Origin of the sequence: Pyramidobacter sp. C12-8, assembly GCF_002007215.1 — a bacterium.
Taxonomy (GTDB): Bacteria; Synergistota; Synergistia; order Synergistales; family Dethiosulfovibrionaceae; genus Pyramidobacter.
Genome location: NZ_MUHX01000003.1, coordinates 1 through 56,721 on the forward strand (window position 1 = coordinate 1; position 56,721 = coordinate 56,721).

Sequence of the window (56,721 nt, forward strand, 5' to 3'; positions counted from 1 at the left end):
CTTTTTCACGCGGGCAACCGGCTAGAAATACTTCGGGCATGAGCTCGAATTTCCTACTTGACTTTTAATAGCTGGTCTCCTTCTGAATTTCTCGAATTCACGCGCGGCAAAAAACGGGGATTGCCGCGGGAATCAAGAAAATTGTCCGAGCACATATCGAACGACATCAGCGTTCATATGTTCCAACAGAGAATGTTCCACGTGGAACATTCTGCCCGAAAATGAACGCAACGCTTTTTTCGCGTTGACATGCCTCTTTGCCTCGGGACTTAACGGCGCGGCGCGCTCAGTCCCGGCACGCGCCCGGCCAGCTCGGCCAGAGAAACGCGCCGGTGCCCCTGAAAGCCTGTCACCGTCTCGGCGGCCAGCATCGACGAGAGGATCGCCTCGTGTACCGACTCGATCACGGCGCGGAAGAACAGGTTGGCGTGCGCGTCGCTGACCGAACGAAACGCCAGTTCCCCCGCCGCGTCGAAGGGAACCCGCTGCGCGGTGGAAAAAGCCACGGCGATCTCGCCGCTGCCGTTGCCGATGATCGAGCCGGTGTGCGTGATGCCGGCGCTGGCGCGTTTACAGAGCCTCTTCAGCTGGCGCGCGGTCATGGGCGCGTCGGTGGCGATCAGCACGATGCAGGATCCCTGCTCGCGCAGCTGTTCCGTGGCGAGGATCTTTTTCGCTTCGGCCCCCGTCGGCTGACCGTCCAGCGTAAAGTCCTCCATCTCGCCGAAGTTGCTCAGAACCAGCGCGCCCAGCGTATAGGTCCGTGCGCCGGCAGTCACCAGCCGCGAAGCCGAACCGACGCCGCCCTTGAACTGGTAGCAGCTCATGCCCCGTCCCGCGCCCACGGCGCCGAGAGCGAAATCGGGCGCGGCGGCCGCCAGCGCCTGACGCGCCAGCTCCGGCGTCACCGCCTGGACGCGGATGTCGTTTAGAAAACCGTCGTTGCACTCGCACACCAGTGGATTGACCGTGCCCGCCGCGCCGCCGATCGACGGTTCGCTCTCGATCATCGCCTGGGACAACGCGCGCCAGACGTCGCCGACGCTGAGAGTATTCGTCAGCAAAATCGGCGTTTCCAGCGTGCCCAGCTCGTCGATCTGCACCAGCCCCGCCGTCTTGCCGAAGCCGTTGATCACGTGCGAGGCGGCGATCAGTTTGTTCCGGAACAAACTGCCCGGCGCGGGAATCACCGCCGTCACGCCCGTCTGCGTTTTCCCTTCCGCCAGCGTCGCGTGTCCCACGATCACGCCCGCCACGTCGGCGATCGTGTTGCGGGGGCCTTTGGGCAGGCGGCCGGCGCTCAGTCCGAAACGCTCGAGCCAGTCGTTGTTTTTCACGTTTCACACGTCCCTTTCACAGCGCAAGATGAAAGAATCCCGTTCATATTATAGCCGCCGGGCCATAAAAATCGAGCCGCTCCGTCTCTTCCATCCGAAAAAAACGGCGCGGCTCGATTTTTACGATCGGGGAAAAAATCAGCTCAACAGCGCCAACAGCAGCCCGCCAGCGACGACGGAGCCGATCTGTCCGGCCACGTTGGCCGCGGAAGCCTGCATGAGCACGAACGTGCCGGGTTTTTCCCTGGCCGCCATCTGCTGGATCGTGCGCGACGACATCGGGAAGGCGGAAATGCCCGCCGCGCCGATCATCGGGTTGATCTTTTCCTTCATGAACAGATTCAGCAACTTGGCGCTGAGCACGCCGCCGGCCGTATCGAAGACGAAGGCCACCAGCCCCATGCCGAGGATCATCAGCGTGTCGGCGCGCAGGAAGCGGTCGCCCGTCATCGTGCAGGAGATGCCCAGCCCCAGCATGATCGTGACGATGTTGGCCAGCTCGTTCTGGGCGCTGTTGGAAAGGCGCGCGACTACGCCGCTCTCGCGCAGCAGGTTGCCGAACATCAGAAAGCCGATCAGCGTTGACGACGAGGGCGCGAAGATGCCGACCACGATCGTGACGACGATCGGGAAGAGGATCCTGGCACGCTTGCTCACCGTGCGCCCGGCGCGGAGCGTCATGTTCATGCGCCGCTCCTCTTTGGTCGTCAGCGCGCGGACCACCGGCGGCTGGATGACCGGCACCATCGACATGTAGGAATACGCCGCCACGGAGATCGGTCCCAGCAGCTGCGGCGCGAAGCGGCTGGAGACGAAGATCGAGGTGGGGCCGTCGGCGGCGCCGATGATGCCGATCGAAGCCGCTTCCCTGACGCTGAAGCCGAAAACGTAATAGGCCAGCCCCATGGTGAGGAAGATGCCCGCCTGCGCCGTCAGGCCGAAGAGCGCGTAGACGGGGCGTTCCATCACGGGCGAAAAGTCCATCATCGCGCCGATGCCGATGAAGATCAGCAGCGGGAACATCTCGTTGGCGATACCGGCGTCGAACAGCACGCTGATCGCCCCCGGCACCACCGTGCCGTCCATGGCCTGCGTCAGCGCCGCCGTCATGGGAATGTTCACCAGCACGGTGCCGAATCCCATCGGCAGCAGCAGCGAAGGCTCGTATTCCTTGGCCACCGCCAGCCAGACCAGCGTCAGGCCGATGCCGATCATCACCGCCTGCTGCCAGGTCAGGCTCAAAAAACCCTGAAACAACGCTTCCAAAACGATTCTCCTCTCAAAATTCCAGCGATGCCGCGGCAGAGCGCGGCTCAGTCTTCCTCGGGCGGCAGCGGCTCGTCGAGCAAGGCGAGGTTGACGTGGCAGTAGCCGCACGGCTTCTTTTTCAGATAATCCTGATGGTATTCCTCGGCCGCATAAAAGTTGACCAGAGGCTCCACCGTCGTGACGACGGGCTCGTCCCAGTTCTTCTGTTCTTTGGCGAGAAGCTCCTCGGCCAGACGGCGCTCCTCGTCGTCGTTGTAGTAGATGGACGTACGGTACTGCGCGCCGATATCCGGCCCCTGCCGATTCAGCGTCGTCGGGTCGATGATGCGCAGATAGTGGCGCAGCAGCGTGCGCAGGCTGATGATCTGCGGGTCGTATTCGACCTTGCAGGCCTCGGCGTACCCTGTGCCGCCGGCTTTGACCTGTTCGTACGTCGGGTGCGGCATGCGCCCGTTGGCGAATCCCACTTCCGTATCCAATACGCCGGGCAATTCCCTCATGTAGGCCTCGAGGCCCCAAAAACAGCCTCCGGCCAAAACGATCCTCCTCGACATCGGTCTTCCTCCTTATTATTCCCGCGGCTCGGCGGGAACGGGCATACGCTCGGGGATCGCCGCCACCTCCAGCCCCAGATGGCACGTTCCCCGTTCCACATCGACTCGATCACGGGGCGCCGCGGGCTTGCGTCAAAACAGCGGGCGACGGCTCCGGCTGTTTCATATCGAAATTATATTCTGCGCCGTAGCGAAAAGCAAACGCAACGCGGCTTTGCGTCCCAGGGACAAAGCGGCGTCGCCCGGCGCGTGGATCCGAAGCCTTGATACATTGTTTGACGAATAGACAGTGTTCCCCGGCGGGCGGACACGACGACAAACGCCTTCGCGGCGGCGAAATACGGCGATCCGAATTTCCAGACAGGATACTATAAAATACGGGCCGTCAAGCGCCGGAAACGACGCCTGACGGCTCTTTCGCTTTCTTTCGCTTAATCGTTTTTCTCCGATCCCCGCTGCTTCCAGACGCGGAAAACCACGGCAACCAGCGAGAGCGCGGTCAGACCGGCCAGTATCGGCCCGAGAGAAGCGTCTTTCTCCGGGGACTGCTCCGAGTTCAGCATGGCGGCAATATAAAAGAGGCTGTATCCAAAAGACAGCCATTTGACCAAGGAGCCGCGCTTTTTGCCATAGAAAAACGCCAGGTTGCTGACGAACGGCAACACAAAGCCCACAAGACAGAGAAAAAACGTTCCCGCCATGGAGGCTACCGTACTGCCCACCTTTTTCACCTCGGCGACCGCCGCCCTGGAACGGTCGGCGATATAACCGCAGGACGAGCACTCGCCTTTGAACATGCGCGCGCCGCAGCGGGGGCACCTCTGCCCTTCGTCGTCGGCCCGCACGCCGCACTGCGGACAGGCCGCGCCGTCGTACTCGGCGCCGCAGTTTTTGCAGATGTGATCCGCCGCGCGCCCGCCGCAATAGGGACATTCGTGCAGGGCTCCGTCGAATTCGGAGCCGCAGTATGCACACTTCTTCATTGGTGATTCCTCCGTTCGTCGGGATAAAAACCCGAAATCACGTTTTTATTTTCGAATAATATCACAGCGGCCGCCAAAAAAGAAGCGCGCGAAACTTTTTCCATCGCACAGCCGCGGACGAAGCGGCTGCGACGGACTGAAAAAACGCGAACTCTCGCGGCAAATTCTGCGAGAGAAGAAATTGATTAAACCTGACTATAAATTTTCCCCGCTCCGTCTGCGCCGACGCAGGAGATCCCGCGAACGCTTTTCGTCCGCGGGATCTCCTGTGCTCGTTATTCCGTTTTCTTCCAGGTGGCGTCGGTGAACACCGTGCCGAAACGCACGTTGACGCCGAATTCCGGCGCCGTCATCAGGCCGTCGCCGTTGCGTTCCGCCAGTCCGGCGGCGGCCGCCGCGGTCTGGTCGGGGAACTCGGTGACCGGCGTTTCGCCGTCCATATACGCCTTGGGCATGACCTCGCCGGCAAAGCCGTAGCGGCGCAGACACGCTTTGACGTGTTCGGCCAGCAGCTCCACCTTGTCTCCCGCTTCGAAGTAGGCGCGCGCGTAAGCCCAGACGCTGCCGTCGGCCGGTTCGAGGCGCACAGCGTAGGACACGGCCTGCGTCAGCGCCGGATAAGGCAGCTTTTCGTTTCCCGCCAACGAAGCATATCCGACCAGTACCGCGCCGGCGTTCATCAAGTTGCGGCGCAGTTCTTCCCTTAACACTCCCATCGGAAAATCCTCCTCGATCAGCGCTCTGTAAGACGCCGTTTTTTCTTATTATATACCAGTCCCCGATCTCCCATCTGATTCTACGAATGTCAAAAAGCGCCATCACTTGTCCATATGACATGAAAAGCAAATTTCATGGGCTTCCAGCATCCTTTTCATAAATATCCGTTCCATACTAAAAATTAGAGTATACATGGCATTATTCATTTATTAATGTTATAATTTTTCACGAATAAGATATCATCGGAAGCTCTCCGAAAGATGGAGACCTCCCTCGTGAAGGCAAAGAAGAAGGCGGTCCGTAAATTCTATTGTCTTTATGGGCGATTGAGCGTTATTCAAAAAATGGAGAACTTTTAAGGGGGAAAATGCGTTGCTAGATCTTTTGATTCGAAACGGTACCGTCATTGACGGAACACGAACGACGCGGCGGAAATCAGACGTTGGCGTCCGCCATGGAAAGATCGTCGCGGTCGCCCCGCAGATCGAAGAAGAAGCAAAGGAGACGATCGACGCCTCTGGAAAAATCGTCGCTCCTGGATTCATCGATATCCATTCCCACTCCGACATGAGTCCCTTTTTCACCAATCAGAAAATGCAGAGTAAACTCTATCAAGGCATCACGCTCGAGATTGTCGGAAACTGCGGCATCTCGTGTCTGCCGACCGACGACGCTTCACGCGAGGCGATCACTCGCCTCATCTCTTCAGGTCTCGAACTGCCGATGGATGGCAGGACCGTCGAGGACGATTCTCTGTCGGATTATGCCGAACACCTGAAACGTTGCCCAGCCGCGACAAATATCGGCGTCCTTGTCGGTCACGGCACACTTCGCGGCATGGTCATGGGATTTGGCATGCGAAAACCGACTTTCGAGGAACAGAAACATATGGAGCGCGTGCTTGAGCGGGAACTTAGCGAAGGCGCATTTGGCATGTCGCTCGGCCTGATTTATCCGCCCAGTTCGTACGGCGCGATTGACGAGTTCGTCGCGTTGGGCAAAGTGCTTAAAAGGCACGATGCGATCCTTACTGTTCATATGCGCAGCGAGAGCACGAAAATCTTTGAAGCGGTCGATGAAATGCTCGAAGTGGCGCGCCATTCCGGCGTCCACGTCGAGATTTCCCATCTCAAGTTGATCGGCAAACCGCAATGGGGCCGTTCCAAAGAGCTCCTTGCAAAAATCAGAGCGGCCCGCGAAGAAGGATTGAATATCACGTGCGACCAGTATCCATATACCGCAACGTCGACAGGCATGTCGGCCTTGGTTCCTGCCTGGGCCCATGATGGCGGTTCGGATGAAATGTGCAAACGCCTTGCGTCTCCGACGGAAGAATTGCTCTCTGAAACGGAATCGGAAATCGAACGCCGCGGCGGCGCCCATGCGGTTCTGGTCGTTTCCACGCACGGCAGACTCCCGCAGTATGAAGGGAAACGCCTTGACGAGATCGCCGCGGACATGGAGCTGCCTCCGGCTCAGGCCGTCGTTCGCCTGCTGCGTGCGAGCGATGGGGGCGTTCCGTGCTGTTATTTCAGCCTTTCGGAAGACGATATGCTGCACATTATGCGCGAGCAGTTCGTCTGTATCGGATCGGACGGTTACGCGATGACCTATGACCGCCATTTTCTTGGGACGAACCCGCACCCGCGCAGTTTCGGCACCTTTCCCCGTTATTTCCAGACGATCAGGGAACATCGGCTGATGAGCCTCGAAGACGCTGTTTACAAGGCTACAATGCTTCCGGCGCAAATCCTCGGCCTGAAGGACCGCGGCGTGATTGCCGTCGATAAGATCGCGGATATAACCGTTTTCGATGCGGCCGAAATTAGCGACCGCGCCACGTACACCGATTCCCCGCAGAAACCGGCAGGCATTTGCGCGGTTGTGATCGACGGCCGTGTCGCGTTCAAAAATGGCGAACAGACTGGCGATAACATCGGACACCTTGTTGTCCATAAATAACGACCATGGGGAGAGGGATTTCCATGTTGGGGCCTTATGCGTTGATTCCTGAAGAATCGTTATGGGCATTGATTCCGCTTGCAGTATACATTCTTGTTTCGTTCCGTCCGAAAGTTCACGCGCTGACGATCGCGATGATCGCCTGTCTGTTTGGTTATATTCTGACGGGACAAACCCCCGCCATGACGGGAGCTCTCGTTGTGAAATCGCTGGGATCGACGCTCGGTCTGATCGGCTTCATCATCATGTGCGGCGCCGGGCTCGGCAGTGTCATGAGCGAGGCGCGTGTAAGCCATACGATCGTGTATTGGATCGTCAAATATATCGGCGTGACGACTGAAAAACGTGCCATTCTCTGTGTGATCGTCACAACAACGCTTGTCTGCGGTCTGCTGGGAACCTTGGCGGGCGGTTGTGCTATCGTCGCCCCCATCCTCATTCCTATTGTAGCGGCGGCAGGATTGAAACCTGCCACGGTGGCCTGTCTTTTCCAATCATCCGGCGAAACGGGTCTGATCTGGGGACCATTCACGGGACCGACTGTCGCTCTCCTTGCGATTACGCATCTGAGCTACGGTCGTATGATGCTGTGGGCCGCGCTTCCTTATGGTCTCATTTGGCTCACGGTCATCTACTTCTGCGGTCTGCGAATTCAACACGACCCAAGTTACGACGAAAGATACGAGCTCGACACCGCCGAACAGACGACGCTCGGCATCACCGCTCAGGAAAAGCGCGTGACACTGGCGTTCCTAATTGGCTTTGTCGGACTTCTGACGTTTTCGATGATCACCCATCAAAAAACGGCGTTCACGGTGTTCGTCATGCTGGCTCTGGCTCTCGTGATCTGCCTTTTCAAGTCCCTCGATATGTCAGTCATGTTCCGGGCGTTTGCCAAAGGCATGGGCTCCATGGCCGGCACATTTCTTCTCTTTATCTTGTTGAACATGATGCTCGAATACATCAATTATGGTCATGGCTTTGAAGCTCTTGGCAAAATCCTTGTTTCGTTTGCAGGCGAGGGAAGCCGCATGATGGTTGTCATTATGGGCACATTGGTCGGCTCTTTCGGCGTCAATGGCGGCGCCGTCGCGCAGCTGCAAGTTACGCACGATTTGTTCGCCAGCGCCGTGAAAACAGCCTCCGTCCCCATGGAGTTCTGGGCTCTGGCGTTGATTTGCGGTTCCCGCGTCACAACGTCGATCTATCCCGGATCGAACATGATCGCTCCAATGGGACTGGCGCGCAGCGAAAGTCTGAAAGCCATGCTGTTCGGCGGCTGGTCAGTATCTATGACGTCAATCGCGTTCATCATCGTGTGGTCATGGTTTGCGATGCCGATTTTCTTCCCGATATAACCAGACAACTGAACGATACGAGAGCTCCGAAGGAGATCTCCAAATCGAGAACATCCTGAGCGACTAAATTCCCTTGGGACGCTCCTGCTATTCAACGTTTTAGTCAACAAACAGCATGAGTACGAAGAGATTCATCAAAAAAAGAACAAAGAAGCCGCCTCAATTGACTTTTGAGACGGCTTCTTTATTTATAACAGCGCGGATTTTCAAAAGCTCCTTACCGGATCAATCAAAACTCGTGACGCGAATCATGGCTCCCCGTCATTTCTCCGCTCTCGGGATCGATCAGGATGGCGTTGACGTCGCCCATGTAGGATTTGAGCGGCAGCGAGTAGCCCATGGAGAGCAGACTGTCGACGGTTCCGCCGCTGAGGCCGTTCATCGGTTCCACGCGCAGCTCGTCGGGCAGCCACTGCATATGCACCCGGGGAGCGCTGACCGCCTTGTTGATGGGCATTTTATGGTCGATCACATTGGAGATCACCTGCAGGACGGTGGTGATGATGCGGGTGCCTCCGGGGGCTGCCGCAAGCGAAGATCCGTCCATCCCAAAAACAAAAAAGCGATTCCCTCCGACGCTTCATTCGGTGCTCCACGAATATGATCCAATAATAGTCAGTATTAATCAATCTCTTATATCTCTTTTATTTCGCGAAGAGAAATTTTTCCATCGGCAAAACATCTGCTGGGCGTCCTTCCAACCGCCTGATGTTCCACGTGGAACATCGCTTTTCCGGCGATGGGGGCGAACGTTCAGCGCCAACGATCCAATGCCGTTTCACGCGTTGTTTCTCACCAAACAGACCTTCAAGAAAAGGGGGCTCGCTGTTCCACGTGGAACATTTTTGCGGTATGATTGAACCGAAAATGAAGCATGGAGGTGAACCCCATGGAGATTCAACCGTTGCCGCCGCTCCCCGAACTGTCCGCGGAAACGCTGACGCGGCTGCGCCGCTACGCTTCGCTGTTGTCTGTCGCCAACGAGCGAGTGCGGCTGACGGGACCTCACGACGAGGAAACGCTGTGGCGCGACCACATCGAAGACTGTCTGCACATGCTGCCGCTATTGCCGTCCTCAGGTACGGTCGTCGACGTCGGTACCGGCGGCGGTCTGCCCGGCGCCGTCCTGGCCGTTTGCCGCCCCGATCTGGAATTCACGCTGCTGGACAGTCTTTCGCGCAAGAGCAAGGCCCTTGCAGAAATTGTCGCTGGGCTGAACCTTTCCAACGCGGAAGTGGTCTGCGCGCGCTCGGAGGATTTCGCCGCCGCGCGTCGCGAGCAGTACGACGCCGCCGTGGTGCGGGCCGTCAGCGAAGCCGGCGTCATCGCCGAATATCTAGCGCCGTTGGTGCGCGAAGGCGGCGTGCTAATCGCCATGAAGGGCAGTTCCGTCGGCGAAGAGCTGGCGCCGCTGGAAGGCCGCTGGAACGTGCTTGGCCTCAACGAGCCGAAACTTTACGAATACGACATCAAAGATCACAAGAGCTACATGCTTCTCTGGAAGAAAAGCGCGCCCTGCCCCGCGGTTTATCCGCGCAAGCCCGGGCGGGCCGAAAAAAAACCGTGGTGGAGGTGAGACGATGAAGACTATCGCGGTCATCAATCAGAAAGGCGGCGTCGGCAAGACGACGACCTGCGTCAATCTCGCTTCCGAACTCGGCGCCATGCGCAAAAAGGTGCTCGTCGTCGACGCGGACCCTCAAGGCAACGCGTCCAGCGGTCTCGGCTTTCAGTTCGACGACTCCGTGTCGCTTTATGACCTTGTCGTCGGCAATGAAGATCCCAAGTGGGCGCTGCATTCGACCAGCGCCAAAAACGTCTCGCTGATCGCCTCGAACATCAATCTGGTCGGCGCCGATCTGGAAATGGGCAGCCTTCAAGGAAGGGAGTTCCGCCTGCGCGAAGCGCTACGCAAGCTCGAAAACGACTTCGACGTCGTCCTCGTCGACTGCCCGCCGTCGCTGGGGCTGCTTACCGTCAACGCGCTGGCCGCCGCCAACCGCCTGTTGGTGCCCGTACAGTGCGAATATTACTCCATGCAGGGACTCAGCCTGCTCGCGCGCACCGTGCAGATGGTCCGCGAGCAGGGCATCAACCAGGGCGCGCAGATCGACGCGATTCTGCTCACCATGTACAACCCAAATCTGCGCCTCACGCGCGAGATCGAGACGCAAATCCGCGACGTCTTCGGCGAGCACGTGCTGAAGACCGTGATCCCCCGCAACATCGACCTGGCGGCAGCCCCCGCGCAGGGACTGGCTATCCGCGACTACGTCCGTTCCAGCCGCGGCGGCCAAGCCTATCACGATCTGGCATTGGAGGTCAAAAGACTATGGCTGTAAATCGCAAAAATACCGCCGCGGCCCAGGCCGCGAAGAAATCCGCCGCTTCCGCGAAGTCCATCATCCAGTCTGGCCGCGGCCTCGGCGCGCTGCTGGCCAAGCAAAACGTGAGCCGCGTCCCCCAGAACAGCGAAATGGCCCCGCTGGCCGATATCGAGCCCAATCCCAATCAGCCCCGCAAGCTTTTCGACAGCGCGACGCTGCGCGAACTGGCCGCATCCATCAAAGTTCACGGGCTGCTCCAACCGCTGATCGTCACCCCCGCGCCTGCCAAGAGCGCAAAGAAATACCGCATCGTCGCCGGCGAACGCCGCTTTCACGCCTGCGAGCTGGCCGAACTCTCGGAAGTGCCCGTGCGCATCGTCCGGGGCGACGAACAACTCCTCAGCGAGATCGCCCTTGTAGAGAACCTTCAGCGCGAAGATCTGACCGTGCTCGAGACCGCCAACGCTCTCAAGGTCTTGATGGAGAAGCATCGGCTCACCCAGAACCAACTGGCCGAGCGCATCGGTTGGAGCCGCAGTGTCGTGGCCAACAAGCTCCGCATCCTCTCGCTGCCCCAGGGCGCGCTGGATCAGATCGCCGCCGGCAACCTCAGCGAAGGGCACGCCAAAGCCCTGCTGTCTCTGAAGGAACCGCAGAAATTTCTTGAAGAGCTTGTAGCAGACTGCATCGCGCACCATTGGTCCGTTCACAACCTGCAAAAACGCATCGACTCCCTCAACAGCCGCCGTGTTACCGTCCTTTACAAGGCTCCCCAGCTTGACCCCTGGCGCCCCAAAGGAGCGCTGAAAGTGGCACGCCGTTTTGGCCTGTCTTTCAGCGTTCTCGGCAACGAGAGAGAAAACCGCGTCGTCATCAACGGCATGCGCCGTGAGCAAGTGGAGCGTCTTTTCGCCCTGCTGGACCGCGAAGCCGATTTTATGAGCGGAGATCCGGACAGTAAATAAATGAAAACTCCCAACGTCAAAGACGTTATCGTCTTCAGCCGCATCGTCGGAGCAGCCCTGCTCGTTTGCGGCTACCTCCTGGCAGGGCTGTTCATCGGCCGTTATTTTCTGGACCGCGGTTACCCGCAATGGACCCTCCCCTTGTGCCTGATCGCCGGCCTCATCGGCGCGTTGCTCTCGGGAGTTCGCGAGTTGAAAAGCATTCTCGCGATGATCCGTCGCGACCGCCAGAATCAGTGAAGTTTCGGCGTGACGCGTGGAATGTCCCAAGTTATCCACATTTTATCCACTTCTCCACAAGAACAAAAGCATACTTTCCGGCACTTGACAAAAATCTCCGGGAGAAAGGGAGCTCTTTCAAAAAATATTTTGAAGAGAACGCTATCGAGAGACGCCTACCTGCGAGGACTTTTGAAAACTCCATCACGAAAAACGAACGCAAAAAATTCGCTTTCAACAGAAATCGCGATGCCAAAAAGTTCACATGGGAAGAGTTTTTTGACCATTCAATTTTCCCCTTGACGCTTTGATTCACAGTTTCCACAGAAACGCTCCGCTTTTTTTCAGATCCCCTCGAAACGAGCTTAAAAAATCATTTTCCGCGCCGATCCGGCTGCAAATTTTTGCGAATCCCGATCTCGCTCACAAGTTATCCACCAATGTTGTCCACAGCGGTGAATAACTCCCACCTTTTTGCTCATAGAAAAGAGGAAAGAACATGGAAACACTCATGGCCCCATGGAGGTACACGTACCTCAACTCCGCCAAAAGCGACGGCAAGAGCTGTATCTTCTGCGATTTCCCCACCGACGGCAGCGACGACAGAAAGCACTTCATCGTCTTTCGCGGCACACACTGCTTTGTGATTCTCAACGCCTACCCTTACAGCTCGGGGCATCTGATGGTCATCCCCTACCGCCACACGACCGACCTGAGCTCTTTCACCCCCGAAGAATCCCTCGAGTTCCACGATCTGATCGCCCGCGCCATCGAATCTCTTAAAGGCGCGTTTCATCCCGACGGTTTCAACGTCGGCATCAACATCGGCGCGGCGGCCGGCGCCGGCATCGACACCCATATCCACTGTCACGTCGTGCCGCGCTGGAACGGCGACAGCAACTTCATGGGCGCGATCGGCGACGTCAAAGTCGTCCCCATCTCCCTTGAAGAGACCTGGGAACGCTGCCGCTCGTGCTGGCGCTAGATCGGCCCTGCCGTCGTCCCGCGGCCCCCGCCGTTTACAGCTTCAAGGAAAAGCGCAGCGAGTTCATCGCCGCCCTCTTCCCCGCCGCCGCGGGCGACGAAGCCCGTGCCACGCTGGAATCCGTGCGCAAGGAACATCACGGCGCCGCGCACAACTGCCCGGCATGGCGCGCCGGCTATCCCGACGTGGAAGAGTTCTGCTCCGACGACGGCGAACCGGGCGGCACCGCCGGACGGCCGATCCTTGGTGCCTTGCAGAAAGCCGGATTGTTCAACGCAGTCCTCGTCGTCACCCGCTATTTCGGCGGCGTCAAGCTCGGCGTGCGCGGCCTCATCGACGCCTACGGCGCCGCTGCGGCCGGCGTCATCGAGCGCGCCGGCGTCGAAACGGCCCTGCCCTTCAAAGAGCTGGAACTGCGCTGCGGCTACGAACATCTGGCCGCCCTCAGCCGCGCCGTCAAAAGCGCCGGCGTCGCCGAAAACCGCCTGCGTACCGCCTACGGAACGGACATCACCCTCACCCTGCTCGTCGCTCCCGCGCTCGAAGAACGCCTGCGCTCCCTGCTCGACAGCTACGAAGGGCGCCAACTGCTCGCCGCGCCGCCGCTCTGGGGAAAAAGCTACGTGCTCGTGGCGGAAAACCAAGCCGGCGGATCATGAAAAAACTCGACAGAAAAAACGTTTGGGCAGGATAAGCGACGACCGTCTATCCTGCCCAAACGTCTGTCTTGGGGACGACGAACACAAAAATCCGGGCTTTCACGCGAAAGCCCGGACAACGAAAAATCTTCTCTGAAATTACAGACAAAAGACGAGAACCGTTTTATTCTTTGCCGATATCATCCGGCGTAAGGACGCGCATCTGATAGCCGCAGACGCGCCGGTGCGCGGCGGCGAGAGCGTAGACGACCGCTCCAAGGGCGAAGAAAAGCCCCAACGAGACGTATCCGCCGCGGTCCAGCTCCATGCACGCGCCGATGATCAGCCAGACGGAAATGAGCATACCGACGCCGAAGACGAAGTTCCCGCCCGGGGCCCTGAACGGACGCTTCCATTCGGGGTGCAGCTTCCTGAGACGTATCACGTCAAGGCAGGAAATAAAGTAGACGATGCCCGCGGCGATGCTGGAGATCGCGTAGATATACTGCACCCAGTTGTCGCCGCTGAAGTAGCAGAAGAACAGCGAAAACAGATACACGACGACGTTGGCCCAAAACGGCTGCCCGTAGCGGTTCACCTTCATGAACACTTTCGGCAGCTGATTCAGCTGGGAAGCGCCGTACAGCACGCGCGCGCTGGAAGTCCAGAACCCCATCAACGTCGTAAAGGCGTGCATCAGCCCGGACACAATGGCCAGAACGGCAAGGATGCCGGGCAGGCCGAAACGGGCGATCAGCTCGGGTTCGGGCATGTTCATGGCCGCGATTTCCTTCCAGGGCGCCATGCCGCCCATGGCGAGGACGACAAAGCTGTACAGCAGCGCGGGAATGAAAAGGGCGGATAAAATGACCTTCCACAGCTTGGAAGCGGGGAAGTTGGCTTCCTCGACCAGCGTCGGCGTCATTTCGAAACCGATGAACTTCAGCGAGAACACGGCCATGGCGATGAAGATCCCGTAGCCCCCTTTGGGGAAGAACCCCTGGTGCAGGCGGATATTGTCGAAGCTCCAGTGCCCGCTCAGGAAGAACGACGTCGAGACGCCAAGCGAGATGACGATCATCGCGAAGAAAAAGATGTTGGAAAGCCGCCCGGTCAGGCTGATGTTGAAGTTGGAAAGCACGAACCACAGCGTGACGGACAGCATGGCGATGATCATCATCTGATCGTTCGTCAGCGGATAGAAGTGATTGATCGCCGTGCCGAAAATGAACGCCATCATCGGCGGCTCGACGACCTGGATCAGAAACATCATCCACTGCGTGGCGAAGCCGGCTTTGTTATTGTAAGCGTTGCACGTCCACACGTCGGTGCTGGCCGCGAAAGGCAGCATCGCCGACAGCTCGCCGAACGCCAGCCCCACGGGAACGAGCAGCAGCGCCAGCAGCGGGAACAGGAACGCCGCGCCGGCCCCCGTCGTCTGGAACCAGTAGGGCGCTTCCGCCAACCAGCCGCCGATCACGGCTCCAGAGGAAATCGCGACGACCTGGACAAAACTTAAACCCCTTTTCAGCCCGTTGTCTTTCATTTTTTCTTCCTCCCGCTTCAACAGAATTTAAAGAGCGCCGATAAGCTCTTCCGTAGTGACGACGTGGCAGTAAATGTTGTTCAGTACGGAAAGTTCGTGTTCCTGGATCTCCCTGGTCGACGCGGCGCAAGCGTCTTCGATCAGCCAAACCTTGAAGCTCTCGTCGGCAAGGCTGCGCACCGTTCCGGAAACGCACTGATCCGTCAAAACGCCGGTGACGACCACCGTATCGATGCCGCAGTTATGAAGCATCAGACGCAGAGAAGTCCCCGTCAGGGCGCTGTCGGTCGTCTTCATGACGACCAGCTCGTTTTTGGCGGGCTTCAGAGGCTCGACGATTTCGGCGGAAGGCATGCCGGGAAGCAGAAGCAGTTCGTTGTACCCGGTCGCTTTTTGATCGAGAGAACGTTCGCGCCCGCTCTCGAGCTGACCGGTGATGCGCGCGTGGGAAACAAACATGTTCCTTTCCCTGAAAGCGGCCAGCAGTTTTTGATTGTTCGGGACGACTTCTCTTTCGACCCGGTCGTAAAAGCAGCCCCATTTGGCATAGTAGGCTTTTTCACGCTCGGACGAGTTCTCGTCCAACTTCGGACGAGTGAGGAAATGATACTGCATATCGACGATGAGCAGCGCCGTCCTGTCCCGGTCGATCTCGATACCGCAGTAGTCGTCGTCCAGCTCATAGTAGAAAGAACAGTACCGATCGTTCACCTTCATAAGAATCCCTCCAATAAAAAGATATGTTAAGATAGCACCATTATCAGCAAATACCTCGTTTCTGACAATTCATGAAAGCGACTTTCCATCGTCAAAAAAAGTTATATGCTCACTATTTTGCAATAAAAATCCACAAATTTGCGACAGAAAGGCAAGAAGAGATGCATACCGTACTGATTGCTGAAGATGAGATGATCGAGCGGGAATTTCTCGTAAATTTATTGAACCGCCTCGAAGATTTTCACGTCGTCGCGGAGGCCGGGGACGGGCGGACCGCCGTCGAATTGGCCTTTCTGCATCGTCCCGACGTCGCGTTTCTCGATATCCGCATGCCGCTGCTGGACGGCCTGGCCGCGGCGGGAAAGATCAAAAAAGCTTTGCCTCAAACGTTTATCGTGCTGAATTCGGCGTTTGCCGAATTCAAGTACGCGCAGCAAGGCATCGACTGCGGCGTCGACGCCTATCTGCTGAAGCCCTCGTCGGAAAGCGAGATATTTTCCCTGCTGCGTTCCCGTTTTACGCCGCGGCCTCTTGAACGCGACGGTCAGGAGACGTTCCGCTCTCTTCTGGACGCTTTTCCGACGGAAGCCGCCGAAAACTTCGCCCGAGCTTTGGAAACAAAGGACGGCGCGCTGTGCGAGAGCGTGCTGAGCGAGATCCGCGCTTCGCTTGGAAAGAACCTGAGTTTAAACGTTTATCGGCTGCACGTCCTCAACGTTCTGTTCGACGTCATGAAAGCGTGCCGTCTTGGCTCAGTTTCCATGAGCGCTGCTGATGAACGCCTGTGCGACCGGATCCTGACGCGCATTTCGCAGACGCCCACCATGCCGGAGATCGCCGATCTCGCCAATTCTTGCCTTGACAATATCCTTTCCGCCGTCAGAAGTTCTTTTCGCGATTCAGCCGCGCCGATACGGCGCATTGTGGAGTTCCTGGACGAACATTTCCGGGAAGACGTCGGCGCCGGCGATTTGAAAGGACTCGTCTTTTTGAGCAAAGACTACGTCGAGAGGCTGTTTCGCAGGACTCAGCGCGTTTCGATCCAGCAGTACGTCAACGGAAAACGTCTTGCAGAAGCCGAACGGCTTCTGCTACAAAGCAGGATGACAATGCAGGAGATTTCGGAACGCTCAGGATTTCAAAACGTATCGACATTCTTTCGGAATTTCAAAAAGAAATACGGCCTGACGCCCGCCCGGTACAGAAAGGAAAAATACCGTGAGTGAACTTGCCGATCTTATCCCGGAAAAACTGCAGCGGGAACTGCAGGAGTCTTTCGCCTATGCGACGGGCTTCGGCGTCGTTTTCGTAGACAAGGAAGGGCGGCACATCGGCGAGGGAAGCAACTTCTCCCGTTTCTGCCGCGCCATCAACGCCGATCCGAAAGACGGGGCGCGCTGCCAGTGTTCGAACAAGAACGCCATCCGGATCGCGCTGAAAGAGGGGCGCCCCGGCATCTACATCTGCCACGCCGGCCTGGTCAACATCGAGATCCCACTGACGCTGGACGGCGAACTGATCGGCGCGATCACCGCCGGACAGGTCATTTGCGAAGGGAACCATCCTTTTCCTCAAGACGAGCAGGCGACCCGCCAACTGTGGCGCGAAAACGAGCTGTATGCGTCGTATTACCGCGAGATCCCCATTCTCAGCCTGAAGCAGATCCAGGAAACGGCGCGCGCCCTGCAAAATTTTTCCAACTATATCCTTCAGCAAAAGTCCTACACGCAGATTCAGGAGCACGTCGGGCATCTGACGGACGAGCTGCTGAAAAACCAGAAAAAATTGATCAACCTTAAAAACCAGCTGGCCCTGGCCCGCTTCGAGGCTTTGCAGAAGCAGATCATGCCGCATTTCACGTTTAACGTCCTCAACTCGATTTCCAGACTCATGAGCATGAAAAAAAACGATCAGGCCCAAGAAATGCTGGAGTCGTTTTCGTCGATGCTCCGCTACGCTCTGTCCCGGCCGGCGGCCAAAGTGACGCTCAAACAGGAACTCGACTACATACGCCATTACCTGCGGATCCAGAGATACCGATTCAGTGAAAATCTGGCATATCATATTGATTGCGATAAAAAATCGGAGTCCTTGACGATCCCGTTTTTCAGCCTTCAGCCCTTTGTCGAAAACGCGCTTGAACACGGGATCCTGAACCCGACGCACAAATATGGAGGCGAGTTGGATATCGTCTGCCGCGCCGGTATTTCGGCATACACGATCGAAATCCGCGACAGCGGAGCGGGCATGGACGAAAACACGCTCGGCGCCATCCTGGAAGAACTGGCCTCGAAAAAACTTCCGCGCGGCGGCAAAATCCATATCGGCATGAACAACTGTTTTGAAAGGCTGCGAATGTTTTTCGGCGCGCGCTGCACGATCGCCGTCAAAAGCAGCCTCGGCTGCGGGACAACTATCGCGATCACCATAAAAAATAAGCGTTGAACAAAAACAAGGGATGCGGCGAGTGAATTGCGCTCGCCGCATCCCTTGTTTTTACCATCAAAAAATCAGGAAAACTGTTTCCAAAAAACTCCGCTGCTGAGACAAAGAATCGCTATCGCCGTCTATTCGCTCCAGACGCCGTAGCGCACTTTGCTTTCGTCCACGCCGCTGTAGGCTTCTTTATGCTCGGCGGCATAGCCCATCACGGTGATGCCGAGAACTTCTACGCCGTCAGGTAGCTGCAAAAACTCGCGGACCGCCGGCTCCTTGGCAGCGCGGCGGTAGACGCCGTACCAGAGCGAGCCGAGCCCCAACGACCTGCAGGCGATCTGCATGTTCTCCATAGCGGCGGCTCCGTCTTCGATCCAGGCCAGGCCGCTGTCGTAACCGCGCAGATCGGCGAGGACGGCAATGCCCCACTGCCCTTCGCGGAAGGGATCTTTCTGCTGAACTTTTTCGGCCAGAGAACCCATCTGTTTTTTATCCAGCACGACAAAACGCACCGGCCGTTCCCCCTTGGCGCTGGGAGCGGCGCAGGCGGCCGCGAGGACAAGTTTCATCGTCGATTCGCAGACCGATTCGTCGGTGTATCTGCGGACGCTGCGGCGAGCCATAATGTTCGTCAAAGTCTCATTCATGATGACACCCTCCAATACCATAGCAATTACGTATTATTTTATACGTAAGCGTATTATAGCACAGGGATGAGGAGAATACAGCAAAAACGGAGTATACACTGCGCAAAAATTCCGACAAAAGACCTGACCGAAGCCGCTCCGGCGTCGAAAAACGTTTGTCGCCGATGTTCCACGTGGAACATTCCTTACGAAAAAATCCCTGCAAACAGTGTCTGCAGGGATCGGAACGATCAGCTTTCCGGCACGTTCATTGCGCCGGCAGCTTTGGGGCGCGTACGGCCGCCAGTGAATCGGCCAAGATCTGCAGCGCTTCGTCGACCTGAGCGGAGGTGTTGAAACAGCCCAAACTGAGGCGCAGCGCCCCCTGTGGAAAACAGCCCAGCGTCCGATGCCCCCACGGGCTGCACTGCAGGCCGGGACGCGTTTCCAGACCGCGGCTGCTGAGCTCGGCGGCGAGAATGCCGTTGTCCACGCCTTCGAAGTTGACGGCAAAGACGGACAATCGTTTTTTGTCGACCATTTCCGGCAGACCGTAAAGAATCAAACCGTCCAGCTTTTTCAATCCGGCAAGGAATCGGGAACCCAGCTCGTTCTCGTGGGCGCGGATGGCGTCGACGCCGCGCTCTTCGATCCATTTCAGCGCCGCGTTCAGACCGGCGATGCCCGGTAAGTTTCCCGTGCCGCTCTCGAAACGATCGGGCATGGCTTCCGGCTGCGTTTCCACGTGCGAGAAGCTGCCGGTGCCGCCTTCGACGAGCGGCTCGCAGAGGCGCGCAAACTCGGGCTGCCAGACGATGCCGCCCATGCCCTGCGGCCCCATCAACCCCTTGTGACCCGTAAAGCATAGCGCCGCCAGACCGAGCGCCGCGGCGTTCAGCGGTATCAGTCCGGCCGTCTGCGCCGTGTCGACGACAAGGCGCACGCTCCGCTCCCGGCAGACGGCGGCGAAAGCTTCGAGGTCCTGAACGGAACCGCAGACGTTGCTGCAATGGCTGAGCACAACCAGATCGGCTTTTTTCGCGTCAAGCGCGGCCGCCAGTTTTTCGGGATCGAGATATCCCTGCCGGTCGCAGGGCAATATCTTCAGTTCGACGCCGTTCTTTTCCAGATGGCGCAATGGGCGCGTCACGGCATTGTGCTCCATGGAAGTGGTGACGGCACGCATGCCGGGCTTGAGAAAGCCCTTCAGCACTATGTTGAGCGACTCGGTGACATTGGCCGTGAAGGTCACGTAAACCGGCGACGCGTTTTCGTAGCCGCCCAGCAGCCGCGCCACGCGTTCACGGCACTCCAGAACCAGATCCATGGTGCCGAGGTCGCGGGCCGAAGTGGTTCCCCGCCCCAGGTTGGCGCCGCCGGAACCGAGAAAGTCGCTCATGGCGCGGGCGACGCAGTCCGGTTTTGGCCACGTGGTGGCCGCGTTGTTGAAATAGATCGACATGATTATTACCCCTTCCAGCGAATGATCGATAAACGGAAGCGAAGATAAAACAACTGTCCGTCGGAATTTTTCGCTTCTTCAAATCAGATCGAATCAGATCGAAAAAGTTTTACTTATCATAATAAAAAGTTCTCGCAAGATCAATCTGAATTATACACCAGATTTTTTCCTTCTCTCTCGATGCTTTCCCCATAAAAAATCTCGATTGTCGAGTTCTTGTGAACAACTCTTGCAACTCTCGTCCAATTGTGGATAATAAGACTGGATTATTCTTGAGTTCAGGAACGGTAAAACACAAAGTAGGAGTTTGTGACGATGAAAAACGCAGAAGAAATATGGGAGCAAATCATGGAAGGAGCCGCCCCGCTCCTGCCGAACCAGACGGTCGACATCTGGCTCAAATCCTGCTCCGCCCTCCGTATGGAAGATGACCGGCTGGTGCTGGACGCAGGAAACTCCTTCGTCGCCAAAAAAGTCAAGGACAGCTTCCTGGCGACACTGGAAAGCGTGATGCAACGTCAAGGAAAAGGCAGCGGCATCGATCTGGTCTACGACAGCAAGACCGCCGGTGCGGAAGAGACGCTTCCGCATCCCGAGCCGCACCCTCCGATCAGCCCCAATGGTCTCAACCGACAGTACGATTTCACCTCGTTCGTCGTCGGCAAGTCGAATCGTCTCGCCCACGCCGCCAGCCTGGCCGTCGCCGAAAGCCCGGGGGAAGCGTACAACCCTCTGTTCATCTGGGGCGGCGTCGGGCTGGGCAAGACTCACCTGATGCACGCCATCGGCAATTATGCACAGGGGAAAAACGGGAACGCAAAAGTCACCTACCTTTCCTCGGAGAAGTTCACCAACGAGCTGATCACGGCGATCAAAAACGCCCGCACCGCGGAATTTCGCGCCAAATACCGCCACGTGGACATCCTTTTGATCGACGACATCCAGTTTCTGGCCGGCAAGGAAAGCACGCAGGACGAGTTCTTTCACACCTTCAACGACCTTCATACCGAACACAAGCAGATCGTGCTCAGCTCCGACCGACCGCCCAAAGAGCTTGGCGACATCGAGGACCGCATTATCAGCCGCTTTGAATGGGGTTTGGTGACCGACATCCAGCAGCCTGATTACGAGACGCGCATCGCCATCCTCAAGAAAAAGGCCGAGCAGCGCCGCATTCCCGTCAATGACGACGTCATCGGTTTCCTCGCCGAGAACATCCCCAGCAACATTCGTGAGCTCGAGGGCGCTTTGAATCGCGTCATCGCCAGCGCCAATTTTTCGCAGGAACCGATCACCATCGAAAACACGCAGGAGTGGCTCAAAGACGTGATCGGCAACGGCCGCCGCGGCCCCCTCACTTTTCAGAGTATCATGGACGTGGTTTCCAGCGAGTTCGGCTTCTCTCCCGAGGACATCTGCGGCAAGCGCCGCACGGCGGAAGTGGCGCTGGCCCGTCAGGTGGCCATGTACATGTGCCGGACTCACACGGAATCCAGTTTGCAGCAAATCGCCAAGGATTTCGGCAAAAAGGACCATACCACGGTGCTGCACGCGCTGAAGAAAATCGAGATGCTCATGAAGGAAGACGCCCGTGTGAAAAAGATTGTGGACAACATCAACAAAAAGCTGTGATTAAGAGGAGGATTTTCCGGAGGTTCAACAGTGGATAACCGTCTTGATTCTCCAGAATCACAAAAAAATGTGCATAGTGTGGATAAATTTCCACAGCTTGTCCGAAAAACCTTCCACAGCGTTACCTCAGTTTTTTTCTATGAATCTCCTGTTTATCCACACTATTCACGGGACCTACTATGGCTTTTACGGTTTTTATGACTCATAAATCGAAGAACACGTCAAATGAAAGAGAGGATTTTCCACAGATGAAACTCGAAATCGTCCAGAATGAATTCATGAAATATTGGTCCATGGCCGAAAGAGTCACCGGAACGAAGAGCACGATGGCAACGTTGGCCAGCGTGCTTTGCGTCGCCGACGAGACGGGCGTGATGCTGAACTCCACGGATCTGAAGACGACGATCCGCGTCAAGGCCGAAGGCGTGACCGTCCTTGAGCCCGGCAAGGCGATTCTGCCTTTGAAAGTCGTCGGCGAACTTTTCAAGAAGATCGCCGTCAGCCCTTTTACCGTCGAAGTCGACAACGAAAAAGGGACGATCAGCGCCGGACGCAGCCATTATTCCTTTACTACTTACAACGTCGGCGATTTTCCCGATCTGCCGTCGCCTCGCGCCGCCGAGGAGTTTACCCGCGTTTCCGCCGGCGAACTCTCGCGTGTGCTGGCGGAAGGAGGCATTGCCGGGGCGCCGAACGAAGATTTTCCCAAGTACCTTTCCGGCGGTCTGATGCAGATTGCCGGCGGCGAACTGCGCGTCGTCGCTACCGATGGGCGCCGCCTTTCGCTGTCGAAGACCGTGATCGAAAACGCCGATGCGGCATCTTCCGCTCGGGAGATGCTGCTGCCGCTGAAATCGCTTGAAGAATATCAGCGTATCCTGACCAGCTTTGCGCCCGATCAAGAGGTCGAAGTGCTTCAGGACGGCGCCGTAACCTACTTCAACATGCCGGGCGTACAGTATTCCGTGCGCTGCATCGACTCCAAATTCCCCAACTACGAGCGCATCCTCAGCGACACCAGCACCACGCAGATGCAGGCGGAGCGGGTCGGCTTCATGCAGGCGCTGGACCGCATCAACATTGTCGTCGGCGACAACAGCCGCGTCGTCATTCTGACGCTGTCGCCCGGAGCGGGCATGGAGCTGAGCGGCCGCGCCCCCGAGATCGGCGAAGCCAACGAAAGCGTTGACGCTTCCATCAGCGGCGAGCCGCTCAAGGTGGCGTTCAACGTCGGCTATTTGATGGCCGGTATCAAGGCGTTCCACGGCAGCGATGTGACACTGGCTTTCAACGGCGCCGAAGGGCAGATGATGATCACGCGCCCGGGCGGCACGGATTTCATTTACATGCTCATGCCCATCAAGCTCAAGTCCATGGATGCCTCTGAGACGGCCGGGGAGTCTTAAGGCGGCATGCGGATCGCACAGACGCGCTTCCGCAATTTTCGCAATCTGGAAAACGCGCTCATCGCCTGGGATCCGGGGCTGAATCTGCTTAATGGAGCCAACGGCGCAGGCAAAACCAACGTTCTCGAGGCTCTCCACGTCGTCACCGGCTGGGGAGCCTTCAGCGGTTCGAAATGCGCCGACACCGTGAAGTGGGATTCGGAAGGCGGCGCTTCTCTGGCGGCGCAGGCGACGGGCGAGCGGGAAGTCATGATCGAAGCTGTGATCACGATCCGAGCTTCGCTGCGTCTCGACGGCAGATCCTGCCGCTGGGGCGATCTGAGAAGCTGCGTGCCGTCGCTGACGTTTCTGCCGTCGGACATGGCGCTGATCGAGGGCGCGCCGTCCGTGCGCCGACGCTTTCTCGACCTGCTCTGCGCGCTTTATTTCCCGCTGTACGCCTACAAGCTTTCCGAGTACCGCAAGATCATGCAGCATCGCCGCCATCTGCTCGGTCTCGGGCATTCGACGCGCGTCACCGAGGAGACCATGGCCAATTTATCCGCGTGGCTCTGGGAATGTCGTCTCGAAGTGATCGCGGCGCTGCGAGTTCATCTGGAAAAATGGCGCGATCTTTTGCCACGCACCATCGGCCTGAACTTAAAAAGAGGCGGGGGCGGCAATGCCGATGACCTTTTGGAAGACTTTCACCGTTCCTGCGCGATCCTCGCGGAACGGGAACGGGCTTCCGGGCTCCCCTTGGTCGGCCCGCACCGCGACGACCTGATCCTCGCCTGCGAGGGCCGTCCGGCGCCGGAGGTTCTCAGCCGCGGCCAGCGCCGCCGCACCGCGTTGGCGCTGATAATGGCCGCGGCCTCGGCGGTGGAGCGGCGCAATCGCGCGTCGCCTGTGCTGCTGTTTGACGAAGTCGCCTCCGAGCTCGACGAGGCCGGGCGTACCGTGCTGATGGAATGTTTGCGGCGCAGCAACTGGCAGGTTTTCGCCGCCACGGCGGAAACAACGTTGCCGTGGTCTGGAGGGGCGCGCTGGCTGGTGTCGGCAGGAAAGATCCAACGCTTTGATTGAACGGGTTTAAAGATATTGATGAATCCTGATGAATAAAACCGGCTTGCGCTGGAAATTTCGTTTCCGTTATTTGAGGAGGAATTTCATTATGAAGAAAATTCTTTTGGCGCTTTTGTTTGCCGCGGTCATGGCCGCGGGAGCCGACGCTGCCGAAATCGACGACACGATCGACGGCGTCTGGGGCATGAAGTTCGGCACGCCGGTCGCGGAGGCCGCCCGCATCATGACCGAGCAGAACAACGCCGCGCTGCTGTGCGAGTACAGCTACGTTCCCAACTACCACGAGGCTTTTTACAAGGTCAACTTCTTCGGCCGCGAAGGCCATCTGCTGCTGCGCTTTTCAAAACGGGGACTCTTTTTGGCTCGCTTCGCCTTTATTCGAGCGGAGCAGCTGCCGGCCGCCGCGCCTCAGGGTTCTTCCGCCGAAAACAAGAAAAAAGAAAAGAAGTATCTCGCCTTCAGCCGCAATTTTATGGAGCTCAATGCCATGCTGACCCGTAAATACGGCGCTGCCAAAACGGAATACACCGTTGACGGCGCGGTTTCGGGCTACCAGTGGAGCACCGGCACATTCGGGCGCCAGTCCGTCGTTCTTTTCGAGAATCGTTCGCTGTCCCGCAACGACACCGTGCTCAGCTACGAGGACGCCAGCCGCAAGTAAGGATTTCGGTGCCTCCGTGCAGATTTTTCCCGAAAGCAAGTTTGACGTTATCGTCGTCGGCGGCGGCCATGCCGGCTGTGAAGCGGCCCTCGCCGCGGCGCGCATGGGCGCGCAGACTTTGATGATCGTGCAGGATGTGGATCACGTCGCCCATATGCCCTGCAATCCTTCCATCGGCGGTCCGGCCAAAGGCCATCTGGTGCGCGAAATTTCGGCGCTGGGCGGCGTTCAGGCCCGAGCCGCCGACGCCGCCGCGATGATGATGCGCTGGCTCAACACCTCGAAGGGGCCGGCTGTGCGCGCTTTGCGCGCGCAGTGCGACCTGCACGATTACCACGATTATTATCTGCGGGAGTTGGTGAATTGCCCGAATCTGCGCGTCTTCCAGGACCAGGTCGACGCGCTGTGGGTTGAAAACGACCGGCTCAAGGGCGTGAAGACGCGCTTTCAGCTGAGCTTCGAGGCGCCGCGCGTGATCCTGACGACTGGCACGCATCTGGGCGGTCGCGTCCACGTCGGCCTGGTAAATTTCGCCTCGGGGCCGATGGGGCAGCAGCCTGCCGTCGGGCTTTCCCAATCGATGGCGGAGTTGGGTATCGCCATGCAGCGCCTCAAGACAGGCACGACGCCGCGCCTGTACCGCGACAGCATCGACTGGAGCCATATCGAGCTTCAGGAAGGCGAGACGTGTCCCGTCGGATTCGACTTCTGGGACGAAAAGAAAGTCCGCCGCGAGATCAGCTGCGGCATGATCCGCACCAACGCCTGCACGCACCGCATCATCAAGGACAATCTCGACCGTTCGCCGATCGTCCACGGCGAGATCACCGGCGTGGGGCCGCGTTACTGCCCTTCGATCGAGTCGAAGGTGATGGCTTTTCCCGAGAAGGACAGCCATCCCATTTTTCTCGAGCCGGTGGCGCGCGGCAGCGTCGAGATCTACGTGCAGAACTTCTCCACCAGCCTGCCCTTCGACGTGCAGATCGCCATGACCCGTACGCTGCCAGGCTGCGAACGCGCCGTGATCCTGCGCCCCGGCTACGCGATCGAGTACGACGCCATCGATCCGCAGCAGCTTTCGCTGTCGCTTGAGATGAAGTGTCTCCCCGGCCTGTTCTGCGCCGGCCAGATCAACGGCACCTCCGGTTACGAAGAGGCGGCTTCGCAGGGGCTGTTGGCGGGCGTCAACGCCGTGCTGTCGCTGCGCGGCGAAGAACCGCTGGTGTTGAGGCGCCATCAGGCCTATCTCGGCGTGCTCGTGGACGACCTGGTCACCAAAGGCACCCGCGAACCGTACCGCATGCTCACAAGTCGGTGCGAACATCGTCTGCTGTTGCGTCACGACAACGCCGACCGCCGTCTCGCCCCGATCGGGCGCCGTCTCGGCCTTCTGAGCGACGAAAAGTGGCGCCTGCTTTGCGAGCGCTGGGAACGCGAGGATCGCGAGGTCGAAACTCTGGGACGCGTTCACGTCGCTCCGGCGCCGGCCAATGCAGTGCTGGCGGAAGAAAAACTGCGGCCGTTGGAGCGCGGCATGACCGCCGCCGAGCTGCTGCGCCATCCCGAGGTGAACTACGAGCTGCTGCGCCGTATCGTTCCCGATGGGGGCCTCCAAGGCGAAGAAGCCACCAACGTCGAGACCGCGGTCAAATATCTGGGCTATATTGCCCGCCAACAGGCAGCGGTGGATAAGATGCTCCACCTTGAAAGCATGAAGATCCCCGTCGGTTTCGACTACGGTGAGCTTCGGGGACTCTTGGCCGAAAGCCGCGAAAAGCTCGAACGCATCCGTCCGATGACGCTGGGGCAAGCCAGCCGCATTTCCGGCGTCACTCCCACCGATCTTCAGCATCTGGCCCTCTATCTGAGCGAGCGCGCTCGTCGTCGCGAATAACGGCTGAAAATTCCGGAATGTTCCACGGCGGATCAATGTTCCACGTGGAACATTTTTCAAAAACACTTGTGGAGACAGGTTTTGTGAAACATGTCATTTTTCTCCGTTTATTGTGAAAGGGAGTGAGACTATGGCGAAGGATCGGGCATTCGGCCCAAGGGCAGTCGGTTCCGTGATCGCCCATAACCTGCCGTCGGCTTTTCAGGTCGCTTTTAAGCTGGCCGACATGGAACGCCAGTGGCTCACGATCGTTGGCCCGCAGCTCTTCGCTTCGACCCGTCCGGACCGCCTCGAACGCGGCGAACTGATCGTCGCCTGCGAGTCGCCGGCCGCGGCGCAGATGATTAAATTGAGCGCCGGCACGCTGTTGCGCCGCGTGAAAAAGTTGACCGGCCTCGAACTGCCGGGCGTCCGCGCCGTCGTGTCGCGCCTTGAGCGCCCTCGCAAAAGGGCGTCCGCGCCGCCGCGCCGGCTTCAGGTTTCGCCGGAAATGGTCGAGGAGGCCTTGAACCGGGTAAAAGCGACCGTCAAGGATCCCGATACGGCATTGTCTCTGGCCCGTGTGGAGGCTGCGGCGCGGGCGCGCTGGGGCGATGGGCGCAAGAACGAAGTTTGAATTCTGATATTTTTGATTCATGCTCTCTCAAAGTGCCGCAAGGTTCGATCTTTGTAATGAAGAAATGATATGGGGCGTTTCGTGCGGTAAAACTTCTCGCTTATCCACAAACGGAGGTGCATAATTTGTGAATAACTTGCACGCGGAAATGCGCCTCTCGAAGCGCATGGCCCAACTTGGCCTTTGTTCCCGGCGCGAAGCCGACGAATATATTTCGCGCGGATTCGTCAGAGTCAACGGAGTTCCCGCCGTGCTCGGGCAGAAAGTGACGGAGCGCGATCGTATCGAAATGGACCGCGCCGCCGAACGGAATCAGAGCCGCCGCGTCACGGTCCTGCTGCACAAGCCGTTGGGATATGTTTCCGGCCAGGCCGAAGACGGCTACCGTCCCGCCCGCGTGCTGATCCGCTCGGAAAACCGCTGGAGCCGCGATTCGTCGCCGCGGCGTTTCGACTTCCGTCAGCTGCAGAACCTCGTTCCGGCCGGGCGGCTCGACGTCAATTCCACTGGATTGCTTGTGCTCACTCAGGACGGGCGCGTGGCGCGGCGCCTCATCGGCGAAGACAGCTTTGTGGAAAAGGAATATCTCGTGCGCGTGGCCGGAAGCCTGAGCGAACGCGGCCTGGCGCTGCTCAACCACGGCCTCAGACTCGACGGCGAAGAGCTTTTGCCGGCGCAGGTACGGTGGCAGAACGACGATCAGCTGCGCTTCGTCCTCCATCAGGGAAAAAAGCGCCAGATCCGCCGCATGTGCGCCCTTGTCGGCCTCGAAGTGCTGGCGCTCAAACGCGTGCGCGTCGGTTCGGTGCGCTTGGGAGCGCTGCCGTCAGGCCAGTGGCGCTATCTGCTTCCCGAAGAGGCTTTTTAAGGGAGAGCAAACTGTTAGTCTTGACAAATTTTATCGGAATAACTTATATTGAACGGGTTCCGGGGGGAACAGGCAGAGATTTTCGCGGAAAATCCGCACGTTGAATTTGAAGGGGGACTTTTACCATGGAAAACATCAAGGGCACTCAGACCGAAAAGAATCTTCAGGCCGCCTTCGCCGGCGAATCGCAGGCGCGCAACAAGTACACCTATTACGCCAGCAAAGCCAAAAAAGAAGGCTACGAGCAGATCGCCAGGATCTTCGAAGAGACCGCGGGCAACGAGAAAGAGCACGCCAAGATCTGGTTCAAGCTGCTTCACGAGGGCGACGTCCCCACTACGGCGGTGAATCTCGAGGACGCCGCGGCCGGCGAGAACTACGAATGGACCGACATGTACGCCGGTTTCGCTAAAACCGCCCACGAAGAGGGCTTCACCCGCATCGCCAAGCTTTTCGAGATGGTCGGCGCCATCGAGAAGGAACACGAAGAGCGTTACCGCAAGCTTCTTGCCAACGTCGAGAACGGTCTGGTCTTCTCCCGCGACGGCGACATGGTCTGGCAGTGCGCCAACTGCGGTCACATCGTCGTCGGCAAGAAAGCGCCGCAGGTGTGTCCCGTCTGCGCTCATCCGCAGGCGTATTTCCAGATCAAGGCGAACAATTATTAAAATCTGCGAATACAAAAAAGCGGCTCATTCCCGTAAAGGAATGGGTCGTTTTTTTACGCGCTTCAACTGGGTTTTACGAGAACGAATACGGCGGTATAATAAAATTCCCGTGTCATATTCAGCGAAGAAAAGGAGCGGGTTTTCATGACGGGTCTGACGGTCGCCGGGATCGTTTTGGTTCTGGCGCTGATCATCGGCGTGGGGCTGTACTCGGGAAGAAGGGTGAGGAACGCCAAAGACTTTCTCACCGGAGGCGGCAAGGCAGGTCCGGGGCTGGTCTGCGGCGCGCTGATGGGCAGCCTGGTCAGCAGCCAGTCGACGCTGGGTTCTGTGCAGCTGGCCTTCCATTACGGCCTGGCGGCCTGGTGGTTCACGCTCGGTTCCGGCCTCGGCTGCCTGCTGATGGCGCTGGGATACGCGAAGGCGCTGCGGAACAGCGGCTGCGTCACGGAACTGCAGATTATCTCGGGTGAATACGGCGGCACGGTGGAGAGCGTCGGTTCCGTGCTGAGCGCGACGGGGATCTTCATCACCGTGCTGTCGCAGGTGATGGGCTGCATCGGTCTGTTCACGCTGATGTTCCCGTCCATGTCGGTGACAACGGCGGCGATGCTGGCGGTGCTGGTTATGTGCTGTTACGTGATTTTCGGCGGCGCTTGGGGAGCCGGCATGGGCGGGGTGGTCAAGGTGACGCTGCTCTATCTCTCGCTGATGGGGGGGATGGTGCTGATCCTTCGTTTCGAAGGCGGGCTCGGCGGCTTGACGGCGTCGCTGGAGCGGCTTCTGGGGGGGACGCCGCTGGGTTTGGTGCAGCAGGCGGCGAACAACGTGCCGAATTTGACGGGCGCGGCTGATATTTCCCGTCGTTTCATGAATTTGACGGCGCGCGGAACGATGAAGGACCTCGGTTCCTGTGTGTCGCTGCTGCTCGGGGTGCTCTCCACGCAGACGTACGCTCAGGCGGTATGGAGCGGCCGCACCGACTCGGACGCCCGCAAGGGCGTGTTGCTGAGCGCCTTTTTGATCCCGCCGCTGGGTATCGCCGGCGTGCTGATGGGGTTGTCCATGCGCGCCCATTATCTGACGGCGGCCGAAGCGGCGGCGCTGGCCGCCGTCGGGCAGGCCGTGCCCGACCTGCCGGTGCTGGCCAGCACGCTGCACGTGATGCCGGCCTTTGCGATGGATCATCTGCCGCCGATTCTGGCCGGCGTGGTGCTCGGAACGCTGCTGATCACGGTGATCGGCGGCGGCGCCGGGCTGTCGCTGGGGATGGCGACGATCCTCGTCAAGGACATTTACAAACGCTTCTGGCCGCGTTTGTGCACGCCCGCGGGGGAACTGCTGGCCACGCGTTTGACGATCGCCGTTGTGCTGATCGTGGCGGCGGTGCTGTCGATCGTCATTCCCAATAAGACGCTGAACGATTTCGGTTTTCTCTCCATGGCGCTGCGCGGCGCCGTGGTCTTCGCGCCGATGACCTGCGCGCTGGCGCTCAAGGGACGCATCCGTTCCGGGTTCATCCTCGCGGCGATCGTTTTCGCTCCTGCAGCGGTGGCGGCGGGGCATTTTTTCGAACTGCCCGGCGATCCGCTGTTGACGGGCATGGGAGTCTCGGTCGGCGGCTGTCTGCTGGGGCTGCTGTTCCCGCCGCACAAGCGATAAAGAGAGGTCCCCGAAAGCAGCGAGTTTCCCCTGGTTCTGCGCACGGGGAACCCGCCGTTTTTTTTGCGGGGCGTCTTTCTGGAATTCTACGATTCTTTCGCTTATACTTATGAAGTCGTGAGTTTCCGGTATCGTCAAAAATTCAGCCGATTTGGGGAACGACAAAAGAGGTGAGATTCTTTGCTTGGATATTTTCGCCGCCACCGCGCGGTGGCCTCGCTCTTTCAGGGCGCGCTGCTGGCGGCGCTGATGACGCTGTTTCTGGCCTGGCCTCTGTACCGCTCCTGGATTTCGGCGAATTTCCTGACCTTCGTGATGTCGGAACGTCTGCGGACGACGCAGCTGTTTATCGAGTTTGCCGGCAGTTGGGCGCTGTGGTCGGCGATCTTGTACTGGCGCGGCGGCGCCGGCGCGAAGATCTACGCGTTCTTTCTGTTTTTCGAGTTTGCGCCGGCCTTTCTCTGCCACGCGCCCAGCGGGCTGTACGAATATGCCTGCCTGTGCCTTTTTCCGGCCTGCTGGACGCTGCTGGCGTGTATGCTTTCGCAGCGATTCGCGGGCGCGAAGCGCCTGTTCGGAGCGCTGCTGACGGCGCTGCTGGCGGCTGGCGTCGCGCAGTACATCGTCTATTTCGTCTATATCGTACGCTATGGGCGGCGGCTGGGTTCCAACACGCTGATGACCGTTCTCGGCACAAATCTTGTCGAAGCGAGATCTTTTCTGTTGGATCAATTCGGTTTGCTGCCGACGGCGGCCAGTCTGGGGCTGTTCGTGCTGCTGGCGGCGGTGCTGCGCTCGCTGATCCGGCGCTGTCGTCCCGTGAAAAGCTTGTGGTGCGCCGCCGCGACGCTCTGCTTTTGCGTGGCGTTGGCCCTGTCCTGCCGCGCGAAGGCGACCAGTTACAGCAATCTTTTTTTTGACTTTCAAAAAGGCTATCGTCAGTATCAAACGGCGCTCGACAGTTTGGAAAAAGCCCGTTCCGACCCGCAGCGCCGCATCGAGGACCTGAAGATCTCCAGAACGGGACGCGGCGAAGTCTGCGTGGTCGTCGTCGGCGAGTCGGCCAGCCCCAGGCACATGCAGCGCTGGGGCTACCGGCGCCCCACCACGCCCTGGCTCTGTTCCAGCGACGCGGCGGTCCAGGAAGCGCTGATCGTGCTGGAGCGCGCCTATTCCTGCATGGTTCACACCGAATCGGCCGTGACGCTGGCGCTGAGCCAGTTCAGCAATTACGACCCGCGCGTGCTGCTGCATTTCGACCATCGCGACAGCTCTTTCATGTTCACCGGCATCATGAAAGCCTTTTCGCTGCTTGAGATCCTTGCCGGCGCCGGCGTCAGGACGCACTGGTTCAGCAACCAGGAGAAGATCGGCGCGTACAACAATCTAGTCAGCGCGCTGTCGCGCGACGCCGGAGAACAGGAGTTCATCGAAGACCTGCCGCTGCTCGACCGCAAAAACGGCCATCAGGACGAAGAGCTTCTGCCGCTGCTGCGCCGGGCGCTGCAGCGCGCCAAAGACGGCGAGAGCCACGCGATCTTCCTGCACCTGCGCGGCAGCCACTGGAGCTACCGCAACAGCGCGCCCGAAAACTGGCCGTGGCTGCCCCGCGTCAAGGGCAGCAAACTCCTTTCGCGCGAGCTGCGCGAGCGCATCGACGCGTACGACCGCAGCCTCACCTATACGGACGACCTGCTGCGGCAAATCACTGAAATCCTCGCCCAATCGAAGTTTGCCGTCAGCAGCATGGTCTATTTTTCCGACCACGGCGAGGACGTGACCGGCGTCGGTCACAACTTCGACGCCTTCAAACCCGTCATGGCCGAGATCCCCGTGGTGCTGTGGCTTTCGCCTGAATATCGCCGCCGTTACGCGGCGACGACGGCGCAGCTGCGCGCGAATTCCGGCCGCATCTTCACCAGCGACCTGATCTGCCCGCTGGTGCTGGGGCTGATGCACGTCCAGCACGCCAACGCCGTGCCGGAGCGTCAGCTCACCTCGGAGAAATACGCCGTCAACGAACAGAACGCCCGCTTCTGGGAAGGCCGCCTGCTCAGATCGCTCGTGCCGGATCTTTAGTTTTTTGACGCCTGCTTCGGAATTTCTTTGCTCTGCATGGAATATCGGGCGAAAAAATTTGAACGCCGCTTTTGATGAAAATGTCGCATCGTTCCCTGCGTGCAGGTCTGCCTGTAACGAAAACGAGCCGCAAGACAAACGGACAGCCGCTTCCTCGAATAAGAGGAAAAGGCTGTCCTTTTGCGTTCGATCGTTTTTGGCCTAACGGCGCGGTTTGAGCGAGTCGCGGTAGATTTTGGCGACCACTTCGCTTGTGGCGGCGACAGGGGCGAGGTCGAGCAGGCCGCCCAGCGACGGCGTCTCGCGCGTGAGGCGCACGAGCTTGTCCACGTCGGCTTCGGTGTAGCCCATGTCGGCCAGCTTCTCCGTGACGCCCATCTTGAAGATCCACTGCTCCACGGCGTCGGCGGCCGCGGCGGCGTTGGCCGGGTCGGCGGTGATGCTGCCGGGCAGCATCGGGCGCAGCACGTCGATCAGCGTCTCCGCGGCGGCCGGCCAGCAGGCCTCGACGACGGAGGGCAGGATCATCGCCAGTCCCAGGCCGTGAGTGAGCGCAGGCTTGATGGCCGAGAGCGGGTGCTCCAGCCCGTGGGTGAGGTGCAGCATGCCGTTGTCGAACGAGACGCCCGCGATCATCGAGGCGTAAAGCAGGAAGTAGCGGGCTTCGAGGTCGTTCGGGTTGGCGACGGCGCGGGGCAGGTACGTATCCACGAGACGCACCGTCTCCTCCGCCAGCAGGATCGTGTAGGGCGAGGCGAACAGCTTTGTGGTCGCGGCTTCGACGACGTGATTGACGGCATCGATGGAGACGTAGCGCGTCTGGTTGGCTCCCAGCCCCGTCATCAGCGCCGGATCGTCGATGGCGTAAGTGGGATAGATGCAGTCGTAGGCAATGGCGGGCTTGAAGTCCTTTTCGAGGATCGAGGCCACGGCGAAACGGTCCACCTCGGTGCCCGTGCCGTGGGTCAGGTTGACGGCCACGATCGGCTTGGCTTTGTCGGGCGTGAAGCGGTATTCGTACAGGTCGCGGGCGTTTTTGTCGGCGTATTCCAGCAGGATGGCTGCGCTCTTGGCCGTGTCGATGGGGCTGCCGCCGCCGATACCGAATACCGCCGTGGCGCCGATGCCCCTGCCGAGCGCGACCGCTTCGTCGATGCCGTCCACGGTCGGATTGGGCGTGACCTTGTCGTAGAGGACGTAGTTGATCTTGTGCGCGGCAAACGCCTTGACCACGTGGTCCCACGCGCCGGTGGCCTTGTAGGAACCGTGCCCGGTGACCACGAGCACGTTCTTGACGCCCTTGTCGGCCAGCGCCTTGCAGATGTCGTCCACCCTGGCGATCGCGCCGACGCCCAGATAGCACGTCGTCCGCGAGATGATCGTCTTCACTTCGTTGATGTTGATGTTCTTTTCCCACATGACATTTTCCCCCTTATTAATGTGATAAAATTCACATATTTTGTGACTAAAATCACAATACATCGCGAACGAGAATTTGTCAACAGGAAATATGGCGAAGTTTTGTTTTCCCGATGCATTTCCCGCGGCGAAGGCGCGAAAAAAAAGAGGCTATCTCGATTTGGTGAACACCAATAAGGAAGTATCAAAATCATACTAACTTAACGGCTGACAAACAGGGTTGCTAAAAGAACCGGCGTGTTATTTCGCAATGAAATGGCACACCGGTTCCTTTTCTTTTTAGTCTGCTCAAAGAATTTATTTTAAAACACAACCACTCGAAATTTGGCGGATTTACGACTCGAGTATAAAGGTGTAAAATAATAGTGACTATAACTTTGATTTTCTGCAAAAAGGAGATGGTAATATTGCTAAGAATTGACAAAGCTATTTTGGACACAAGTGGCGTGATTTGTGACAACATTGCACGTTTTGGCGCAACCGAGCGGGGTCTTTTGAGTCAAAACATACTGGGTCATATTCGCAATTTTGTAGAATATGTAGCTATCAAGGCATTTTCTAATGGCGCTGATGTTAATCCTAATGATTATAATCTCAATGTTGCCGCCCTAAAAGATATGCAACGTCATGGAAATTTGCGTTTTTTATATAGATTTCATGAGCTACTCCAGAAGTCTGTGTCGCACTACACTGTAGACAAAGATGGCTCCGAGCGGCTTATGCTCAAATATTATGAACATCTACTTAAAACAAAACTCTATCTTAAACAGGCATACAATCTTGACGTGCTAGAGAATATAGAAGATTTTCCTTTGGACACTGATACCGAACTATCCGATTATTACACGAAAATCGCAGAGAGAATTGAGACACCAAGCAGATTTAGTTATGCTGTAACATACAACGATCGCTATTATGTTCAGAAAATTAAACCTTTCTTTATAAATCAAAGAATATACTATGAGGTTACATTTACTGCAGCAACGGCTAATACCAGTAAGTTTGATCGAGTAATTGCTTTTACTAGTCACGAAATCATGGACAACTATGCTATAAAGTTTTCAATTCATAATGATACAATTCATATTCTGGACAAGGATATGTCTATCCTAATAATAGATGAGTATGAAGTATCTATTCGCCCGTGTGAATGGGATAACCTTTCTGAAATCTTTGGGCCACGCGTGGAACATAGCACCAACTCTATTGAATATAGAGAGCTGATGAGATTTCTCTCAACTGTTAAAATGCCTCTGACAGAGCTTGTAAGTAGCGACCAAGATTATTACAATTTTATAAAAAGTCATATCACTTCACAAGCTAAGTCGATCAAAATATATGAACTTCTAGATCAGTGTCGAGAAGTGATTGTGAACGGCAAAGCTGGCTCAAACGTATTGCGTTATTTGTTATATAAAATGAATAATCGTGTTATCAAATGGCAGTACTGGAATAAGCAGTGCGGAGGCTTATCAAATCTTTATCTAAATTATGGTTGTATGCCTTTTGATCGTATGCCTTATTGCACTTCTCTTCGTCAGCATAACCCGAGAATATATGATCTATTTAACTCAATTCCCGTTTCTGGCCATGAGCACGAACTATTTGCTCGATATATTAAGAATAATACAGAAATAGAAGGAAAACTATTCACTCCTAAAACCGAGATTGAAAGGTTTGAGAACATCGATGATTTGATTAGGCAATATAATGCAGCCCTTTACTATAAGCATACCGGACGTAGACTAGAAGAATACAAAGGCCATATTTATATTAAAGAATATGCTGAGGATAGTGCTGAAATAATTAAAAAACTGCAACAACTCTCTTCTTCTGGTGTTACTCAATATATGGCATCTATTGACTCATGGCTCTCTCGAGAGTCATACAGTATTGATGACGATGGCAAAAAACATGCACTTCGCCAAATGTTTGAAAAATCACATGTTGCATTAGTTTATGGTTCTGCTGGGACAGGCAAATCTACCCTAATTAATCATATAGCTAATTTTTGGGGAGAAAAGGATAAGCTCTTTTTGGCGAACACTCATCCCGCTGTGGATAATATGAGGAGAAAAGTAACTGCGGGTAACAGCGAATATAATACCATTGCCAAGTTTTTATCAAAGAGAAATCTCAATACCGAGTGTGATATACTATTTATCGATGAGTGTAGCACCGTAAGCAACAACGACATGAGACAAGTACTTGAAAAGGCCAACTTCAAGCTCCTAGTCTTAGTAGGTGATGTGTATCAGATAGAATCAATTTACTTTGGAAATTGGTTTAGCATTGCGCGAAAGTTTGTACCTGCAACTTCTGTGTTTGAATTAACGTATCCCTACAGAACCACTAATCAAGATTTGCTAACCGTGTGGGATCGCGTACGCAAACTTGATGATGCGATTTTAGAACCATTAGTGAAAAACGGCTACGTCGCTAGACTTGATGAATCCATTTTTGAACATAGCAATGATGATGAAATTATTCTCTGTTTAAATTACGATGGACTCTATGGAATTAATAATATTAACCGCTTTTTACAGAACAGCAATCCCAACGAAGGAATTGTATGGGGAATCAACACATATAAGATTGGCGATCCCGTCCTGTTTAATGAATCAAATATTTTTTCCCCATTGATTCATAACAACACAAAAGGTAGAATTGCTGGGATTCATCCAGAAAAACAACAAATCTGGTTTGATATTGAGCTTGAGGAATCAATAAACGAGATAGATGCGTGGGACTACGACTTTGAACTCATTGGAGAGTCTGAATCTGGAAATTCTATTATCTCATTCAGCGTTAATAAGTTTCGAAGTACTGACGAAGACGATGACAATAATAACTCTACAGTTGTACCATTTCAAGTAGCGTATGCTGTATCTATTCACAAGGCTCAAGGTTTAGAGTACGACTCTGTAAAAATCGTTATCACAAATGAAGTAGAAGAACGCATCACCCATAATATCTTTTATACGGCAATCACCCGCGCAAAGAATAAATTGAAAATATATTGGAGCCCAGAGACAGAGAAATCTGTCCTTGAGCATCTTGAAGTTAAAAACTCGAATAAAGATGCTCATTTGTTAGCGCAACTATTTTCAATCGCAATGACTAATTAAAAATTTAGCTACCAGTAACGCACAGCAAGTTTCTACGCGTTTCAAACTGCATTTACAGGGAGAAGAGTGGTATGATGCTTTCAGCAGTCCAAATAAGCCGAAAAACCTAGTAGTATCGGGCTATTTTACCTGCTAAATGCGTAGGCACAAACGTCATAATAGCAGCGGGCGCAAGCGGATTTCTGCTTACACCCGCTTGGTTACCATACAGCAAAGACGGAGGAAGCCTTCAAGGGCGCGGAGTGTTCATCTCGACCCTTGACGGCTTCCTTTGACTTTGCTATTTCTTGACTACAATGGCTTGCGCCAATTTCGCCTGTAAGCGGTGCTTCATATACTCGTCGATGCCGACATACGGCAAACCGTCTTTGTCATAGAGTGTTCGCGTGCAAATCTTGTTGATATAGCGGTCGTAATACAGCAAAATACGCTCCAATGCCAACGGGCTACCGGCGCGGGCCGCTTCGATCACGTCCATGGGCAAAAGCACTCTGCCGTTAAAAGTTGGTTGTTTCATATTAGTTCTTCACTCCTTTGGATTTCAAATTTCTTCGCAGTTCGTTCAGTGTCTTTGTTCTATGCCGCTGGACGGCGCTGCGGGACATTCCCACAAGACCGCCGATCTCACCGTCTGCCAGCTCCAACACACAATACAGGATCAAAATTCTTTGCTCCTGTTCCGGCAGGCTTGCAAAGGCATCAGCCACCAGCTCGTCCCGGATATGCAGAGCGTAGCCGTATGCCGTGAACAGGATGCTGTCACTTGGGTATTTGTCCACCGTGCAGAGCTTGTCCATTTCATGTTGGGACAAGGCGCTGAACTCGGTTTCCCGGTTCCGCTGGCAAGCCAAATCCCGCAGGTGGTTTCTGGCCTCGTTGCGGAGGACAGTTTTGCAGAAAGCGTCAAACCGGCAGCGTTTTCCATAATCATTAGGGATATATTTCATCTTCTCACCCCCGATCTGCGGGAGAGTGAAAAGTTAGAGTTGGTGCCACCACCCCTTGTGTCTATGTTGATACGGCAGTTTCGGCCCGCACCGAAAGACCGCAATAACAGATCCGTAAAAGTAAATGTAATATGTCGGTAACTTACATCGTATAGTACATCTTTTAACCCAAACCGCTCCCACGCTGAGAACAGGCTTTTTTTGAGAAGCTATGGGGTTGGAAAACAGACTGTATCAGCATGGTGGTTTCCTCCGTAAGCCGTCGATTCTGCATAGAGTAAACAAAGCAAAAGCGGCAGTCTTGATTTCTCAAAACCACCGCTGGGATATGAAATAGAGCGCACAAAATCAACCTGCCCAACAACGGTTTTTTTCTTCCCCCGTCGGGCGGGGCAAATTGTATCATGTATTAAGGAACAGAAAAAGCCGATAACTACAAGAAGAAATACTCTTGCAAGTTATCGGCTCTGCGTCTTAGCGTCTGGCTCTTGGATGATGGATAGATTCAGTTGTCTTACCGCTATCAAGGTTTCATGTTTGCATTTCGGGCAATACAGTGGGAAGTTTTCTAGCACTGTATCATCGCGGATTTTCAATCGCGTTTTGCTGTCGCAAAAGGGACATAAAATCCATTCTATTTTCATGTTATCTTCCTCTGTGCTTGGCTTTCTTCTTTTCCTGCCGTATGGCAAACTGGCGGTCTTTCTCCGCCTCTTTCTGCTCACGGCTCTTGGTTTTCCGTTCCAGCTTACATTGCTCATGCTGGAATTTCAACGCCTGCTGCGCCTTTGTTCCAATGCCTTTATCCTGCAGTTGGCTTTGAATTTCGCGCTGCATACGTTTGGGATTGATTTTTCGCTCTATGGCTATCTCGGTCTGGATTGGAGGACTGAATTTCAGCTTGTGCCAATTCTTCAACAGAAACTCATAGACCTCATAATCTTTGGGTTCTGAGCCAAAAGTGATTTTGCATACCTCGTACTTACCGTTATCCGTTCTTTCGTATAGACCGATCCAAAACGGAGCCTCGAACAGGATGGTCAAACTGCTTTGGGGGCCTGTACTCATTCTTCTAAGAACTGCCCTTCAAAGTGATCCAGCCATTCCAAAAGAGTGCGATAGAGAAGCTGCTGCTGCTCAAAAATCGTTCTCCCAACCAAGGGAATGTCTGTAAATTCCCGCGCATAGCCCTCGTTCGATTCAGCCGAGGACTGTATGCTCTGGCGCAACACCGAAACCAGCTCCAACGCTTCGGCCTTGTCCATCTTATTCAGATTGGTAATGACCACATTGAAATCGAATAACAGGGGTACCGTGCTAGCGGCGCAAGAGGCCATCAGCTCCTTGAAATACGCTCTGCCCTGATCAGTAATAGAATAAATGGCCTTATCCGCAAACTTATCGCCCTTGACAATATCGCTTTGGAGATACCCCTTCTCGCTCAACTGGAGTACTTTTCGATAAATAGAAGGCACGCTTATTTTCGTCCAGCGAGAAAAATGGTGGTACTCCACATCCTTTTGAATGTCATAGGCGCTTTGCGGTTTCTCCAATACAATACCAAGTATGACTCAATCGATTGACGACATAATGATACCTCTTTATACGCCCGTCTGTCCCAAGAGGACGCGCTGGACGGCGAGAGCAATAGCATAGCCAATCAAAAGAAAATCCTTTTGAAGTACGCAACCGACAACGGTTTCCCAAATCCCACGTTTTTCATCGACGACGGCGTTTCCGGGGTGACGTTTGACCGTCCGAGATGGAATGAGATGATCCGGCTGGTCGAAGCAGGAAAGGTTAAAACCGTCATTGTCAAGGATATGTCCCGCATGGGTCGCGACTATCTAAAAGTGGGCTACTATACCGAGAGCTTCTTTGCTGAGCGTGATATTCGGTATATCGCTATCAATGACGGCGTGGACAGCGACAAAGGGGACAATGATTTCACCCCTTTCCGTAACCTGTTCAACGACTTCTACGCCCGCGATACCAGCAAGAAGATTCGGGCTGTTATGCGAGCCAAAGGAAACGCCGGGGAACACCTCTGCACCAATCCGCCCTATGGGTATCAGAAAGACCCGATCGATAAAAAGAAATGGATTGTGGACGAGGAAGCCGCCGAGATCGTGAAGCGGATCTTCGTCCTGTGCATTGCGGGGAAAGGCCCCATGCAGATTGCCAAGTTGTTGACCGCCCAACACGTCCTGACCGTCAAGGCCCACTACGCCCAGCGGGACGGAAAGCCGCTGCCGGAGAAGCCTTACAAGTGGAGCCCGAAGTCTGTTGCTGGGATATTGGAGCGGCCAGAGTACACCGGCTGCACGGTGAACTTCAAGACCTATTCCAAGTCCCACAAGCTGAAAAAGCGACTGCACAATGCCCCAGAGAACCAGCGGATTTTCCCCAATACCCAGCCCGCCATTATCGAAGAACAAGTCTTTGCACGGGTACAGGAGTTGCGGGGGAACAAGCGCCGTCCGGCCAAGCAAGCCGAACGGCAAGGGCTGTTTTCTAGGCTGCTGTACTGCGCCGACTGTGGAAGCAAACTGCATTTTGCCACAGGCAAAAACATGACACCGCAGCAAGACTGCTATCGGTGTTCCCGGTATAAGAGTCATGCACTTTATCCGGGAAGAAACGTTGAAGCTGTTCGTGTTGCAGCGGATTTTCGATGTGACGGCGCTGTTCTTTGACGATGCCATGGCATTTGAGGAAGCGGCGAGAAAGCAGCGTTTCCAAGAAGCGGAGAAGGAGGCCAAGAAGCGCAGGCGTGAAATCGCCCAAGCGGAAAAGCGCATTGCCGAACTTGACCGGATTTTCAAGCGCATCTATGAGGACGACATCAGCATCAGCGGTACGGTCAGCCATGAACGGTTCTTGAAACTCTCTGCCGACTATGAAGCAGAGCAAAAAGAACTAACAGAACAGGTCAAGACATGGCGGCAAGCGGTAGAAACCTTTGAACAAGATCAAGCCGATTTCGCTAGCTTTGCAGCCATTGTGCGGAAGTATGTAGGCATCCGAGACCTTACGCCCACCATCGTCAATGAGTTTGTAAAAAAGATTATCGTCCATGCGCCGGATAAGTCCAGCGGCCACCGCAGGCAGAAGATTGAACTGGTCTGGAACTTTATCGGAGAAGTCAACCTGCCGGGTGACGATCAGACTGTGGAACTGCAAAGAAAAGGCAGGACGGCATGACTTTTCAGCCATACCGTCCTGCGACAATTTAATTACTTCCTTATGGGCCGACACCTTTGACTTTTGAGACGGCCTCTTTTTGAAAGCACTTCAGAGCAACGGTCGAGAGAGTTCTGAGCAACTGAACTCCTTCGCAGCGCCCAGCAAACTCTGGTGATACTTTCTATCAAGAATCAGTCTCATACTGTTGAGATACTGTCTCTTGACCAAAATATTGACACTGGTTTTCAATTTGGAACATCATTGAAGGTATCGTACCTCGCGCAGTCGCGCCAGTCGTGCCGCAAAAAACATGCGACACGCGATTTCATGCAGCTTTTGATGCTATACCAGCTGCCGTCTCAAACGTTCCTTTTCGGCCGCTTCGTCGTCGGCGGGGTACCAGACGGGGGCGGCGAGGCGGACGGCGCACTTTTCGCCCTGGCTGAAGGAGACGCGGTGCGGCGTCTGCACTTTCAGCGTTTGATTGCCGACGGGGATCAGGTACTCGGTGCGGTCGGTGAGGAAGATGCGCTTTTCCACGTGGGTCTGATAGCCGTCGTTGCCGCCGCTCAGCTCGATGGCGTTGGGGCGCGTGGCAACGACCATGCGTCCGGCGGCGTCCGCGGGGACGGGGAGGCCGAGCGGATGGTCGAGGTCGCCTTCGGCGTAAGCCTGGCCGTCTTTGACGACGACGTTGAGGAAGGTGCTCTCGCCGAGGAAGCTGTGCACGAAGCGGTTGACGGGATTGGTGTAGAGGTTTTCGGGCGTGTCGATCTGCATGATCCTGCCCATGTCGCAGACCATCATGCGGTCGGAGATGGCCATGGCTTCCGACTGGTCGTGGGTGACGAAGATGATCGTGAAGTTGAACTTGCGCTGCAGCTCCTTGATCTCGAAACGCATGGACTCACGCAGTTTGGGGTCGAGGTTCGACAGCGGCTCGTCGAGCAGCATCACTTTGGGGCGGGTGACGATGGCGCGGGCCAGGGCGATGCGCTGCTGCTGGCCGCCGGAGAGGTCGGACGGATAGGAGTTCTCCAGACCGGTCAGGCTGGTGTGCGCCAAGGCGTCGGCGACTTTGCGGTCGACGTCCGTCCGGTTCATCTTCTGGATGCGCAGCGGGAAGGCAACGTTCTCGAAGACGTTCATGTGCGGCCAGACGGCGAAGGCCTGGAAGACCATGCCGAGGCCGCGCTCTTCGGGCGGCACGTAGAGGTTCTTGCTCTTCACCGAGACGGGGCGGCCGCAGAGTTCGATCTCGCCCTCGCTGAGGTCTTCGAAACCGGCGATCATGCGCAGCGTCGTCGATTTGCCGCAGCCGGACGGCCCGAGGAACGAGAAGCACTCGCCCTCGCGGACGCTGAAGGTGAAATCGTCCACGGCGACGATGTCGCCGAGCGTTTTGGTGGCGAAGCGTTTGGTGACGCCGCGCAGTACGACCTGATCCATAGGCCTAGACCCCCTTCCGGTCGCGGGTAAGATAGGTGACGACGGCGTTGCAGACGATGATCAGCAGGATCGCCACCGAGCCGAGCGCGGCCGCCTGCGGCATCATGCCGGCGTCGCGCAGCGAATAGATCTGCACGCCCAGCGTGCGCGTGTAAGGGCCGTAGAGCAGCACCGAGGTGGTGACTTCGCGCATGGCGGGCAAAAAGATCAGGAAGAACCCGGCCACCATGGCGGGGCGGATCAGCGGCAGCGTCACGTCCTTGAGGCTCTCGGTGTGCGAGGCGCCGCACGCGCGCGCCGCTTCCTCGAGCGAGGGATGGACCTGCAGCAGCGCCGCCGAGGAACTCTTCATCGAGAAGGACAGATAGCGCGCCAGATAGGCGACGAGGATGATCCAGATCGTGTTGTACAAGCTGATGCCGCCGAGGCTGCCCGACCAGGCGAGGATGACGCCGACGGCCAGCACCGTGCCGGGGATCGAATACGGCAGCACCGAAAGCACCTCGAGGACGCCGCGCCCGCGCGGGCGGATCTTCTGCACCACGTAGGCGATCAGCGTGCCCAGGAACATGCAGACGACGCCGGCCGTGGACGAGGCGAACAGCGAGTTCTTGATCGAGGCGAAGGTTCCCGAGGCCGAAAAAACTTTAACGTAGTTGTTGAGCGTGAAGTTCTTGGGAATTAGCGGCAGGCCGTAGGCCTTGACCAGGCCGACCAGGAAGATCATCACCAGCGGCACGACGACGATCATGACCAGCGTCGCGACGGCGAGGATCAGCAGCGGGATCCTGGAGCCGCGCAGCTTGATCAGCGTCGGGCGCATCGACTTGCCCTTGATGATGTCGTAACTGCCGGCGCTGAGCACCTTTTTCTGCACGATCAGGGCGGCGGACACGACGACCACCAGCAGGATCGACAGCGCCGCGCCCTGGCGGATGCCTTCGAAACTGCCTTCGGCGCGCTGGATCGTGTCGAAGATCTGCGTCGGCAGCGTGAATATCCCCTGCGAGAAGCCGAGGATCGACGGCACGCCGAAATGCGCCAGCGACGAGATCAGGATCAGCAGCGCTCCGGCGGAGATGGCCGGCAGCACCAGCGGCAGCGTGATCTTGCGGATCACGGTCATCTGCCGCGCGCCGGCGATGCGGGCGCATTCCTCCAGCGTCGGATCCATGCGCTCGAGCGCGCTGACCACCTGCATGAAGACGAACGGGAAATAATAGGAAATTTCCACGAAGACGATGCCCCACACCGAGTTGATGTTGAACGGCGCGCCGGCGAGGCCGAACGCGCGCACCAGCCAGCGGTTCAGGTAGCCCGAACGGCCGTTGAGCAGCAAGTCCCAGGCCATGGCCCCCAAAAACGGCGGGAACATGTAGGGGATGCTGAACAGCGCGCGCATCAGCCCCTTGGCGGGAATGTCGCTGCGCCCCAGCAGCCAGGCGTAGAACACGCCCATGACCGTGCCGAACAGCGTCACCCAGAAGGCGATCTTGACCGTATTCCACATCGAACCGAGCGTCTTCGGGTCGAGCAGCTGGCTTGCGAACAGCGAAGGGTCGAAGCGCCCCTGATAGAAAAAGGCGTGGTACACGATCATGAAGATGGGGATGACGACGATCACCAGCAGCAGCGCGAAGCTGAGCAGCGTCATCGCCCCGTCGAGGCTGAAGCGGCGGCCGTCGAGCGCCGCCAGATCTCTGTTTCTGCGCAGGCCGAGTCTCATGCCGACGCCTCCTTTTTCGCTTCGTAGTAACGGGGATTGAGCAGACGCAGCCCCACTTCGTCCCCCGCCTTTGCGACGCCGTGCCGAACCGCGTCGAGCGTGCTCTGTTGCACGCGCAGTTCGCGCGCGCCCAGCGCGACGCGGTAATCGTACTCGCTGCCGAGGAACGTGCGCCGCTCCACGCGGGCGCGCAGCGGCGAGGCGGCGTCGAAAACGACGTCGTTGGGACGCACCCCCAGATCGACGCCGCGGCTTGGATCGAGCCCCGCGGGAAGCTCCCCTTCCCACGGCGCGACGCCCGCGCCGGTGTCCAGTCCCAGGCCGCCGCCCAGCGCGACGACGGGAATGAAGTTCGACACGCCGATGAACTCGAACGCGAAACGGTTGGCCGGGCGCAGGATGATGTCCTCGTCCGTGCCGACCTGGCACAGCGAGCCGTCCTGCTGCATGACGGCCATCCTGTCGCAGAGCTGCAGCGCCGACTGCTGATCGTGGGTGATGTAAAGGATCGTCGTGCCCAGATTGCGCTGGATCTCGCGGATCTCGATCAGCATCTGCTCGCGCAGCTTGGCGTCGAGGTTGGTGATCGGCTCGTCCATGACGATCAGGCCGCCGTCGCACACCAGCGCGCGGGCGATGGCGACGCGCTGCTGCTGGCCGCCCGAAAGCTGGCTGGGCAGGTGGGCGGCGTATTCCGTCATGTTGACCTGCGAGAGGGCGTGCGTGGCCCGTTTTTCCGCCTCGTCTCTGGGGACGCGGCGTTTCCTGAGCGGATAAAGCACGTTTTCCTTCACGGTCATGTGCGGCCACACGGCGTAATCCTGAAAGACGATGCCGATGTTGCGCCGTTCCACGGGAACGTTGATCCGCTTTTCGGCGCTGAAGAGGCACTCGTCCCCCACGTAGATCTCTCCCGTCCGCGGCTTGTTCAGCCCCAGAAGGCAGCGGGCCAGCGTGGTCTTGCCGCAGCCCGAGGGGCCGACGAGGCAGAGGATCTGTCCGTCTTCCACTTCGAGGCTGAAATTTTTGAAGATGTCGCGCTCGCCGTAACGGAAGGAGACGTTTCTGAAGATGACTTTGCCCATAAAACTCCTCCTGGTTGAAAGATTGTACAAAAATGGGGGCAACTGACGCTGCCCCCATGGATCGTTTTTTCGTTTGGAACGGAGCGGCGTTTAGCGGAAGATCTTGTCGAACGCCGCGGCGTTCTCCTTCTGCTTGGCGACCACTTCGGCCATGTCGCTGTCCATGGCCTTGGCGGCGATGGCGGCCACGTCGGCGCTCTGCTCCACGTCGCTGCGCACGGAGAGCAGATTGTTGGCGACGAGGATCTCCTGCCCTTCCTTGGAAAGGATGAAATCGTAGAGCAGCTTGCCGTTGGCTTCGTTCTTGCAGTCCTTGACCAGTCCGATGGGGCTGAAGATGGAAACCGTGTCCTCGGGATAGACGAAGGCGATCGGCGAGCCTTCCTTGATCAGGTTGGCGGTGACGTAGTCGAGGCACACGCCCAGCTTGTAGGCGCCGGCCGCGACCTGATTGTGCGTGGCGGTGGTGCCGCTTTCGAAGTAGCACTTGTTGGCCTTGAGCTTTTCCATGAACGGCGCGCCGTACTTGGCGTTGGCCATGATCGCGTTGCGCCAGTACTTGGTGGTGCCGGCGGTGTTGGGGTCGGTCATCACGACCTGGTCGTTCCACTTTGGGTCGCAGAGGTCGTTCCACGTCTTGGGCGCGTCGGCGGCTTCGACGTTGAGCGTGTTGTAGGCGATGCCCATGTTCATCATGCGCGCGCCGGTGTAATAGCCCTCGGCGTCGATGAACGCCTTGTCGATCTTTTCCGCTTCGGGCGAACTGTACTTCTGCAGGATGCCCTGCGCCTTGAACGACACGTAGTTGGTCGGGTCGCCGACCCAGATGATGTCGGCGTCGACGCGGCCGGCCTGAGCTTCGGTGGCGATCTTGGTCATGACCTTGCCGGTGCCGGCGAAGTAATACTCCATGGTGACGCCGGGATACTTCTTTTCGAAGCCCTGTTTGATGGCGATCAGCTGGTCTTCCTGCATCGAGGAGTAGAGCATGACCGTTCCGGAAGGCTCGGCGGCGGCGCAGGCCGCGAAGGCCAGGCTGAACGCGAACGCAGCGATGTACTTTTTCATGATGACGTTTTCCTCCTTGGGATCGTTTTTGGCGAATTGCCGGAACGCGGCGGGCGGGCTCCGGCGAATGGCTCGATTATAGCATATCGGAGCGATTTTAAAACAAAAAATTGCGGCTCCGTTCGTTCGCGTAAAGCGTCGAAATTTCGTCGGTCATCCCGTTTCGGAAAAACTTTTTGTCCGAAACGGCCCCGTCAGACGGGAAAATCATGCTGATCCTTGATGTTTGCCGGGCGTTGCGAGGAAATTCAGTCGCTCGCAGTCCCTCGTGTGCGGATTTTTGATTGAGAAAGAGTATCAATTGATTTCCGTCCATGGGTGACGTTGAAAAATATCGTTGTTCAGTTATAATCATTATGCAGACTGTAAATTTCGGGAGGCCACCATGAAGTTCGTGCTGGGAATCGACATCGGCTCCACCGCCGTCAAGGGGGTCCTGTACGCCGGCGAGGCGCTGCAGTGGGGGCTCGCGCCGACGGGCTGGAGCCCGCGCGACGCGGGCGAGGCCATGATCGCGGAGCTGCTGCGGCGGCGCGAACTGAGCGAAGGGGATCTGGCCGCGCTGATCTCGACGGGGTACGGCCGCCGCGCGCTGACGGCCGCCACGAAGCAGGTCACGGAGATCACCTGCCACGCCCGCGGCGCGCACGAGCTGTGCCCGCAGGCGCGCACGGTGCTCGACATCGGCGGGCAGGACAGCAAGGTGATCCTGCTCGACGAGCGGGGCGGCGTGGTGGATTTCGCGATGAACGACAAGTGCGCCGCGGGAACGGGGCGCTTTTTTCAGGTGCTCAGCCACGCGCTGGACTACGACGTCGAGAGCTTCGGCGCCGTTCCGGCCGACGGGCCGGTGGAGCCGCTGTCGAGCATGTGCACCGTCTTCGCCGAGAGCGAAGTGATCGGCAACCTGGCCCGCGGCGTGCCGCGCGAAAACATCGTGCGCGGTCTGCTGAAGAGCATCGCCTCGCGGTCGGCGGGGATGCTCGCCAAAGTGGGGATGAAGCCGCCGCTGTTTTTCTCCGGCGGCCTGTCGCGCAGCCCGTCGCTGCGGACGTTTTTGGAAAAGGAGCTGGACTGCCCCGTGCAGGTCCACGAAAAATCGCAATTCGCCGGCGCGCTCGGCGCCGCGCTGATTGGCTGGGGGGCCATCGAATGAGAACGATCGAAGAGATTGTCGAGGGGATGAGGGAGCACGCCAAGGACGGTCCGGTGCTCATCAAGGAACTGAGCGAAAAGGGCGTGCCCATCGTCGGCACCTACTGCACATTCGTGCCGTGGGAGATCATCCACGCCGCCGGCGCCGTGTCGGCGACGCTGTGTTCGCGCAGCCAGAAGCCCATCGCCGCCGCCGAGGAGCGCCTGCCGCGCAACCTCTGCCCGCTGATCAAGGCCAGTTACGGCCACGCCATGACCGACACCTGCCCGTACTTCCACTTCTGCGGCCTGGTCGTCGCCGAGACGACCTGCGACGGCAAGAAGAAGATGTTCGAACTGCTCAACGACATCAGGCCGGTCTACACGATCCAGCTGCCGCAACGCGGCGACCGTCCCGAAGACCTGGAGATCATGAAGAAGGAGTTCCGGCTCTTCGTGGAAGAGATGGAGCGTTTCACCGGCCACAAGATCGCCGACGACGATTTGCGCGCCGCCATCCGCCTGCGCAACCGCGAGCGCACGGCCCTGCGTGGGCTGTGGTCGCTGGCCGAGCTGGAGAATCCGCCGCTGACCGGACACGAAATGTGGGAATTCGGCGAGTACATGAGCTTCCATTTCGACAAGGAAGCCGCCGTCGCCTGGCTCGAACGGCAGGTCGCCGACCTGCGCGCCGCCGTCGCCGCGGGCGAAGACCGCGGCCTCGGCAAAAAGCCGCGCGTGATGGTTACCGGCTGCCCGATCAGCGGCGCCACCAAGGTGATCGACGCCGTCGAGGCGGCCGGCGGACTGGTGGCCTGCTACGAGAACTGCGGCGGCGAGAAAGAACTTCGCTACCTCGTCGACGAAGACAAGGATCCGCTCGAGGCGCTGGCCGAAAAGTACCTCGGCATCGGCTGTTCGATCATGAGCCCCAACGAGGCGCGTCTGAACGCGATCGGCTATCTGGCCGGCCTCTACCGCGTCGACGGCGTGCTCGACATGACGCTGACGTCGTGCCACACGTACGCCGTCGAAACGTACCGCGTGCGCGAGTTCGTGCACGGCCTCGGCAAAAGCTATCTGGCCGTGGAGACCGACTTCTCCGAGAACGACAAGGAACAGCTGGCCACGCGCATCGGCGCGTTCATCGAGATGCTCTGATACCGACGCTGGAAATGTGGCGGAGCGGAGAACCGTTTTTTTGCGGTCCTCCGCTCCGTTTTTTTGCGCGGCGTTGTGGTTTTCGCGCTTTCCGTATTATAATCAGCCCCGACAGGAGGGCTTTTCCCATGGAAAAAGTTCTTCGCCGGGGGCGCGTTTGGCGCGCTTTCTGCTGGCGCCCGTTCTCGCGCCGCTGCTTTTGGCGCCGGCGGTCTCGACAGCCGTCCGGGAATGCCGGACATCACGCTGCACGGTTCCGGTCGTGTGGCCGGTTCCGACCGGCGCCTCGGGCGGCATCAGCGCAGTTTGAACGGCTCGTTTCCCCTGCGCTGGGATATGTGATTTCGACTCAGCGTATTGAACCAGCCTGGCAACTGTATCGAGATGGAAATGTTCCTCGTGGAACATCGTTTTTTCAAAAACAGGGCCGTGCCGAAGCCTCCGCCCCGTGTGTCGCCCCGGCCTGTCGAGGCGGGGCTCAGCGGCGTGCGCCGAGCTCCGACAGCAGCCATTCTTTGAGCACGACCGCCTGGTTGCGGTCAGCGTCTTTGGCGCCGAACAGCAGCGTCACGTCCCCTTCCTTCAGGCGCTCGCGGCAAAGTTCCGCGAATGCCGCTGCGGCGGGGCTGCCCGCCAGTTCGGCCAGATAGTCGGCGCGGAACTTGGCGAAGCGCGCCGGATCGTGGGCGAACCACGTCCGCAGCGCCGCGCTGGGAGCGACCTCCTTGTTCCACAGATCGAGGGCGGCCTTTTCTTTGGAAAGACCGCGCGGCCACAGCCGGTCCACGAGCGCTCGGAAGCCGTCGTCCGCCTCCGCCGGAAGATACACCCGCTTTGTTTTCACCACGTGAAGCATCGCACATCCCTCCTCATCGAACGCCGATGCTCCATTATGAATCTCTTGAGGTTTTTATTCAAGAGATCATTCCGTCACGCACAAGGAGTTGGGCTCATGAAGATCACCACGCTCTGTTACATGGAACGCGGCGGCCGCTGGCTGATGCTGCACCGCACCGTCAAGGAAAACGACGAGAACCGCGACAAGTGGATCGGCGTCGGCGGCAAGCTGGAAGAAGGGGAGAGCCCGGAAGACTGCCTGCGCCGCGAGGTGCGCGAAGAAACGGGCTGCGAGCTGACGGAATTTCGCTTCCGCGGTCTGGTCACGTTCGTGTCCGACCGCTGGGGCACGGAGTACATGTGCCTTTACACCGCCTCCGGCTTTACGGGGCGCCCGCACGGCTGCGACGAAGGCGCGCTCGAATGGGTGCCGAAGGACGAAGTCGAGTCGCTCAACCTCTGGGAAGGCGACAAAATATTTTTGCGCTTGCTCGCCGAGGACGCGCCGTTTTTTTCGCTCAAGCTGCGCTACGAAGGCGAGCGTCTGGCCGAGTGGGTTTTGAACGGCCGCGGCGCTGCGAAGGAGAAACGCGATGAATAAAAGATTCGCCATCTTCGACATGGACGGCACGCTCGTCGACTCCATGGGCTATTGGCAGCGCATGGAGCGCGAGTATCTGGCCGGGCGCGGCGCTCCCTCCGGGCCGGCGCTCGAGGCGCTGATCGCCCGCCTCAAGCCGATGACGCTGTACGACGCGGCGCGGACCGTCGTCGCCGAGCTGGGATTTTCGGACACGCCCGAGAGCGTCGTCGCTGGGATGAACGGCGTCATGCGCCGGCATTACGAGCGCGACGTTTCGCTCAAGCCCGGCGCGGCGGAGTACCTGCGGCGGCTCAACCGCCGCGGCGCAGCGCTTTGCACCGCTTCGGCCACCAGCGTGCCGCTCGTGAAATTATGCCTGCGCCGCCTCGGCGTCGACTGCGAATTCCGCTTTCTGCTCAGCTGCGAAGAAGTCGGCGCCAGCAAGAACCGTCCCGACGTGTACCTCGAAGCCGCCCGCCGCCTCGGTTCCGCCCCGGCGGAAACGGCCGTGTTCGAGGATTCGCTTTCCGCGCTGACGACGGCGAAGAACGCCGGCTTTTACGCCGTTGCCGTCTACGACGCCGCCAGCGCGGCCGACTGGCCGGCGCTGCGGGCTTTGGCCGACGAGTGCGTCGTCGACTGGAGCAAAGCGGCCGCTGAACAGCGCGGCTCCGATCCCATATGAAATGTTGAGGCGAGGCGAACCTTGGCGGCTCACCTCGCCTTATCATTTATCGGCCTTGTTTCCACAGGGCGTAAAACCGCCTCCGCAGCGCCTTCCCCGCCGGGCCGGTTTATCCTGTAATATTGAAGACGCGAGCGTTCTTCATCATGATTCTCCTTCCCTGCGCTTTTCTGTCGCTGAGCGGAATAAAAAACGTAAAAGATAATGATTCCTGTTATTGACAAATGAAAAATCCGCCGCTATAATACGGTCAGATTCAAAAAAGAGACGCTTTCGTCTCCAACTCAAAAGTCAAACGGAGGAATTTTTCATGAACAAGAATCTCGTCAACAAGGTCAACGGTTATATCGCGAACATCGGCGTGTCGTTCGTCAAGATGCACAATCTGCATTGGAACGTCGTCGGTTCTCAGTTCAAGGCCGTCCACGAGTATCTCGAGTCCGTCTACGACGACTACGCGGACATTCTCGACGAAGCGGCGGAACTGCTGCGCATGAACGGCGAACTCCCCGCGGCGAGCCTGAAGCAGTATCTCGAACTGGCCAGCGTCAAGGAGCTCGAGTCCAAGGAGGTCTCGATCGGCGACGCGCTCGGCGTTCTCCTCGCCGACATGAAGCTCCTCAGGGACCAGGCCGCGGACATCCGCAAGGCAGCCGACGCGGAAGACGCTTTTGACGCCGCGAATATGATGGAAGACCACATCAAAGAGTTCAGCAAAAAGATCTGGTTCGTCGAGTCGATGACGAAGTAGCGGGAAAGGGAGCGGCCGGATGCCCGAGGAGAAAAAAACGCGCCATTCGCAGCAGCGAGACATGATCTACGACTATCTGCGCTCCACTCACGAGCATCCTTCGGCAGAGGCCATCTACACGGAGCTCAAGGCGAAGATGCCCAATCTCAGCCTTGGCACCGTCTACCGCAATCTCAAGCTGCTCGAGGAAAGCGGCAAGATCCGCCGGATCTCCGCGCTGCAGAACGCCGAACGCTACGACTGCATCTGCTGCGATCACGCCCATTTCGTCTGCACCAAATGCGGCAAAGTCAGGGATCTCGAGCCGATCGACGCCCGCGAGGCCGCCGGCGCGTTCACGCTGGAAGACGGCGACGTGCCCCTGGGCGTGTCGCTGACGATCAGCGGCGTCTGCGCCGAATGCCGAAAAAACGCTTGAGAGCATGCGAGCGAGGTGCAAGATCTTTCGGATTGAATTCGGCAAATAAAACAGCGAGCCTGCCTTGGATCATCTCGAGGCAGGCTCGCTGTTATTGCTCGTGATCATGACGTTCGGACCGACATTTCTCAAATCAGACGTCCAAGGAACGTAAGCACACAGGTCTTCACAATCTTTTACAGATTTTCCAAGCTCCAGGCGTTGATCCGCTCTAGTAGAGGGACGAACTTCTTCCCCGTCGCCGTCAGCGAATATTCTACCCGCGGCGGCACCTCGCGGTACACGCGGCGCCGTACGAAACCGCCGGCTTCCAGATCGCGCAGCTGGCGGGTGAGCGCCGACTGAGTGATCTCCGGGAACTCCCGGTTCAGCTCGCCGAAGCGCTTCGTGCGCTCGTGCAGCGACCAGAGAATGACGATTTTCCACTTTCCCGCGAAGATCTTCTGGATCTTCTTCATTCCGCATTCGCTTTTTTCTTCTGCGCCGCTCATGCATATTTCTTTCTCATTTCCCGTTTTCATGGATAGATCTCCTCGCCGTTATACAATAGTATCATTTTAAGTAGTATATATATTTTATCATCGTACTTTCATTTTTTGATGTTTCGTCTAAAATAAAAGCGTATAATTTTTCAGCGCGGCGTCTCATTGGCGCTGTTGTATTTTCATGGGGGATCTTCGATGAAAGCACTCGCGATCAACGGCGGGCCGCGACGCGGCTGGAACACGGACACGCTGCTTCTGGAAGCGCTGCGGGGAGCGCAGGAAGCGGGAACGGAAACAGAGATGATCCGTCTCTACGACCTCAAATACACAGGCTGCCGCAGCTGCATGGCCTGCAAGAGAAAAGGAGCGGTTCCGTGCCGATGCTACTGGAAAGACGACCTGTCCCCGGTGCTGGAGAAAGTTCTGCAGGCCGATGTCCTCTTCCTCGGCTCGCCCGTCTACCTCGGCACCGTCACGGCCCAGACGCACGCGTTCCTAGAGCGGCTGCATTACATCCTCTTCTCTTACAACGACATGACGAAATCGCTGTTCACGGGGCGCGTCGATTCGGCCTGCTTCTTCACCATGAACATGCCGCGGGACTATTACCGGCAGAATATGAAAGCCGGGCTCGAGACGGACGTGGTCGCCCTGAAAGGGCTGAACGGCAGCCTCGAAACTTACGCCTGCTGCGACACGCTACAGGTCGGCGACTACTCGAAGTACGAACTCAGCCTTTTCGATCCGGTCCATAAAAAGCGCGTCCATGAAAAACAGTTTCCCAAAGACCTGCAGGCCGCATATGAAATCGGAAAGCGTCTGGCAGCTCGCTGAGCCTCTTTCATCGTCTCTCGCGGAGACAGCCTTGGTCCCGCAAAAAAATCCGTCCGCGATTCCTCTCGGGAAAAGCGGACGGATTTTTACGTATTTTGCGCCGTCTTGTGCCCGGCGCGGAGAATGCTGCGCTGCATCCAGTTCCCTTTCCGGTGGTAGAGCAGGAAGAAGACGGACGTCAGCGCCCAGCTGACCGGATAGCCGATGAAAACGGTGCGGACGCTGTGGCTGAACGGCACCACAAACCAGATCCAGAGCAGGCGGAAGCCGCAGATGCCCAGCGCCGTCATCGCCGTGGGCACGATGGCATCGCCGGTACCGCGCATGCCGCTCGCCAGCGTGCCCACGGGCACGTAGGCAAAGTACCAGGGCGCGATGAGCCAGATGATCTCCATGCCGATGGAGATCACGGCGGGATCGTCGGTAAAGATCCCGTACAGCGGCGCGCCCCAGGTCACGAAAACCGCGCCGAAAAACAGCGAGAGCGCCGTCCCCAGTGCCGCGCTCACGCCGATGCTGCGCAGGACGCGGTCATATTTGCGGGCGCCGAAATTCTGTCCGGAAAACGTCGACACGGCCACGCCGAGCGCGTTGATGATCAGCCAGTACATCCGGTCGACCTTGCCGCACACCGTCCAGGCCGCCACGGTGTCGACGCCGAAGCCGTTGACCGTCGACTGGATGACGATATTGGAGAGCGAATACATCGTCGACTGAAGCCCCGAAGGCAACCCGATGCGGACGACGCTGCCGAGGATCACCCGATCGGGACGGAGGAGTCCGCGCAAACGAAGCCGGAAAGCCCCCGCTTCGCGCGCCAAAAAGATCCATACGCCCGCGGCGCTGGCCAGCTGCGACAGGACCGTGGCGTACGCCGCGCCCGCCACGCCCCAGCCCCAATGAACGACGAAGACGATATCGCCCGCGATGTTGACGATCGTGGCCAGCACGAGCAGGTAAAAGGGACGCTTGGAATCGCCTTTGGCGCGCAGCACGGCGGCTCCCATGTTGTAGACGAACATGAACAGGATCCCGCCGAAATAGATCCGCAGATAGCTCACGGCATGAGGCAGCACCTCCGGCGGCGTGTCCATCGCCGTCAGCGCCGGCTCCGCCAGGAAGGCGCCGACCAGCGACATCGCCGCGCCCGCCGCGATCGACAGCGCCATCGACGTGTGTACGGCCCGTGAGGCGTGCTCGGCGTCGCCGGCGCCGAAAAACTGTGCGATCACCACCGTGGCCCCCGAACAGAGGCCGATGAAGAACCCCAGCAGCAGGTTGACCAGATAGCCCGAAGGGCCGCCCACGGCGGCCAGCGCCTCCTTGCCCAGGAAACGGCCGACGATGATGGCGTCGACGGTGTTGTACAGCTGCTGAAAGAACGTCCCCAGCAGGATCGGGAAGAAAAAGACCAGCAGCTGCTTCCAGATCACGCCCTCGATGATTTGTCTGTTTTCCCCGTCCATTTCGTCTCACCGCTCCGCTCAAAGCCGCGCCGCCGAATTGATAATACTTGTTCCTGACTCGAGCGGCGAACGTTCTCCAAACCCCCGAGGAAAATCCGCACAGCGCGGCTCGCTTCGCGGATCTCCCTCGCTCATTAAGAAATAGCGTCAGCCGTGCAGCGCGGGAGCGCGTCCCCTCGGCGTGCGCCGCGGGAGTTCAGGCTTTCGCCCCCTCCGCTTTGGCGGCCAGCCAGCCGGCGCGGAAGCTTTTGTAGTCGGCCAGGTTTTCCGCCAACAGCGTGGGCGTGTCGAGGCCGTAAGGGCAGCGGCTCTTGCAGGCGTTGCAGTGCAGGCACTGTTCGATGCGCATCATCATGGCGTCGGTCTTTTCGGACATCAGCGGCGGCACCGGCGACCGGCGCAGGAGCAGGCTCATGCGCGCGGCAGTCTGGATCTCGATGCCGGCGGCGCAGGGCTGACAGTAGCCGCACCCGTGGCAGAAGTTGCCGGACAGCTCGCGGCGCTCTTTTTCGATCTCGTCCGCCCAATCCTCGAAGCGCGGCGGATTTTTCTCCAGCTCCAGAAATTGATCGAGCTCGCTCTCGCGCTGTACGCCCCAGATGGGCACCACGAACGGATGTTTCTTCATGAACACGAAAGCCGCCTCGGCGTGCGCGATCAGGCCGCCGGCCATCCCCTTCATGGCGATGAAGCCCATGTCGCGCTCGTGCGCCAGGCAGGCCAGGTCGATGTCTTCCTGCGGCGCGATGCAGGTGAGCGGGAACTGGAGCGTGTCGTACCGTCCCGACAGCACGGCGGCACGGGCGCGCTCGCGGCCGTGATTGGTGATGCCGATAAAGCGCACGTAGCCGCGTTTCTTCGCCTCCACGCAGGCGGCGTAGGCGCCGTTCGGATCGTCGGGATCGGGCAGCGTCGAGGGATTGTGCAGCTGAATGAGGTCGATATAATCGGTCTTCATGCGCTTCAGGCTGAGCTGGATATGCTCCAGCACGGTCTGGTAATCTTTGCCGCCGCTCTTGGTGGAGATGACGATCTTACCGCGCACGTCCGCCAGGGCGGCGCCGATCTTCTCCTCGCTGTCGCTGTAAGCGTTGGCGGTGTCGAAATAGTTGATGCCGTGATCGTACGCCTTGCGCAGCAGATAGGCCGCGTCCTTCAGCGGGATGCGCTGAATCGGCAGCGCGCCGAATCCGCAGGCGCTGACCATCAGCCCTGTTCTCCCCAGTCTGATCTTATCCATGACATGACCCCCTCTTCATGTTGAACGGATGACCGTGAGCTTACTATATCACGCCGTGCTGCAAAATCAAAACATGTATCCTGGTTTTCGCAAGGGAATGAAGATCCCAAAAAGCGGCCTCCGGCGCCGGCATTTCCCCTCCCAAGTTTGCTCAAAAGGTGCGCCGAGGCCGAAGCTTCGTCGTTTTTTCTGCTATAATAGATTGGTTCTGGTTCCATAAATCTGCCCGCGCGGCGTTGGAAGGAGGCCCGGCATGTTCATTCCCATCGAAGGCGAGGACTGCATTTTCCTCGAGAACGTCGTCGCGCTGGTCCACGACGAAGGGCGCACCACGGTTTATTACGGCGACGGGCACACCGGCGTGACGGGATTCCGTCCGGTGACGCTGAGGCGGCGTTATCGGGAATTGATGAGGGGAGCGCGGCATGTGGAGCTTCCCCGTTCACAGGAGGTCAATGGTTCATGAG

56 protein-coding genes (1 of these 56 only partly in view) are annotated in these 56,721 nt (G+C 57.7%); 32 read left to right on the plus strand and 24 right to left on the minus strand.

The genetic code is table 11. The features are described 5' to 3' along the window. Positions 1 to 269: 269 nt before the first annotated feature. The 5 genes from B0D78_RS01335 to B0D78_RS01355 form a co-directional block, all read right to left on the minus strand. Positions 270 to 1,337, minus strand: a complete 1,068-nt coding sequence (locus B0D78_RS01335) for a DmpA family aminopeptidase (protein WP_078015192.1) — start codon at positions 1,335 to 1,337, stop codon at positions 270 to 272. 138 nt (positions 1,338 to 1,475) lie between these two features. Then, positions 1,476 to 2,603, minus strand: coding sequence for a sodium ion-translocating decarboxylase subunit beta (locus B0D78_RS01340; protein ID WP_078015193.1), 1,128 nt, complete (start codon positions 2,601 to 2,603; stop codon positions 1,476 to 1,478). Between the two features lie 47 nt (positions 2,604 to 2,650). Beyond that, positions 2,651 to 3,160, minus strand: a complete 510-nt coding sequence (gene msrA / locus B0D78_RS01345) for a peptide-methionine (S)-S-oxide reductase MsrA (RefSeq protein ID WP_078015194.1) — start codon at positions 3,158 to 3,160, stop codon at positions 2,651 to 2,653. Positions 3,161 to 3,591: 431 nt separating this feature from the next. After that, positions 3,592 to 4,143 carry a zinc ribbon domain-containing protein gene (locus tag B0D78_RS01350; protein WP_078015195.1) on the minus strand — a complete coding sequence of 184 codons (552 nt, stop codon included), beginning with the start codon at positions 4,141 to 4,143 and terminating at the stop codon, positions 3,592 to 3,594. Positions 4,144 to 4,418: 275 nt separating this feature from the next. Continuing rightward, complete coding sequence (locus tag B0D78_RS01355; protein ID WP_009164408.1) at positions 4,419 to 4,859, minus strand: hypothetical protein; 441 nt, start codon at positions 4,857 to 4,859, stop codon at positions 4,419 to 4,421. A gap of 373 nt (positions 4,860 to 5,232) precedes the next feature. Here B0D78_RS01355 and B0D78_RS01360 point away from each other — a divergent pair, with 373 nt between their 5' ends. Continuing rightward, positions 5,233 to 6,822, plus strand: a complete 1,590-nt coding sequence (locus tag B0D78_RS01360) for an N-acyl-D-amino-acid deacylase family protein (RefSeq protein WP_078015196.1) — start codon at positions 5,233 to 5,235, stop codon at positions 6,820 to 6,822. 23 nt (positions 6,823 to 6,845) lie between these two features. Then, positions 6,846 to 8,180 carry a GntT/GntP/DsdX family permease gene (locus B0D78_RS01365; RefSeq protein ID WP_078015197.1) on the plus strand — a complete coding sequence of 445 codons (1,335 nt, stop codon included), beginning with the start codon at positions 6,846 to 6,848 and terminating at the stop codon, positions 8,178 to 8,180. 229 nt (positions 8,181 to 8,409) lie between these two features. On the opposite strand, the gene B0D78_RS01370 is transcribed toward B0D78_RS01365, so the two are convergent. Beyond that, a complete protein-coding gene (locus B0D78_RS01370; RefSeq protein ID WP_078015198.1) occupies positions 8,410 to 8,727 on the minus strand; it encodes a gamma-glutamyltransferase in 318 nt (105 codons plus the stop codon). A 342-nt stretch (positions 8,728 to 9,069) separates the two neighbouring features. Here B0D78_RS01370 and rsmG point away from each other — a divergent pair, with 342 nt between their 5' ends. The 6 genes from rsmG to B0D78_RS01400 all read left to right on the plus strand — a co-directional run bounded on the left by rsmG (position 9,070) and on the right by B0D78_RS01400 (position 13,335). Continuing rightward, positions 9,070 to 9,756 carry a 16S rRNA (guanine(527)-N(7))-methyltransferase RsmG gene (gene rsmG / locus B0D78_RS01375; protein WP_078015199.1) on the plus strand — a complete coding sequence of 229 codons (687 nt, stop codon included), beginning with the start codon at positions 9,070 to 9,072 and terminating at the stop codon, positions 9,754 to 9,756. A 4-nt stretch (positions 9,757 to 9,760) separates the two neighbouring features. Further along, complete coding sequence (locus tag B0D78_RS01380) at positions 9,761 to 10,522, plus strand: ParA family protein (RefSeq protein ID WP_078015200.1); 762 nt, start codon at positions 9,761 to 9,763, stop codon at positions 10,520 to 10,522. Continuing rightward, positions 10,513 to 11,472 (plus strand): ParB/RepB/Spo0J family partition protein, encoded by a 960-nt coding sequence (locus B0D78_RS01385; RefSeq protein ID WP_078015201.1) that lies wholly within the window; start codon positions 10,513 to 10,515, stop codon positions 11,470 to 11,472. Before B0D78_RS01380 ends, B0D78_RS01385 begins: the two co-directional genes overlap by 10 nt. Continuing rightward, positions 11,473 to 11,712 carry a hypothetical protein gene (locus B0D78_RS01390; protein ID WP_078015202.1) on the plus strand — a complete coding sequence of 80 codons (240 nt, stop codon included), beginning with the start codon at positions 11,473 to 11,475 and terminating at the stop codon, positions 11,710 to 11,712. Positions 11,713 to 12,190: 478 nt separating this feature from the next. Continuing rightward, on the plus strand, positions 12,191 to 12,676 hold the full coding sequence (locus tag B0D78_RS01395) for an HIT family protein (RefSeq protein ID WP_078015203.1): 486 nt from the start codon (positions 12,191 to 12,193) through the stop codon (positions 12,674 to 12,676). After that, entirely contained in the window at positions 12,664 to 13,335 is a 672-nt protein-coding gene (locus tag B0D78_RS01400) for an IMPACT family protein (RefSeq protein ID WP_168169953.1), read from the plus strand. The genes B0D78_RS01395 and B0D78_RS01400 overlap by 13 nt, the downstream gene beginning before the upstream one ends. Positions 13,336 to 13,498: 163 nt before the next feature. Here B0D78_RS01400 and B0D78_RS01405 read toward each other — a convergent pair whose 3' ends face one another. Next, entirely contained in the window at positions 13,499 to 14,860 is a 1,362-nt protein-coding gene (locus tag B0D78_RS01405; RefSeq protein ID WP_078015205.1) for an APC family permease, read from the minus strand. Positions 14,861 to 14,887: 27 nt separating this feature from the next. Next, a complete protein-coding gene (locus B0D78_RS01410; protein ID WP_078015206.1) occupies positions 14,888 to 15,577 on the minus strand; it encodes a cysteine hydrolase family protein in 690 nt (229 codons plus the stop codon). Positions 15,578 to 15,738: 161 nt separating this feature from the next. On the opposite strand from B0D78_RS01410, the gene B0D78_RS01415 reads away from it, so the two are divergent. After that, complete coding sequence (locus B0D78_RS01415) at positions 15,739 to 16,803, plus strand: response regulator transcription factor (protein WP_168169954.1); 1,065 nt, start codon at positions 15,739 to 15,741, stop codon at positions 16,801 to 16,803. Continuing rightward, positions 16,796 to 18,022, plus strand: coding sequence for a sensor histidine kinase (locus B0D78_RS01420; RefSeq protein WP_078015208.1), 1,227 nt, complete (start codon positions 16,796 to 16,798; stop codon positions 18,020 to 18,022). Before B0D78_RS01415 ends, B0D78_RS01420 begins: the two co-directional genes overlap by 8 nt. A gap of 122 nt (positions 18,023 to 18,144) precedes the next feature. Here the strand turns inward: B0D78_RS01420 and B0D78_RS01425 are convergent, their stop codons facing one another. Further along, positions 18,145 to 18,660 (minus strand): nitroreductase family protein, encoded by a 516-nt coding sequence (locus tag B0D78_RS01425; protein ID WP_078015209.1) that lies wholly within the window; start codon positions 18,658 to 18,660, stop codon positions 18,145 to 18,147. Between the two features lie 247 nt (positions 18,661 to 18,907). Further along, positions 18,908 to 20,101, minus strand: a complete 1,194-nt coding sequence (locus B0D78_RS01430) for an aminotransferase class V-fold PLP-dependent enzyme (RefSeq protein ID WP_078015210.1) — start codon at positions 20,099 to 20,101, stop codon at positions 18,908 to 18,910. 315 nt (positions 20,102 to 20,416) lie between these two features. On the opposite strand from B0D78_RS01430, the gene dnaA reads away from it, so the two are divergent. From dnaA to B0D78_RS01480, 10 genes are all read left to right on the plus strand, one after another. Further along, positions 20,417 to 21,733 (plus strand): chromosomal replication initiator protein DnaA, encoded by a 1,317-nt coding sequence (gene dnaA, locus B0D78_RS01435; protein ID WP_120372516.1) that lies wholly within the window; start codon positions 20,417 to 20,419, stop codon positions 21,731 to 21,733. A gap of 248 nt (positions 21,734 to 21,981) precedes the next feature. Then, positions 21,982 to 23,139, plus strand: a complete 1,158-nt coding sequence (gene dnaN / locus B0D78_RS01440) for a DNA polymerase III subunit beta (protein ID WP_078015212.1) — start codon at positions 21,982 to 21,984, stop codon at positions 23,137 to 23,139. 6 nt (positions 23,140 to 23,145) lie between these two features. Continuing rightward, entirely contained in the window at positions 23,146 to 24,204 is a 1,059-nt protein-coding gene (gene recF / locus B0D78_RS01445; protein ID WP_078015213.1) for a DNA replication/repair protein RecF, read from the plus strand. Between the two features lie 88 nt (positions 24,205 to 24,292). Beyond that, positions 24,293 to 24,865 carry a hypothetical protein gene (locus B0D78_RS01450; protein ID WP_078015214.1) on the plus strand — a complete coding sequence of 191 codons (573 nt, stop codon included), beginning with the start codon at positions 24,293 to 24,295 and terminating at the stop codon, positions 24,863 to 24,865. A gap of 16 nt (positions 24,866 to 24,881) precedes the next feature. Further along, positions 24,882 to 26,759 carry a tRNA uridine-5-carboxymethylaminomethyl(34) synthesis enzyme MnmG gene (gene mnmG / locus B0D78_RS01455; RefSeq protein ID WP_078015215.1) on the plus strand — a complete coding sequence of 626 codons (1,878 nt, stop codon included), beginning with the start codon at positions 24,882 to 24,884 and terminating at the stop codon, positions 26,757 to 26,759. 130 nt (positions 26,760 to 26,889) lie between these two features. After that, positions 26,890 to 27,375 carry a DUF721 domain-containing protein gene (locus B0D78_RS01460; RefSeq protein WP_078015216.1) on the plus strand — a complete coding sequence of 162 codons (486 nt, stop codon included), beginning with the start codon at positions 26,890 to 26,892 and terminating at the stop codon, positions 27,373 to 27,375. Positions 27,376 to 27,502: 127 nt separating this feature from the next. Then, complete coding sequence (locus B0D78_RS01465) at positions 27,503 to 28,243, plus strand: pseudouridine synthase (RefSeq protein ID WP_240496085.1); 741 nt, start codon at positions 27,503 to 27,505, stop codon at positions 28,241 to 28,243. A gap of 125 nt (positions 28,244 to 28,368) precedes the next feature. Beyond that, the gene (gene rbr, locus B0D78_RS01470) at positions 28,369 to 28,911 is read left to right on the plus strand and encodes a rubrerythrin (protein ID WP_078015218.1); all 543 of its coding nucleotides are present in this window, start codon (positions 28,369 to 28,371) and stop codon (positions 28,909 to 28,911) included. Between the two features lie 144 nt (positions 28,912 to 29,055). Continuing rightward, a complete protein-coding gene (locus B0D78_RS01475; protein WP_078015219.1) occupies positions 29,056 to 30,573 on the plus strand; it encodes a sodium:solute symporter family protein in 1,518 nt (505 codons plus the stop codon). A 180-nt stretch (positions 30,574 to 30,753) separates the two neighbouring features. Then, positions 30,754 to 32,652, plus strand: coding sequence for a phosphoethanolamine transferase (locus tag B0D78_RS01480; RefSeq protein WP_078015220.1), 1,899 nt, complete (start codon positions 30,754 to 30,756; stop codon positions 32,650 to 32,652). A gap of 201 nt (positions 32,653 to 32,853) precedes the next feature. On the opposite strand, the gene B0D78_RS01485 is transcribed toward B0D78_RS01480, so the two are convergent. Then, positions 32,854 to 34,071 carry an iron-containing alcohol dehydrogenase gene (locus B0D78_RS01485; protein WP_078015221.1) on the minus strand — a complete coding sequence of 406 codons (1,218 nt, stop codon included), beginning with the start codon at positions 34,069 to 34,071 and terminating at the stop codon, positions 32,854 to 32,856. Between the two features lie 407 nt (positions 34,072 to 34,478). On the opposite strand from B0D78_RS01485, the gene B0D78_RS01490 reads away from it, so the two are divergent. Then, positions 34,479 to 37,199: an ATP-dependent DNA helicase gene (locus tag B0D78_RS01490; protein WP_078015311.1), complete on the plus strand. Its 2,721-nt coding sequence runs from the start codon at positions 34,479 to 34,481 to the stop codon at positions 37,197 to 37,199. Positions 37,200 to 37,479: 280 nt separating this feature from the next. Here B0D78_RS01490 and B0D78_RS01495 read toward each other — a convergent pair whose 3' ends face one another. From B0D78_RS01495 to B0D78_RS01515, 5 genes are all read right to left on the minus strand, one after another. Next, on the minus strand, positions 37,480 to 37,677 hold the full coding sequence (locus tag B0D78_RS01495) for a helix-turn-helix domain-containing protein (RefSeq protein ID WP_205948238.1): 198 nt from the start codon (positions 37,675 to 37,677) through the stop codon (positions 37,480 to 37,482). Between the two features lie 40 nt (positions 37,678 to 37,717). Beyond that, entirely contained in the window at positions 37,718 to 38,146 is a 429-nt protein-coding gene (locus B0D78_RS01500) for an RNA polymerase sigma factor (RefSeq protein ID WP_078015223.1), read from the minus strand. 458 nt (positions 38,147 to 38,604) lie between these two features. Next, positions 38,605 to 38,907, minus strand: a complete 303-nt coding sequence (locus B0D78_RS13550; protein WP_446737326.1) for a cysteine-rich KTR domain-containing protein — start codon at positions 38,905 to 38,907, stop codon at positions 38,605 to 38,607. Further along, positions 38,792 to 39,214 carry a YjdF family protein gene (locus B0D78_RS01510; protein ID WP_078015225.1) on the minus strand — a complete coding sequence of 141 codons (423 nt, stop codon included), beginning with the start codon at positions 39,212 to 39,214 and terminating at the stop codon, positions 38,792 to 38,794. Before B0D78_RS01510 ends, B0D78_RS13550 begins: the two co-directional genes overlap by 116 nt. Next, positions 39,211 to 39,714: a PadR family transcriptional regulator gene (locus B0D78_RS01515; RefSeq protein ID WP_317540233.1), complete on the minus strand. Its 504-nt coding sequence runs from the start codon at positions 39,712 to 39,714 to the stop codon at positions 39,211 to 39,213. Before B0D78_RS01515 ends, B0D78_RS01510 begins: the two co-directional genes overlap by 4 nt. Positions 39,715 to 39,759: 45 nt before the next feature. Here B0D78_RS01515 and B0D78_RS13175 point away from each other — a divergent pair, with 45 nt between their 5' ends. Both B0D78_RS13175 and B0D78_RS13180 read left to right on the plus strand, forming a co-directional pair. Beyond that, the gene (locus tag B0D78_RS13175) at positions 39,760 to 40,842 is read left to right on the plus strand and encodes a recombinase family protein (protein WP_256385745.1); all 1,083 of its coding nucleotides are present in this window, start codon (positions 39,760 to 39,762) and stop codon (positions 40,840 to 40,842) included. Continuing rightward, the gene (locus tag B0D78_RS13180) at positions 40,790 to 41,350 is read left to right on the plus strand and encodes a DUF4368 domain-containing protein (protein ID WP_205948241.1); all 561 of its coding nucleotides are present in this window, start codon (positions 40,790 to 40,792) and stop codon (positions 41,348 to 41,350) included. The genes B0D78_RS13175 and B0D78_RS13180 overlap by 53 nt, the downstream gene beginning before the upstream one ends. A 324-nt stretch (positions 41,351 to 41,674) precedes the next feature. On the opposite strand, the gene B0D78_RS01525 is transcribed toward B0D78_RS13180, so the two are convergent. The 4 genes from B0D78_RS01525 to B0D78_RS01540 form a co-directional block, all read right to left on the minus strand. Beyond that, complete coding sequence (locus tag B0D78_RS01525) at positions 41,675 to 42,781, minus strand: ABC transporter ATP-binding protein (RefSeq protein ID WP_078015226.1); 1,107 nt, start codon at positions 42,779 to 42,781, stop codon at positions 41,675 to 41,677. 4 nt (positions 42,782 to 42,785) lie between these two features. Beyond that, on the minus strand, positions 42,786 to 44,507 hold the full coding sequence (locus B0D78_RS01530) for an ABC transporter permease (RefSeq protein WP_078015227.1): 1,722 nt from the start codon (positions 44,505 to 44,507) through the stop codon (positions 42,786 to 42,788). Beyond that, positions 44,504 to 45,592 (minus strand): ABC transporter ATP-binding protein, encoded by a 1,089-nt coding sequence (locus tag B0D78_RS01535; protein WP_078015228.1) that lies wholly within the window; start codon positions 45,590 to 45,592, stop codon positions 44,504 to 44,506. The genes B0D78_RS01530 and B0D78_RS01535 overlap by 4 nt, the downstream gene beginning before the upstream one ends. Positions 45,593 to 45,682: 90 nt before the next feature. Continuing rightward, a complete protein-coding gene (locus tag B0D78_RS01540) occupies positions 45,683 to 46,660 on the minus strand; it encodes an ABC transporter substrate-binding protein (protein WP_078015229.1) in 978 nt (325 codons plus the stop codon). Positions 46,661 to 47,045: 385 nt separating this feature from the next. Between B0D78_RS01540 and B0D78_RS01545 the strand changes: the two genes are divergently transcribed. Continuing rightward, the gene (locus B0D78_RS01545) at positions 47,046 to 47,816 is read left to right on the plus strand and encodes an acyl-CoA dehydratase activase (protein WP_078015230.1); all 771 of its coding nucleotides are present in this window, start codon (positions 47,046 to 47,048) and stop codon (positions 47,814 to 47,816) included. Further along, the gene (locus B0D78_RS01550) at positions 47,813 to 48,955 is read left to right on the plus strand and encodes a double-cubane-cluster-containing anaerobic reductase (RefSeq protein WP_078015231.1); all 1,143 of its coding nucleotides are present in this window, start codon (positions 47,813 to 47,815) and stop codon (positions 48,953 to 48,955) included. The genes B0D78_RS01545 and B0D78_RS01550 overlap by 4 nt, the downstream gene beginning before the upstream one ends. A gap of 478 nt (positions 48,956 to 49,433) precedes the next feature. Here the strand turns inward: B0D78_RS01550 and B0D78_RS01560 are convergent, their stop codons facing one another. Continuing rightward, positions 49,434 to 49,811, minus strand: coding sequence for a DUF488 domain-containing protein (locus B0D78_RS01560; RefSeq protein WP_078015233.1), 378 nt, complete (start codon positions 49,809 to 49,811; stop codon positions 49,434 to 49,436). A 96-nt stretch (positions 49,812 to 49,907) separates the two neighbouring features. Here B0D78_RS01560 and B0D78_RS01565 point away from each other — a divergent pair, with 96 nt between their 5' ends. The 4 genes from B0D78_RS01565 to B0D78_RS01580 all read left to right on the plus strand — a co-directional run bounded on the left by B0D78_RS01565 (position 49,908) and on the right by B0D78_RS01580 (position 52,229). Then, entirely contained in the window at positions 49,908 to 50,393 is a 486-nt protein-coding gene (locus tag B0D78_RS01565; protein WP_078015234.1) for an NUDIX hydrolase, read from the plus strand. Then, positions 50,386 to 51,060, plus strand: a complete 675-nt coding sequence (locus B0D78_RS01570) for an HAD family hydrolase (protein WP_078015235.1) — start codon at positions 50,386 to 50,388, stop codon at positions 51,058 to 51,060. Before B0D78_RS01565 ends, B0D78_RS01570 begins: the two co-directional genes overlap by 8 nt. A gap of 310 nt (positions 51,061 to 51,370) precedes the next feature. Continuing rightward, positions 51,371 to 51,811, plus strand: coding sequence for a Dps family protein (locus B0D78_RS01575; RefSeq protein ID WP_078015236.1), 441 nt, complete (start codon positions 51,371 to 51,373; stop codon positions 51,809 to 51,811). Positions 51,812 to 51,830: 19 nt separating this feature from the next. Next, the gene (locus tag B0D78_RS01580; protein ID WP_078015237.1) at positions 51,831 to 52,229 is read left to right on the plus strand and encodes a Fur family transcriptional regulator; all 399 of its coding nucleotides are present in this window, start codon (positions 51,831 to 51,833) and stop codon (positions 52,227 to 52,229) included. Positions 52,230 to 52,405: 176 nt separating this feature from the next. Here the strand turns inward: B0D78_RS01580 and B0D78_RS01585 are convergent, their stop codons facing one another. Next, entirely contained in the window at positions 52,406 to 52,750 is a 345-nt protein-coding gene (locus B0D78_RS01585) for a winged helix-turn-helix transcriptional regulator (protein WP_240496086.1), read from the minus strand. 159 nt (positions 52,751 to 52,909) lie between these two features. Between B0D78_RS01585 and B0D78_RS01590 the strand changes: the two genes are divergently transcribed. Next, positions 52,910 to 53,548, plus strand: a complete 639-nt coding sequence (locus B0D78_RS01590; RefSeq protein WP_078015238.1) for a flavodoxin family protein — start codon at positions 52,910 to 52,912, stop codon at positions 53,546 to 53,548. 86 nt (positions 53,549 to 53,634) lie between these two features. On the opposite strand, the gene B0D78_RS01595 is transcribed toward B0D78_RS01590, so the two are convergent. Then, entirely contained in the window at positions 53,635 to 55,014 is a 1,380-nt protein-coding gene (locus B0D78_RS01595; RefSeq protein WP_078015239.1) for an MATE family efflux transporter, read from the minus strand. Between the two features lie 196 nt (positions 55,015 to 55,210). Continuing rightward, the gene (locus B0D78_RS01600; protein ID WP_078015240.1) at positions 55,211 to 56,254 is read right to left on the minus strand and encodes an aldo/keto reductase; all 1,044 of its coding nucleotides are present in this window, start codon (positions 56,252 to 56,254) and stop codon (positions 55,211 to 55,213) included. 253 nt (positions 56,255 to 56,507) lie between these two features. Between B0D78_RS01600 and B0D78_RS01605 the strand changes: the two genes are divergently transcribed. Together B0D78_RS01605 and gyrB are read left to right on the plus strand one after the other, a co-directional pair. Beyond that, a complete protein-coding gene (locus tag B0D78_RS01605) occupies positions 56,508 to 56,720 on the plus strand; it encodes a hypothetical protein (protein ID WP_078015241.1) in 213 nt (70 codons plus the stop codon). Further along, a protein-coding gene (gyrB, locus tag B0D78_RS01610) for a DNA topoisomerase (ATP-hydrolyzing) subunit B (protein ID WP_078015242.1) crosses the window boundary here: on the plus strand, positions 56,717 to 56,721 show its beginning. 1,894 nt of this gene lie beyond the right edge of the window; only the first 5 of its 1,899 coding nucleotides appear in the window; it begins with the start codon at positions 56,717 to 56,719; the stop codon falls past the right edge of the window. The genes B0D78_RS01605 and gyrB overlap by 4 nt, the downstream gene beginning before the upstream one ends.

Coding starts and splice junctions, on each gene's coding strand:
- msrA (WP_078015194.1), bottom strand. CDS start 3,160: ATGTCGAGGAGGATCGTTTTGGCCGGAGGCTGTTTTTGGGGCCTCGAG.
- B0D78_RS01350 (WP_078015195.1), bottom strand. CDS start 4,143: ATGAAGAAGTGTGCATACTGCGGCTCCGAATTCGACGGAGCCCTGCAC.
- B0D78_RS01355 (WP_009164408.1), bottom strand. CDS start 4,859: ATGGGAGTGTTAAGGGAAGAACTGCGCCGCAACTTGATGAACGCCGGC.
- B0D78_RS01365 (WP_078015197.1), top strand. CDS start 6,846: ATGTTGGGGCCTTATGCGTTGATTCCTGAAGAATCGTTATGGGCATTG.
- B0D78_RS01370 (WP_078015198.1), bottom strand. CDS start 8,727: ATGGACGGATCTTCGCTTGCGGCAGCCCCCGGAGGCACCCGCATCATC.
- rsmG (WP_078015199.1), top strand. CDS start 9,070: ATGGAGATTCAACCGTTGCCGCCGCTCCCCGAACTGTCCGCGGAAACG.
- B0D78_RS01380 (WP_078015200.1), top strand. CDS start 9,761: ATGAAGACTATCGCGGTCATCAATCAGAAAGGCGGCGTCGGCAAGACG.
- B0D78_RS01385 (WP_078015201.1), top strand. CDS start 10,513: ATGGCTGTAAATCGCAAAAATACCGCCGCGGCCCAGGCCGCGAAGAAA.
- B0D78_RS01390 (WP_078015202.1), top strand. CDS start 11,473: ATGAAAACTCCCAACGTCAAAGACGTTATCGTCTTCAGCCGCATCGTC.
- B0D78_RS01395 (WP_078015203.1), top strand. CDS start 12,191: ATGGAAACACTCATGGCCCCATGGAGGTACACGTACCTCAACTCCGCC.
- B0D78_RS01405 (WP_078015205.1), bottom strand. CDS start 14,860: ATGAAAGACAACGGGCTGAAAAGGGGTTTAAGTTTTGTCCAGGTCGTC.
- B0D78_RS01410 (WP_078015206.1), bottom strand. CDS start 15,577: ATGAAGGTGAACGATCGGTACTGTTCTTTCTACTATGAGCTGGACGAC.
- B0D78_RS01415 (WP_168169954.1), top strand. CDS start 15,739: ATGCATACCGTACTGATTGCTGAAGATGAGATGATCGAGCGGGAATTT.
- B0D78_RS01425 (WP_078015209.1), bottom strand. CDS start 18,660: ATGAATGAGACTTTGACGAACATTATGGCTCGCCGCAGCGTCCGCAGA.
- B0D78_RS01430 (WP_078015210.1), bottom strand. CDS start 20,101: ATGTCGATCTATTTCAACAACGCGGCCACCACGTGGCCAAAACCGGAC.
- dnaA (WP_120372516.1), top strand. CDS start 20,417: ATGAAAAACGCAGAAGAAATATGGGAGCAAATCATGGAAGGAGCCGCC.
- dnaN (WP_078015212.1), top strand. CDS start 21,982: ATGAAACTCGAAATCGTCCAGAATGAATTCATGAAATATTGGTCCATG.
- recF (WP_078015213.1), top strand. CDS start 23,146: ATGCGGATCGCACAGACGCGCTTCCGCAATTTTCGCAATCTGGAAAAC.
- B0D78_RS01450 (WP_078015214.1), top strand. CDS start 24,293: ATGAAGAAAATTCTTTTGGCGCTTTTGTTTGCCGCGGTCATGGCCGCG.
- B0D78_RS01460 (WP_078015216.1), top strand. CDS start 26,890: ATGGCGAAGGATCGGGCATTCGGCCCAAGGGCAGTCGGTTCCGTGATC.
- rbr (WP_078015218.1), top strand. CDS start 28,369: ATGGAAAACATCAAGGGCACTCAGACCGAAAAGAATCTTCAGGCCGCC.
- B0D78_RS01475 (WP_078015219.1), top strand. CDS start 29,056: ATGACGGGTCTGACGGTCGCCGGGATCGTTTTGGTTCTGGCGCTGATC.
- B0D78_RS01485 (WP_078015221.1), bottom strand. CDS start 34,071: ATGTGGGAAAAGAACATCAACATCAACGAAGTGAAGACGATCATCTCG.
- B0D78_RS01495 (WP_205948238.1), bottom strand. CDS start 37,677: ATGGACGTGATCGAAGCGGCCCGCGCCGGTAGCCCGTTGGCATTGGAG.
- B0D78_RS01500 (WP_078015223.1), bottom strand. CDS start 38,146: ATGAAATATATCCCTAATGATTATGGAAAACGCTGCCGGTTTGACGCT.
- B0D78_RS13550 (WP_446737326.1), bottom strand. CDS start 38,907: ATGAGCAATGTAAGCTGGAACGGAAAACCAAGAGCCGTGAGCAGAAAG.
- B0D78_RS01510 (WP_078015225.1), bottom strand. CDS start 39,214: ATGAGTACAGGCCCCCAAAGCAGTTTGACCATCCTGTTCGAGGCTCCG.
- B0D78_RS01525 (WP_078015226.1), bottom strand. CDS start 42,781: ATGGATCAGGTCGTACTGCGCGGCGTCACCAAACGCTTCGCCACCAAA.
- B0D78_RS01530 (WP_078015227.1), bottom strand. CDS start 44,507: ATGAGACTCGGCCTGCGCAGAAACAGAGATCTGGCGGCGCTCGACGGC.
- B0D78_RS01535 (WP_078015228.1), bottom strand. CDS start 45,592: ATGGGCAAAGTCATCTTCAGAAACGTCTCCTTCCGTTACGGCGAGCGC.
- B0D78_RS01540 (WP_078015229.1), bottom strand. CDS start 46,660: ATGAAAAAGTACATCGCTGCGTTCGCGTTCAGCCTGGCCTTCGCGGCC.
- B0D78_RS01545 (WP_078015230.1), top strand. CDS start 47,046: ATGAAGTTCGTGCTGGGAATCGACATCGGCTCCACCGCCGTCAAGGGG.
- B0D78_RS01550 (WP_078015231.1), top strand. CDS start 47,813: ATGAGAACGATCGAAGAGATTGTCGAGGGGATGAGGGAGCACGCCAAG.
- B0D78_RS01560 (WP_078015233.1), bottom strand. CDS start 49,811: ATGCTTCACGTGGTGAAAACAAAGCGGGTGTATCTTCCGGCGGAGGCG.
- B0D78_RS01565 (WP_078015234.1), top strand. CDS start 49,908: ATGAAGATCACCACGCTCTGTTACATGGAACGCGGCGGCCGCTGGCTG.
- B0D78_RS01570 (WP_078015235.1), top strand. CDS start 50,386: ATGAATAAAAGATTCGCCATCTTCGACATGGACGGCACGCTCGTCGAC.
- B0D78_RS01575 (WP_078015236.1), top strand. CDS start 51,371: ATGAACAAGAATCTCGTCAACAAGGTCAACGGTTATATCGCGAACATC.
- B0D78_RS01580 (WP_078015237.1), top strand. CDS start 51,831: ATGCCCGAGGAGAAAAAAACGCGCCATTCGCAGCAGCGAGACATGATC.
- B0D78_RS01585 (WP_240496086.1), bottom strand. CDS start 52,750: ATGAAAACGGGAAATGAGAAAGAAATATGCATGAGCGGCGCAGAAGAA.
- B0D78_RS01590 (WP_078015238.1), top strand. CDS start 52,910: ATGAAAGCACTCGCGATCAACGGCGGGCCGCGACGCGGCTGGAACACG.
- B0D78_RS01595 (WP_078015239.1), bottom strand. CDS start 55,014: ATGGACGGGGAAAACAGACAAATCATCGAGGGCGTGATCTGGAAGCAG.
- B0D78_RS01600 (WP_078015240.1), bottom strand. CDS start 56,254: ATGGATAAGATCAGACTGGGGAGAACAGGGCTGATGGTCAGCGCCTGC.
- B0D78_RS01605 (WP_078015241.1), top strand. CDS start 56,508: ATGTTCATTCCCATCGAAGGCGAGGACTGCATTTTCCTCGAGAACGTC.